We start from the raw sequence: 55,276 nt of genomic DNA on the forward strand, positions 1-55,276 counted from the left end.
AGCGCAGCGCGCGGCCGGCGGTGACGCTGGCGGCCATCGCCGGTCTTCGGAGAAGGTTCGGGTTGCGAAACCTGGAACCGAACCGGAGACGACGATGACCGACGATAGAATGACCCTGATGGAGCTGGTGGAGAAGTCCGCCGACGAGGATCTCGTCCGCGACATGCTCGCCTATGCCGCCGAGCGGCTGATGGAGATGGAGGTCGAGGCTGCGACGGGCGCGCCAAAAGGAACGCGCACACCGGCGCGCACCACGCAGCGCAATGGATACCGCGAGAGAGGCTGGGAGACCCGCGCCGGCCGGATCGACCTGGCGATCCCGAAGCTGCGCAAGGGCAGCTACTTCCCGAGCTTTCTCGAACCGCGCAGGACGGCGGAGAAGGCCCTCGTGGCCGTCATCCAGGAAGCCTATGTGCACGGCGTCTCGACGCGCGCCGTGGACGATCTGGTGCGTGCCATGGGCGGGAGTGGCGTGTCTAAGAGCCAGGTGAGTCGGCTCTGCGCCGAGATCGACGAGCGCGTGCTGGCATTCCTCACCCGGCCTCTCGAGGGCGCCTGGCCCTATCTCTGGCTCGATGCAACCTACATCCGGGTGCGCGAGAACGGCCGGATCATCAGCCGTGCCGTAATAATCGCGGTGGCGGTCAACGGGGACGGCCGACGCGAGGTGCTCGGCGTCGCCACCGGCCCCTCCGAGGCGGAGACGTTCTGGACTGGCTTCCTGCGCTCTCTCGCCGATCGCGGCCTGCGCGGCGTGAAGCTCGTCGTGGCCGACGATCACAAGGGGCTCAGGGCCGCAGCCCGCCGAGTGTTCGATGCGACCCACCAACGGTGTCGCGTGCACTGGCTCAGAAACGCGCTCGCCCATGCCCCGGCCAAGAGCCGCACCGCCGTGGCCGCAATGCTCAAGACGATCTTCGCCCAGGAGACCAAGGCCGAGGCGGAGACCCAGTGGGACGCCATCGCCGACGCCCTCCGTGAGAAGAATGACCGGCTCGGCGCCATGATGGACGCCTCCCGCGACGACGTGCTCGCCTACATGGACTTCCCCAGGGAGCACTGGGCGCAGATCAGCTCGACCAACCCGCTTGAGCGCGTCAACAAGGAGATCAAGCGCCGTTCCAATGTCGTCGGGATCTTTCCGAACGACGCGGCCATCATCCGTCTGGTCGGCGCGCTGATGATCGAAACCAACGACGAGTGGGCCGTCGCGCGCCGTTACATGGGGCTGGAGTCGCTGGCCCGCATCACCGATACTCACAACGTCAGACTGCCCGCCGTGGCGACCTGACCAACTCGAGCCTCTCCGAAGGCCGGCCCTCTTACACCACGCCGCGGGGCACTACCCGAACTCTGGCGCCGGTTACGGGCTGATGGATTTCAAGGTAGTCTCCGGGTCGTCGGCGAGTGGGCGACACGCCAGCGCCGCGCCGAACAAGCGGTGCCGTCCGGAATAAGAAAGTCGCCACCTGCCCGAAGGATTGCGCGGCTCCTGACCATGGGACGGGATCATCTGAACCGTGCCGATGCAATCCAGGTCGCGCGGATCGAAGCGGCGCTACCAGCGCTGGCAACAGCCCGGGAACTGACCGACCGTTTCACTGACATGGTGCGAAACGCCCGTGAGAATGCCTTGGCCGCCTGGCTGGACGAAGCCGAGGAGAGCATGCTCTCATCATTCGCCCGTGGCCTTCGTAGCGACCAGGCCGCAGTTGCCGCCGCGTTGCGGGAACCTTGGTCGAACGGGCAGACCGAGGGTCAGATCAATCGCCTGAAGACCCTGAAACGCCAGATGTATGGTCGCGCGAATATCGACCTGCTCAAGGCTCGGCTTGTCGCGGCATCATAGTTGAAAAGGTACATCAACTTTGAGTCAGAGCCAATTTTGGATGCTGATTGACATGATGACAGCGCTTTCGATGTTGAGGGCTGGTTGATGGGCAAGATTGCGGCCCGATTTGCCCGGCAGGAGAATGCTGGCTTTTTCAAGGGCAGCGGCAGCGGCGAACCTTTCGGGATGCTGACTTACGGAACCACGCCGGATGAGAGTTTTGCGTGGGGTTCCGACCCTTCGGCGTATGAAATCGGCGCGATCTACACGGGCGCAGATGGCGCGATGGGCTCGACCGCTGTTGAAACGATCGGCGACGTGGTGGACAGCCTGAAGGCGGAATATTTGCCGGGTGCAGCATGGATGATGCCGCGCGCGGAGCGCAATCTTGTCCGCGACCTGAAGGACAGTCAAAGCCGGTTCTACTTTCAACCGTCGCTTTCTGAGGGCGTGCCCGATCGGCTGTTGGGCTATCCGGTTTTCTTGGCCGAGGACATGGATACGCCTGCGGCTGATACGGTCGCGATGCTTTTCGGCAACTTTGCCGAGGCTTACACGGTCGTTGATCGCACCGGGATGCAGGTCATTCGTGACCCGTTCACGTCGCCGGGCAATGTGAAATTTTACGTTTCCAAGCGCGTGGGCGGGGCGCTGACGAACCCGGAGGCAGTCAAGGCGCTCGTTCTGGGTTCCAATCCTTCCTAAGAACCCTTGCCGCAGGGGGTTTGCCACGATGGCAGCGATTTGCGGCTGCGGATAAGCCAGGAGTGCCGCCTGCAAAAAAAAACCGGCAGCGTTGCAGCCCCGCTCCTGGGGGCGGGTGGCGCAGGGGCGGGCCTTCGGGCCTGCCCTTTTTCATGGCAAAAGGGTGCGCGATGATAAACCCGGATCTTCACCTTTGGCGGTTTGTGCTCGTGTCGGGTTTGCGTGACGCAGCAAGAGGGCGCGAGACCGATTGGCCGGGCACGCCAGACTTCGAGATGGTTTGCCAGTTGGCGCAGGTGGACCCGGCAGCGGTGTTGCAAGCTTATCGAAGTGGCAGAATGACCGCACGGAGACCAAAAGGGGGCGATTCCGGCACTGGTGACAAGCACGCTGCTGCGGCGTGACAAATCGGGTGACACGCCCAAAAACCACCCTAGATCACGCCTTCTGGCGCGGGTGTATCTAGTTGATAACTTGGGGTTTTGTGGCTCCGGCGGTAGGGATCGAACCTACGACCAATTGATTAACAGTCAACTGCTCTACCGCTGAGCTACGCCGGAACACAGGGGCGCTATAGCAACGCGGTTCAGGAGCGTCCAGAGGCATTTGTCGTTTTTTTGTCGTCTTTGCGGACCAAGGCGAAGACGGCGTCATCTTGAAGTTCCGGTGCGGCACATATGGCCCCGCGTTTGTGCAGATCCACAAGATGCGCTAAGGTGTTGCGTTGCGCGGCGGGGATCAGGACAGAGGCGAGATCGCCATAGACCCTTTCGGTCAGGCGCGCGAGGTCACCAGGTCCCTCGGCCAGCGCTGCCAGCAGCGCAGCCTCGCGGGCACGCCTGTGAGCGACCAGTTCCGCGATCCGTTCCGCTGGGCGGCGGACCGGCGCACCATGCCCCGGATAGAGGACGCGCGGGGCGCGCGCATGGAGGCGCACGCAGGACGCCATGAAATCTGTCATGTCGCCGTCAGGTGGCGAGACGAGCGAACTGGACCATCCCATCACAAGATCGCCGGAGAAGACGGCGTCCTGCCAGGCGAAGACCATGTGGTTGCCCATGTGGCCCGGCGTCCAATGTGCGGTCAGGGTCCATCCATCGCCGACCGTTTCGGCCCCATCGGACAGGGCGCGGTCCGGCCGGAATCCGGTATCGACGCCTTCGCCCCCGCTAAGCAGGCCGCGCGCCACCAGTGCCAGCATCACGTCGCTGCGCCCGGCGCCCGCATCGCCATAGGCCAGAACAGGCGCACCGGTGTGCGCCGAGAGCGTGCGGGCGAGCGGCGCATGGTCGATATGTGCATGGGTGACGAAGATGTGGCTGACATGCCTGTGCGGACCCAAAGCGCCGAGGATCGCGTCCAGATGCGCGGGGTCGTCAGGCCCCGGGTCGATCACCGCCACCCCGCGGGTGCCCAGCAGGTAGGTGTTCGTGCCACGCCATGTCATCGGACCGGGATTGGGCGCAAGAACGCGTTGCAGCTCAGGCGCGATCTGGTCGGGCTTGCCCGGCACAGGGTTGAAATCCTCTGCATGCATTTCCCGCTTTCCCCCCGTCAGGCGACGTGATCTGCTATACCCATGCTGGGGTTGCTACTCAAACGCTGGATGCCGCACAGCCTGTATGGGCGAGCCGCGCTGATCCTAATTCTTCCGGTGCTGACGCTGCAACTCGTGGTGTCGGTGGTTTTCATCCAGCGCCATTTCGAGGGGGTTACCGCGCAGATGACCCGCAATGTCCTGATCGAGACCCAGTTCCTTGTCGGTCAGTTGAATGCAGCCGAAACGGCGCAACAAGCGCAAGACGTGGGCCGGGGGCTTGGCGGGGCGCTTCAGATCGGGGTCACCGACCCGATTGAGGGTGCGGAAGGCGACCGGCGACGGTTCTACGACCTGTCTGGCCGTGTGGTGGTCGATGTGCTGCGCGGACGGCTGCCGGGGCTGATGCGCGTGGACCTTGTGACCAATCACCGCCAGGTGCGGCTGACGGTGGACACGGTGCACGGGCCGGTCGAATTGCGCCTGCAACGCAGCCGGGTGTCGGCGTCGAACCCGCACCAACTTCTGGTGCTGATGATCTTTACCGGTATTCTGATGACGATGATCTCCTTCGTGTTCCTGCGCAACCAGCTTCGGCCGATCCGCCGACTGGCGCGGGCTGCGGATGCGTTCGGAAAGGGTCGGCAGGTGCCCTATCACGTGGCCGGGGCGATGGAGGTGCGGCAGGCGGGGGCCGCGTTCCTCGACATGCGCGCACGCATCGAGAGACAGATCGAACAGCGCACGCTGATGCTGTCCGGTATCAGCCACGACCTGCGCACCCCGCTGACGCGGCTCAAGCTCGCGCTGTCGATGATGGACGAGACTGAGGACACGGAGGCGATGCTGCGCGATGTGCGCGACATGCAGCGGCTGGTGGACGAGTTCCTAAATTTCGCGCGGGGAGATGCGCTGGACGATGCTGTGCCGACGGACCTGACAGCGCTGGTGCGGCGCACGATCGAGGATACCGCCAGATCGGGCCACCGGATCGAGCTGGAAACTGCAGTGGAGACCGGGATGATCGATCTGCGGCCGCTGGCTGTCACCCGCGCTCTGGAAAATCTTCTGGGAAACGCCGTGCGCTACGGCACCTGCGCCTGCGTGCGGCTTGAGCAACTGCCCGGCGCGGTGCGGATCAGGGTCGAGGATGACGGGCCCGGGATCCCGGAGGCGCGGCGCGAAGATGCGTTGAAGCCATTTATGCGGCTTGATCCGGCGCGCAACCAGAACAGCACAACCGGGGTCGGGCTAGGGCTGGCCATCGCCGCCGATATCGCCCGCAAGCATGGCGGACGGCTTCAACTTGGGCAGAGCACCCGCCTTGGCGGACTCTGCGCCGATCTGGTTCTTGCGATCTGAATCGATGCCGTAGACTCAGCCGGTCCAGCTGCGGGTCGGACCGCAATCCATGTGCACGAAGTTGGAACGGTAGTACTTGCCGACACCCCCGGCGGAGCAAGCCTGCGCGGCGGCCGCCATCTGTTTCACGCTGCGGCTCTTGAGGCGCAGGTCGGCCGCCTGGCCTTTCATGTGCAGCGAATTGCGCGCTGCCCCGCCGGAACGGCTGCGCAGCATCGCATTCGTGTGTGGCGTGCGGTAGCCCGACAGAAGAAGGTAGGGTTCGTCCACGTCCATAAGAGCGTGCGAGGCCGCCATGATATCGATGGTGCGGGTGTCGATCGGGCGGGTGGCGTTATCCCGCCAGTCGCGCATGAAGTGCGAGATTTCTTCAAGTGCGGGTTTCACGTATTTCCCGTCCACCCAGTAGATCATATCAATGGATTCGCCGGTCCGCCCGGAATACATCCGGATGCGCCGAACATCGCCGCCGCCTCTTAGGAAACCGAATAGTCCTGCTTGGGCCGGAGCCGCCGTGACCGCTGTTGCTGCGAATGCCGCAAGAACGCCGCGCCTTGTCAGGCGGGAGGAACCCGCCGGGCTGGAAAAAGTCATGCCTGTACTGCCTCGTCTTTTCGCCGCATTTCGCAGCCGTTTTAAGAAGCATCCCACAAACGGGCTTGTGACACAAGATTTACCAAGCTCCAACCGGGTTGCAGCGGTGACGCCTTTCTACCCTGCCGTGATCGGCGGCTTCTTGCCGATTTGGCGGGCGGGTGATTGTTTCTTCAGCGTTGCGGGAAGGTGACAGGGCCGCTTGGCCGCAGGTAAGGGAAGTGTTTGTGATTGGTGGGGCAGGGTGGACCTTGCATACTGCATGCATGTTTGAGGGAAGGATTTGGCAATGATGCAGGCACTCGCAGGGCGGTTTCGGGCCGCGCTCCTTGTCGGCGCGGCGCTTGGGGCGGTCATGTCCGTCACAGGCGCGGCGGCGCAATCGGCCGATGCGCTCAGGCAATCCATCGCGGCTGAGGTCTCTGGGGATGCGATCTTACGCGAGTTCTACGCCGCCCGCAACTATGCGCCGATCTGGGTCGGCGGCACGTCGGGCGAACGGCGCCGCACCGATGCGTTCCTTGCGGCGCTGCGCGATGCAGGGGATCACGCTTTGCCGGTGGCCAGCTATCGCGGCGACGAACTTGCCCGGGCCGTGCGGTCGGCCTCCGGTGTGGCGCAGCGCGCCAAGCTGGAAGCAGCGCTCTCGCGGGCATTCGCCGACTATGCCCGTGACGTGCAATCCGGCATACTTGAACCCTCGCGCGTGACGTCCGAAATCGACCGCGCCGCGCCGCGCCGCGGGCAGGTCGGCACGCTCGATGCTTTCGTGAAATCGTCGCCGGCGGCCTTCCTGCGCTCGTTGCCGCCGCGATCGGACCAATACGCGCAACTGATGACCGAAAAGACCCGACTGGAGAAAGTGATCGGCGCGGGTGGCTGGGGACAGAAGGTCACCGGCGGTACGTTGAAACTCGGCCAGTCGTCGGCTCAGGTGCCTGTATTGCGCGCGCGGCTCGCACGTCTTGGTTACGGACGGGGCGGCAGTTCCACGGCGTTCGACGCAGACCTGCAGCAGGAGGTCGCCCGCTACCAGCGCGATCACGGGCTGGCACCCGATGGGGTCGTCGGCCCCGGCACAATGGCCGAGTTGAACAAGACCGCGGCGGAGCGCCTGTCGCAGGTTGTCGTTGCAATGGAACGCGAACGCTGGATGAACTACCCCTTGGGCAAGCGGCATGTCTGGGTCAACATCCCCGACTTCCATGCCCGCCTGATCGAAAACGGTCGCGTGACCTTCGAAACACGGTCGGTGGTCGGCCAGAACCGGCGCACCCACCGCACGCCCGAGTTTTCGGACGTGATGGAGTTCATGGTCATCAACCCGACCTGGAACGTGCCGCATTCGATCACTACGCGGGAATACCTGCCGATGCTGCAGCAAAACCCGAACGCCGTGTCGCACCTGCAACTGCTGGACCGTAATGGGAACCGCGTGTCGCGCGGCTCGGTGGATTTCGCCAGCTACAGCGCGTCGAACTTCCCTTACCGGCTGAAGGAACCGCCCAATGACGGCAACGCGCTGGGTCTGGTGAAGTTCATGTTCCCGAACACCCACAACATCTACCTGCACGACACGCCTCACAAGTCGCTGTTCGCGCGCGGGCAAAGGGCCTACAGCCACGGGTGCATTCGGCTGGCGGACCCGTTCGACTTCGCCTACGCGCTGCTGCGCGGGCAGACCTCGAACCCCGAAGCTCTGTTCAAACAGCGTCTGGCCACCGGTCGCGAGAACGTCCTGCGACTCGAGAATCCGCCACGCGTGCATCTCGTCTATCGCACGGCCATCGCGCAGCCGCGCGGCCCGGCGCAGTACCGGCCCGACATCTACGGGCGGGACGCTCTGGTCTTCTCGGCGCTTACCAAGGCCGGGGTTTCGCTTCGCGCCGTCGGGGGCTAAACCGGCCCCAGGATCATCATCCACGGAGCAGGCATGCGTATCCCCCTTTCCAATGTGGCCGAGGCTCTTTCGGCACGGCTGGACGGCAACCCCGAGATCGAGATCACGGGCGCGGCCGAACCGGCCCGTTGCGGAGCGGACCAGCTTGCGCTGGCGATGAGCCCGAAATACGCCGAGGGACTGCCCCAAGGGCTGGCTCGCGCGGCGATCCTGTACGAAGGGGCGGACCGGGCGACCTACGGGCTTGAGACCGCTCTGTTCGTGACCCGGCCGCGGCTGGCGATGGCGCATCTGTCGCGGCTCTTCGATCCCGGTCCCGAGATTGCGCCAGGTATCCACCCCACCGCCGTGATCGATCCTTCGGCCGAGATCGGGCCGGACGCCAGCATCGGGCCTCTGGTCGTGATCGGCTCAGGGGTCCGCATCGGGGCGCGCGCGCGCATCGCGTCCCATGTCAGCATTGCCGAAGGCACGCGGATCGGCGCCGACGTTCTGATCCATTCGGGTGCGCGGATCTCGGGCGGCGCGCAGATCGGCGACCGGGTGATCCTGCATCCCAACTGCACCATCGGTGCCGACGGCTTCGCCTTCGTGACCGAACGCCCGTCCTCTGTGGAACGGGTCCGCGACGGGCTTCTGGACCAGATCGAGCCAGACCCGCAGGAATGGACGCGCCTCCATTCGCTCGGAAGCGTGGAGATCGGCGACGACGTGGAGGTCGGTGCGTGCAGCAGCATCGACCGCGGAACGATCCGGGCCACTGTCATCGGCCGCGGCACGAAAATCGACAACCATGTCCAGATTGGCCACAATGTCACGGTCGGCGAGGATTGCATGATCTGTTCGATGGCAGGGATCGCCGGATCGAGCCGCCTGGGTGACCGCGTCGTGCTTGCCGGCAAGGTCGGCGTGAACGACAACATATTCATCGGCGATGACGTGCTGGCGGGGGGCGCAGCCAAGATCTTCACCAACGTGCCGGCAGGCCGCGTGGTGCTTGGAAATCCGGCCGTGAAGATGAGCACGAACCTTGAGACCTACAAGGCCCTGCGCCGTCTGCCGCGGCTGCTGCGGGATGTCGCCGCGCTCAAGAAAGCGGTTCCCAAGCCGGGCCAGAATGACTAAATCGCCGAAGCGATCGGCGGGAGAAGCAAGATGAACGTGAAGGACAGGGTAACCCGGATCATCGCGGAACAGGCGGTGATGGACGTAGCCGAGGTCACGCCGGACAAGACGCTGGACGACCTCGGGATCGACAGCCTCGGCCTGGTGGAGAGCATCTTCGCCATCGAGGAGGAGTTCGATATCCAGGTTCCCTTCAACGCGAACAATCCCGAAGACAGCGATTTCGACATTTCGAGTGTCGCGGCCATCATCGCCGCGGTCGAAGGGCTGGTGGCGCAGCAATCCGCATGAAGCGTGTCGTCATCACCGGGCAGGGCACGGTCAACGCCCTTGGCGGCACTGTTCCCGAAACGCTGGAGGCGATGCGCGAAGGACGCTGCGGGATCGGGCCGCTCGATATCCGCGATGTGGACCGGCTGGCGATCCGCATCGGCGGGCAGGTGCTGGGCTATGATCCGGAAGCGCATTTCAACCGCCAACAGATCGCGCTCTACGACCGGTTCACGCAGTTCACGCTGATCGCAGCCGCCGAGGCGATCGGTCAGTCCGGGCTCAGCTTCGCGGGCGATCTTGCGGCGCAAAGCGGGGTCGTGCTGGGCACTGCCGGCGGCGGGATGCAAACCTCGGACGAGAACTACCGCTCGGTCTATGAGGACGGCAAGAACCGGGTCCATCCCTTCGTCGTGCCCAAGCTGATGAACAACGCCGCCTGCAGCCATGTCTGCATGAACTACAATCTCAAGGGACCCAGTTTCACGGTCGCCACCGCCTGCGCGTCCTCCAACCACGCGATGGGGCAGGCGTTTCACATGATCCGGGGCGGCGCGGCCACGGTCATGGTGACCGGTGGGTCCGAATCCATGCTGTGCTTTGGCGGGGTGAAGGCATGGGAGGGGCTGCGCGTGATGTCGCGCGATGCGTGTCGCCCGTTTTCGGCCAACCGCAACGGCATGGTGCAGGGCGAGGGCGCTGCGATCTTCGTCTTCGAGGAATATGAACACGCCCGCGCTCGAGGCGCGGAGATCCTGGCGGAGGTGATCGGTTTCGCAATGACGTCCGATGCGGCCGATATCGTGATGCCGTCCAAGCAAGGGGCGGCGCGCGCGATCAAGGGGGCGGTGCAGGATGCGCGCGTTTCGCTGTCCGATGTGGGCTATATCAATGCGCACGGCACCGGAACCGCCGCCAACGACAAGACCGAATGCGCCGCCGTGGCGGATGTGTTCGGACCCCATGCCGACAGCCTGATGATCTCGTCCACCAAGTCGATGCATGGCCACGTGATCGGCGGCACCGGCGCGATCGAACTGCTGGCCTGCATCATGGCGCTGCGGGATGGGGTGATCGCACCGACCATCGGCTACGAGGAGCCGGACCCGGAATGTGCGCTCGACGTGGTGCCGAACACCGCCCGCGAGGCGGATGTCAGCGTCGTGCTGTCCAATGCCTTCGCCTTCGGCGGACTCAACGCCGTCCTGGCGCTGCGACGGATCTGATCCCGCCGCAGCGCGCAGCGGTCAGGGCAGGCTCAGCATCGTGTAGGCAGCGGTGAACCCGGCCAGCGAAACGGTCAATTCCACCGGTGTGTCGGGGGCAGCGGCGGGAAAGATCGTCAGCACCGCCGTCGAGCCTGCCTTAAGGGCCTCGACCTCGCCCGGGCGAAGGCCGATCTGCGCCACACAACCCTGCCGCGTACACAGCTGGAACGGGTAGCTGCGCGCCTCGCCACCATCGACCGACATGCGCAGCCCGCGCGGGAGCAGCGTTTCAAGCGGTGTGATCACTGTTGCTCCGGCCTCAACTTCGGTCTGGCCGACAGTGAAGAGGTTGATTTCTGCAGTCGGGTTGCCGTCCGCGCTGGTCAGAAGCTGGTTCATCTCGCAAGGGTCCTGGCGCTCATCCTCGGCCCGAACGCAGCGCACACTCCAGTCCTCGAAGGTGCCAAGATTGTAGGGCTGACCAAGTTGCGCGTCGGCCCGGCTGGGGGCGACCTGCGGCTGTCCGCCCTGCTGCGCGACGGAAAGCCCGGGCGCAAGCGCGGCGGCGATGCCGAAGAAAACAGCAGTAATCAACTTTGGGTGGTTTTTTGTCACAGACATGCTGCCTTTCTGCCTATTTTCGCGGCGGGATACGGACGGGCGGCCTGCGCGGCCCGCTCCTGGCCGACATTAAAAAAGGGCCCTTAAGGACCCTTTTTCGTTATATTTTTTTCTCCCTGTCGGACTGGCCGACGTCTTGTGATCGTCACGCTACGGCGACTCGTCGCACCCGTCAACAGGGTTTTCCGGCGGTTTCCAAGAGGGATCGAAAAAAGGCCGCACCCGAGGGCACGGCCAGTCCAACAGGGAGGGAACACCACAAGGCCAAAACGGCCATGCGACAGACCGACCGTAGGGCCAAGGGGTTAACAATCCGTGGCAGCGGCGCTCGCCGCCGGTGCGTCAGCCGCGCGACGCCGCGCCGACAGGCGAAATCTTCAGCCGCGTTATCCTGTTGTTTTCGCGGGCCATGACCTCGAACCGGAAGCCATGGAAGATGAACACCTGGCCGACCCGCGGGATCATCTGTGCCTCGTGGATCACGAAGCCCGCAATCGTGTTCGCAGCCTCGTCCGGCAACGTCCAGTCGCGTGCGCGGTTCAGATCGCGGATCGTCATGGCACCGTCGACAAGGTACTTCCCATCACCTGTCTTAACGATCATGTGATCGGCGCCGGTGTCGAATTCGTCCGTGATCTCGCCGACGATCTCTTCGAGAATGTCCTCCAGGGTGATCAAGCCTTGCAGATCGCCGTATTCGTCCACCACCAGCGCGAAATGCGTGTGCCGCTTCAGAAACTGGCGCATCTGGTCGTCCAGCGTCGTGGTTTCCGGCACGAAATAGGGTTTGCGCGCCACCGACATGATGTCGAATTCCAACAGGCCCGCATCGCCGCCCTCGATCCGGTCATGCACGGCGCGCAGAAGGTCCTTGGCATGGATCACGCCGATGATGTTTTCGGGATCGTCCTTATAGACAGGAAGGCGGGTGTGCGGTGATTGCAGCGCTTGCGCCACCACGTCCGGCGCCGGTGTATCCGCGTCGATCATCTCGATGCTGGACCGGTGGCGCATGATCTCCTCCACCGTGCGGTCGCCGAGGTCGAGCGCACCGAGAAGGCGATCCCGGTCCTCTTTCTCGAATACGCCCTCGGAATGGCCGAGCGTCAGCGTTCCCACGATCTCTTCGCGGATCGACAGAACGTTGCGGGTCGGGTCCACGGGCACCCCGACAAGGCCCAGCACCCCGCGCACGATAATCCGCACCACAGCGACAGGCGGCGCCATTGTACGCACAACGAGGCTGATCAGCGGCGCGGCCAGCGTCGCGGCCTTCTCGGAATTGGAAATGGCGTAGGTTTTCGGAAGAACCTCGGCGAAGACCAGCACCAGCACGGTCATCACGAGCGTCGCTGCCGCAACGCCGCTTTCGCCCAGCGTGCGTGTGAAAAGCGCGGTGGCAAGTGACGTGGCGAGGATGTTGGCGATGTTGTTGCCCAGCAGGATCGACCCAATCAGCCGCTCGCTGTCCTCGGTCAGCTTCAGCGCGAGCCCGGCCCCGCGCGAGCCGTCGTCGGACATGCTGCGCAGCTTGCCGCGCGAGGCCGCGGTCAGCGCCGTCTCGGAGCCTGAGAACAAGGCCGAGCAGATCAGCAGCAGGAAAATCGCTGAAGCGGTCACCCAGAAGGCCGCGTCGAAGGCAGTGCCGGTGTCCATCACTCATATCCCTGTTTCAACCAAATCTGCCGCTGTTATGGGGGTGCCGTCCCGCGCCCGCAAGGGAGCCGCGGGCCTGCCTGCGCGGGCGGCACTTGCCCGCGGTGTGGTCAGATCATTCACTGGCCCGGATGCCGTTTTCTGGCCGCGCAAGAAATGCACGGTTTCCGCACGGTTATGGGTCATTTTCTTGCATTTTGCGTTTGCTCTCGCTTTGCAAATCGGTAGGGTCGCGGCACTCTGTCCGTCCGGCTGCCGTTGCATCGGATGCACCATAGAACTGGGAGGTTACTTATGGATCGTCGCTCATTCCTGAAGAATTCCGCGCTTGGCGGTGGGGCCGCCGCGGCCACGACGCTGGCGGCGCCCGCGATTGCGCAGGGCACGCGCACTCTGTCGATGGTCACGACCTGGCCGCGCGGCTTGGCGGGCGTCTGGGACTCGGTGGAACGCTTCGCGCAGAACGTGAACGACATCTCGGGCGGCACGCTCGTGGTGGAGCCGAAGGGCGCGGGTGAGCTTGTCGGCGCACTGGAATCCTTTGATGCCGTGACCGCCGGGCAGGCTGACATCTATCACGGTGCGGACTACTACTGGACCGGCCAGCACCCGGCCTGGGCGTTCTTCACAGCGGTGCCCTTCGGCATGACCGCGCCGGAACTCATGACATGGTACTACGGTCAGGGCGGCATGGCCAAGCACCACGAACTGGGCGAGATCTTCGGTGTGCGGCCGTTCATCGCCGGGCAGACCGCGGCGCAGGGTGGTGGCTGGTTCCGCCGCGAAATGAAGACGCCCGAGGATTTTCAGGGCCTCAAGTTCCGCATGCCGGGTCTTGGCGGCCAGGTGCTGACAGAAATGGGATCATCGGTTCAGGTTCTTCCGGGCGGCGAGATCTACCAAGCCCTGTCTACCGGCGCGCTGGACGGCACCGAGTGGATCGGTCCGTGGTCCGACGAACGGCTTGGTCTGCAGGAGGTCTGCGACTTCTACTACCCGGCCGGGTTCCACGAGCCGGGCGCGGCGCTGTCTGTCGGGGTCAACCTCGACGTGTTCAACAGCCTCACCCCGACCCAGCAGCGCGCGATCGAGGTGTCGGCCGGAGAGGCGCACCAGCACAACTACGCGCTGTTCATCGCCAACAACGGCCCGGCGCTGCAGCGGCTGATGGACGGAGGCGTCAAGACCTATCAGTTCTCGAACGAGATCTGGGACGCGTTTGGCGCTGCATCGCAGACGGTTCTGGGCAGCTTCATGGATGACGAGATCTTTGCCGACGTACACGACCACGTGATGGCGGCGATGGCATCTTCGTCGAACTGGATGTCCCAGTCCGACAGCGCCTACACCGCACAGCGCAACCGCGTTCTGGCCAGCCTCTGACGCGATCCGGCCCGCTCCGTTCCGCGCAAGGCGCGGTGCGGGCCACCCTGACCATCGGAGGACGCGATGCTTGACGGTTTCCTCTGGCTTGTCATCAACACGGTGATGGGCCTTTACAACACCGCCTATGCACTGACTCATCCCGCTTCTTGGCTCAATTGGTCGGACTCTCAAGCGATCATGCGCTTTGCCTATTATGGCGGGTCGGTCGAACTGTTCTTCGCGGTCTTCGCGCTGGTGCTGGTGCTGACCGGCGCCGGGCTGGCCTACCGGCCCTTGCTATGGGGCTTCGTGCGCGGAGCGGAAGCCTTCGGTAACTCCGTCGGGCGGTTGTTCGCCTGGGCGGGTCTTCTGATGGTGCTTCAGCAAACGCTGATCGTATTCCTTCAGCGCATCTTCCTTGTCTCGGAAATCTCGGTCGGCCCGTTCGGCAGCGTATTCACCAAGTCGCTCAGCTGGTACTCAGAGGAACTCAAGCTTTACAACGCGATGATCGTCGCACTGTGTTGCGCCTACACCTTCATCCAAGGCGGGCACGTGCGGGTCGATCTGGTCTACGGGTCGGTTTCGCGCCGCACCAAGAAGATCATCGACATGGCCGGGTGCCTGTTGTTCATGGTGCCGGTGCTGGTCGTGACATGGATGTATGCCTGGTTCTTCCTGTGGCGGCACCTTATCACGCCGAAGATTTCGGCCTCCGATACGATCGATGCGCTGCTGCGCAAGGCGCGCGTGCTGAAATGGAACGTGGAAACCTACAGCTTCTCGCCCAACGGCTTCAACGGCTACTTCCTGTTCAAGATGCTGATCGTCGCCTTCGTGGCGATGATGCTGATCCAGGCGCTGGCCTTCTTCTATCGAAATCTGCTGGAACTGCTCGAAGGTGAGGAAGCCGACGGGCGGTACCACGATGCCGACGTACTTGGCGACGAGATCGCCGAGCGCACGGCTGACATCCACTAGGGCGGGGAACGCGGTATGTTATTCGGTCTGGACGGGGTCGAGGTCGGCCTGATCATCGTGTTTCTGTGCCTGTTCGGCGGGATCATGACGGGCTTCCCGGTCGCTTTCGCAATCGGCGGCGCGGGTATCCTCAGCTTCGGGATCATCGCGGCGCTGGACAGCGCAGGCCTTCTGATCCATCAGGCGGTGGACACCGGGTCGGACGCGTATCGCGCGCTTGTCGCGGACGGGGTGAACCCGTCGGTCATCTCGCAATTCCGTTTCCCGGACCTGCCAAGGGTCGAAACCCCGGTCTTTCCGGGGGGCTGGGAAATGGCGATGGACCGCAACCTGTCCTTTATCGTGAACCGGATGAACGAACGGGTTTTCGCGGGCCAGAGCATCGAGACGCTGCTTGCCGTTCTGATGTTCGTGATGATGGGCATCACGCTCGAACGCTCGCGCATCGCGAACGACCTGCTGACCACCATGGCGCGTGTGTTCGGCCCGCTGCCGGGAGGGCTTGCAGTATCTGTCGTCGCAGTCGGCGCGTTCCTTGCCGCCTCGACAGGCATCGTCGGAGCGACGGTCGTCACGATGGGGCTGCTGTCGCTGCCCACGATGCTGCGCGCCGGGTATTCGCCGCAACTGGCCACCGGGGTCATCGCGGCATCCGGCACGCTCGGCCAGATCATCCCGCCCTCCATCGTTATCGTTCTGCTGGGCACGTTGGCCGGTGATCTTTATTCCGCGGCGCAGGAACAGCGGGCGCAGTCGCTGGGCTGTTCGGACGCGCTGACCTATCTGGGCGAGCCCGCGGTTGTGTCGGTCGGCACGCTGTTTCAGGCCGCGATCCTGCCGGGCGTGCTGCTGGCCGTTCTTTATGCCGTCTATGCGCTTGCCTTCGCGCTGTACGATCCGCGCCACGCGCCGTCCGTCGTGTCCGAGGACGATGCCGCAAGCGGCACGCCGCGCACCCGCGAGGAAACGCTGACATGGTTCGCCGCGGTGCCCGCCGCGCTGATCGGTGGCGCGATCCTGCTGGGGCAGGCGGGGATCATCGGCTCGCAAAGCCTGATCGTGGATAGTTTCACGGATGCATCCGAGGGCGCGTCGCTAAGGACCAACGTATCCGAACAGTGTCAGGCTGCTATGATCGACCTGCACGGGCAGGACGCATGGGATACCGCTGTGGCCGAACAGCAGGCCATCGCCGACGCGGGCGGGCAAACCGAAAGCGTGGCGCGCACGCCCGAGGAAATAGCTGACCTGCGTGCCGAACTGATCGCGACCGCGCCGCCGCTAAGTCCGCAGCTTGTCACGCTCTACCTGATCCTCGCGCTGGCGATGACCACTGCGCGCGGGATCGACCCGACCGCCGAGGCCCGTCCGCTGCTGATAGGGCTGGGCGGAGTGGCGCTCGCCTTCGCGGTGGACTGGCTTCTGATCGGACCGCAGATGACCGAGGGTGCGGCCTTCATGCTGCTGCTTATCCCCACGCTTGTCGTGCTTTACGGCGCGCGCACCGCGGTGCAGCGGCTGGCCGCGAACGAATTGCTGCGCGTGGTCTTTCCGCCGCTGATCCTGATCGTGGCAGTGCTCGGCTCGATCCTAGGTGGTATCACCAACCCCACGCCGGCGGCGGCGCTTGGGGCGGCGGGTGCGATCATGCTTGCCGCCTACCGCAAGCTGAGCGACGAGCAGAAATCCGGCAAGCTGATCATCCAGGCGTCCTTCGCGCTGGTGGTGATGATCCTTGTCGGCGTGAACTTCGATCTGCGGATGAGCCGGGCGGAGGTGGCGTTCGAGGAGTATCTGGCCTTCGCCGTGGCGCAGGTGACCTATCACTTCGCGATCTTCGGCATCCTCTACAGTTGCTGGGTGCTGCTGCGCGGCGGTGTTCTGGGCCCGGTCGTGCGCGAGACAGCCAAGGTCACGTCGATGGTCTTTACAATCCTGATCGGCAGCCAGGTGCTTAACCTCGTCGTGATCTCTTTCGGGGGCGAGCATTACATCCAGCAGTTCCTGCGCAGCTTCGACAACGAGATGGTGGTCTTCCTGATCGTCATGCTGGTGCTGTTCATCTTGGGCTTCGTGCTTGATTTCCTTGAGATCATCTACATCGTCGTGCCCATCGTGGGGCCGGTGATCTATGGCGGCACGATGGACCCGAAATGGGTGACCATCATGATCGCGGTGAACCTTCAGACCAGTTTCCTGACGCCGCCCTTCGGCTTTGCGCTGTTCTATCTTCGAGGGGTCGCCCCGCCGGAGGTCACGACGAAGCACATCTACCAGGGGGTGCTGCCCTTCGTGCTCATCCAGGTGGCCGGGCTGCTGCTGCTGTGGACCTTCCCGGGCGTGGTAACCATTGTGCCAGACCTTTTGGGCGGCTGAAACAAAGCGCCGGAGGCGTGTCGGAAAAATGCAGGCGTCCGGTAGGAGTTGCGCGGTCCCACGGCCGCGCCCTATCGGGGCTTCGGTTCGCGCAAGCTGCACAGGGCAAAAGTCTCGGGCGGATGCGCCGCGAGGATTGATGTGAAGTTACCGGATGTCGTGCGGTTGGGCTGGCCCCGCCCGGAGGGTCGGGACGGTGCGGATCAGCTTCGGCCGGTCATCGTGTCGGGCAGGTTGATCCGGGCGACCTGTTCGGCGATCGGGTCCACCGAAAGCGGATGCGTTTCGGTGTCGTGATCCTCGGGATTGCCAATATCCTGCCACGCTCCGCCCTTGTAGATCTCAAGCGCGGAAAAGCCGGCCTTGTAGCCCATCTTTGGACTGCCGGGCACCCAGTAGCCGAGATAGACATAGGGCAGTCCCGCCTCGCGCGCGAGCGTCACATGGTCGAGGATCACATGCGTGCCGAGGCTGCGCCGCGCCGCGCCGGGATCATAGAAGGAATATACAAGGCTCAGCCCGTCATCGAGCATGTCGGTCAGGCACACCGCCGCAAGATCGCCCCGCGCCATGCCGGGCGCGCGCGCGTGATCGTATTCGATGACCCGTGACTTTACCGGTGTTTCTTCCACCATTGCGGCGAATTCGAAGATGTCCATGTCGGCCATCCCGCCCTCGGCATGGCGGCTGTCAAGATACCGGCGGAACAGCGCGAACTGTTCCTCGGTCGCCCAGGGTGAATTGACCTTTCGGGTCAGGTCGGCGTTGCGGTTCAGGGTGCGGCGCTGTCCCCGGCTGGGCACGAAGTCCGCAACCCGGATACGCGCTGACATGCAAGCCGTGCAATCGGCGCAGGATGGCCGGTAAAGCACGTTCTGCGAGCGCCGGAAGCCCTGCTTTGAAAGCGAATCGTTGAGCGTTTCGGCGAAATCGCCTTGCAGGGCGGTGAACAACTTCCGTTCCATCCTGCCCGCGAGATACGGGCAAGGCTGCGGCGCAGTCACGTAGAACTGCGGTGCAATCGGAAGTGTATGACGCATTTCTGCCCTCTGACTCGCCCCGAAACTAGCAACGGCGCCGGGGCGCGCCAAGCCCCGCATGCGTCATCTTTTCGTCACAAGCTTAAAAGATCATCTCCGAACGGCGGCTTGGTTCAGGGCCGCTGTCCCGAGAAGGTGATCGTGCAGGCCCTGGCCACGGCTGCCGGTCATCATCAGGATGATCGAGATCGCCTGAAGCACGAATATCGTCATCATGACCATGTAGGCGCCGGTGTGCAGCAGAGCCATGCCGAGGTCGAACCGCGCGCCGTTCAACTGGCGCAGTTCCACCGCCATGAGGCGCATTCCGGGCGTGGCCGACCAGCGCGTCAGCGACACGGTGCGATAGACCAGCCCCACCAGGAGGTAGAGTCCGGCAAGGAAAAACAGCCCGATGAAGGCCGTGAGCGGGATTGCCAGAAGCGTAATGAGGGTGATCAGGACCGTGTCCACCAGCCATGCGACGAACCGCTTGATCGTGGTGTCGGCATAGAATTCGGGATGGAAGTCGGGGTCGGGCAGGGCGTCTGCGGCATCCGTGTGGGTCATGGGACTCTCGTGTCAGAAGTAGCCGCGGCCTGCAATCAGGCCGCGGCGGCAGAGTTGGGTCAGGCGTCCTGCGGGGCGGAGGAACCGGCGCCGCGGGAACGGTCTTCCATGAACTGGTCGAATTCGGCCTTGTCCTTTGCGTCGCGCAGGCGCTTCAGGAATTCCTGGAAGCTGTCCTGTTCCTCTTCGAGGCGGCGCAGCGTGTCGGCCTTGTAAGCATCGAACGCGCTGTTGCCGGAGGACTTGAAGGTGTGCGTGGCGTGACGGGCGCGGTGGCCGCAGCTTTTGAACATGCGTTTACTCCAGATCATGTAGGCCAGCAGGGCAAGGCCGACGGGCCAGAAGAAGATGAAACCAAGGACCATGGCCGCGATCCAGGCGCCTTTTCCGCGCTGATCGAGCCAGGTTTCGGCGGCCGAGGGCCAGGTAGCGACAGTGCTCATCGGTGTCTCCGTGTTCAGAGGGTTGCTATGTGAATGCCTTTCACATCACCGAGATCGGGATGAAGGCCCGACGGTTCAAGGGGTGATGTGAAATGATTTTACATTTTTTGTATGACGGCGGCCGAAGACGCGTTCGGCATCGCAGGCGGGCGTTGACCGCCCCGCGCGCGGTGCCCATTGTGCGCCCATGTCATTTTCAAGCCGCATCACCCGCTGTCCCATACCGCATGACCCTGACCGGGCCGCCGACGCGCTTGCGCCACTGGGCTGGGCGCACGGGGAGGCGCGCGCGCTGCTGGAGGGCACGGCTGGGTGCAGCCCCTACCTTGCCGGGCTGATGGCGCGGCAGGCGGACTGGCTGGAGGGTGCTCTCGAGGACGACCCCGGTGCCGCGATCGATGCCGTGATCGACGCGCTGGAGCCCGGTGCGGAGGCCGATGTCGGCCCGGCGCTGCGGCTGGCCAAGCAGCGGATCGCGTTGCTGGCCGGGCTGGCCGATCTGGGCGGTGTCTGGGGCCTCGACGACGTGACCGGCGCGCTGACGCGGCTGGCCGACCGCGCCACCGATGTCGCCATAAAGACAGCGCTGATCCGCGACCTGGAGCGAGGCAAGTTGCCGGGTCAATCCGATGCGGACCTGCCGGATGCTGCCGGGCTCGTGGTTCTGGCGATGGGCAAGATGGGCGCGGGGGAGTTGAACTATTCCTCGGATATCGACCTGATCTGTCTGTTCGACGACACCCGGTTCGACGCCGCTGATCTGCCGGTCGCGCGGATGATCTTCGTCAAGGCGGTGCGCCGCGCGATGGCGCTGCTTTCGGACATGACCGGCGCGGGTTACGTGTTTCGCACCGACCTGCGGCTGCGGCCGGACCCTTCGGCGACGCCGGTCGCCGTGTCCTTCGCAGCCGCCGAGCGGTATTACGAGGGGCTGGGCCGCACCTGGGAACGGCAGGCCTTTATCAAGGCGCGTCCTGCGGCGGGCGACATCGTGGCGGGCAAGCGCTTCCTGCAGGAGATCCGGCCGTTCATCTGGCGCCGCCATCTGGATTTCACCACCGTCCAGGACGCGCACGACATTCGCCAGAAGATCCGCGCGCATAAGGGCCAGCCCGGTGCGGGGCTGGATGGGCGCAACCTGAAGCTGTGCCCCGGCGGTATCCGCGAGATCGAGTTCTTCGCGCAGATCCGCCAGTTGATTGCGGGCGGTCGGGAGCCGAAACTTCGGGTGCGCGGCACGCGCAAGGCGTTGTCGAGACTGGTGGAACTTGGCTGGGTCGCACCGGGCGAAGCGGCGGCGCTGGATGCCGATTACGTCCGCCTGCGCGAGTTGGAGCACCGGGTGCAGATGGTGCAGGACGCGCAGACCCACCACCTGCCGCGCAGCGCGGACGACTGGCAGCGGCTGGCCGATTTCACCGGCAGCGGCGATGTGCGCGCCCTGCGGGCCGAGATCACCACGCTGCTGGCGCGGGTTCACGACAGCACAGAGGATTTCTTCGCGCCCGCCGCGCCGGACGCGCCGCCGCCGATGAGCGAGACGGCCGAGCGGCTTGTCGAGGAATGGCAGAAATACCCCGCGCTGCGGTCCAAGCGCGCGCGCGGGCTGTTCGAACGCATCCTTCCACGGCTGCTCAAGGGGTTCGACAGGGCCGCGCGCCCGGACGAGGCGATCCTGCAGTTCGACGGATTTCTCAAGGGCTTGCCTGCCGGAGTTCAGGTGTTTTCCCTGTTTGAGGCCAACCCGCAGCTGATTGACCTGATGGTTGACATATCGTCCACTGCGCCGGCGCTGGCACGCTACCTGTCCGAGCATCCGGGGGTGCTGGACGCAGTGATCGGCGGCGCCTTCTTCGAAGGCTGGCCGGGCCTTGATGCGCTGAGCGGTGACCTGGTCGAACGGCTTGCCAACCCGGAGCTGGATTTCGAACGGCAGCTCGACACCGCGCGCTACTGGATGAAGGACTGGCATTTTCGCGTCGGCGTGCACCATCTGCGCGGCCTGATCGGCCCGCAGGAGGCAGCGTCGGAGTATTCCGATCTGGCACAGGCCAGCGTTTCGGGCATCTGGGAGGCGACCTGCGCGGAATTCGCCACCAAGCACGGCGCGCTGCCGGGGCGTGGTGCGGTGGTGCTGGGTATGGGCAGCCTCGGCGCGCGGTCGCTGAGCGCCGGGTCCGACCTTGATCTGATTGTGATCTACGACGCCGATCCGGATGCCGAATCGACCGGGCGCAAGCCGCTGCCCGCCCGGACCTACTATGCGCGGCTGACCAAGGCGCTGATCACCGCGCTGTCAGCCAAGACGGCGGCGGGCTCGCTTTACGAGGTGGACATGCGGCTGCGCCCGTCGGGGCGGCAGGGTCCGGCCGCGGCGGGCTGGTCGGCGTTTCGCAACTACCAGCGCGGTGAGGCCTGGACCTGGGAACACCTGGCGCTGACCCGTGCGCGCGTGGTCGCAGGCGCGTCCTCGCTGGCCGAGGACGTGGAGGCCTTCCGGCTGGAGATCCTGGCCGAGGCGCGTGCGCCGTCAGTGCTGTGCCGCGATCTGGCCGACATGCGCGCGCGGTTGGCCGGTGCCAAGCCCCGCGCCGACGCGTGGGACGTGTCGAACGGCCCCGGCGGGCTTCAGGATATCGAACTTTTCGCCCAGCTTCTGGCGCTGGCGGTCGGCGCCCCGGTGCGGCAGGTGCCGGACCAGTTGGCGCTGGACAGCGCGCTGGTGGATGCGGGAGCGCGAAAGGCGCTGGCCGCAGCGCATGACCTGCTGACGCGGGTCAAGTCGGTGGCGCGGCTGCTGACGGATCAGCCGCTTGATCCGGCGAAGCTGGGGCATGGCGGGCGGGCGATGCTGCTGCGCGATACCGGCCAGCCGGATCTTGAAACTTTGGAAGAGTCGATCAAGCGGGCCTGCACGCGCGCGGCCGATGTCATCGATGTAGCGCTGGCGGCGGCCCGCGATCCGAAGGAAGGGCGCAGCGGGCAGGACGATGCAGGGTCCGGCCCCACGACAGAAGGGGCTGGGCATGGCGGCACGTGATCCGATCGACCCGAAGGGTGTGATCGCGGAAAGCTACCGGATCGAGGGGATCGATCCGTCGCAATGCCGGTCGATCTTTCTTGACTGGGCCCTCAGCACGGATAGCGGGCCGGACGGGCCGGCGCCGTTGATCGCGGCGCTCCTTGCGCGCCACGCACCCGCGCATCCCGACCATCCGATGACGGCGGTGCTGCGCGAGGGGCAGGCCCGCCCGGCGCGCACAGGGCGCCGGGGCGGCCGGTCTGGCCGCACGGGCTGAGCGCTGTCAGGCGACCATCAGCGACGCCGCTTCGGCCGACAGCCTCGTGATGCCGTCCCAGTCGCCCGCGCCGACCATGTGCTTCGGCGCGACCCAGGACCCGCCCACGCAAACGGTGTTCGGCAGGCTCAGATAGGTGGCGGCATTGGCGAGAGAGACGCCACCGGTGGGGCAGAAGGTGATCTGCGGCAGCGGCGCGGCAAGCGATTTCAGCGCGGGCGCGCCTCCGATCGACTCAGCCGGGAAGAACTTCTGGAAGCTGTAGCCGCGTTCCAGCAGGGCCATCGCCTCGGTTGCCGTGGCGGCGCCGGGCAGCATCGGAAGGTCGATCGCCTCGCACGCGTCAAGAAGCCGGTCGGAACTGCCGGGCGAAACACCGAAGGTCGCGCCCGCGTCCTGCGCGCGGCGCGCGTCGTCCGGCGTGAGCAAAGTGCCTGCGCCGACGATCGCGCCGGGCACGTCCGACATGGCGCGGATCGCATCAAGCGCCTGCGGTGTGCGCAGGGTGATTTCCAGCGCATAAAGCCCGCCGGCCACCAGGGCCTGCGCGAGATCGCGGGCGCTGCCCGCGTCCTCGACCACCAGAACGGGGATGACGGGGGCCTTGCGGGCCACGCCGATAAGGCGTTCGCTTGCGGTTTCGGGGGTCATGACTGTCTGGTCCTCGTAGGGCGGTAGTTACGCGATTTCAGGGTCTTCGCAGGGAACCACGACACTGGCCCCGGCGCTGGCCGGGCCGACGACATCGCGGAAGGCTGAAAACAACTCGCGGCCCAGCCCGAAGGCGTTGCCGGTCAGGTCGGGTTGCGCGGCGGGCCGGTCGTCCACGCCGTCGGCCAGAACTTCAAGCACGCCGGCGACGGCATCAACGCGGATCAGGTCGCCATCGCGGATCTTGGCCAGCGTGCCGCCCTCGGTCGCCTCTGGCGCGACATGGATGCAGGCCGGCACCTTGCCGGACGCGCCCGACATCCGCCCGTCGGTCACCAGCGCCACCTTCAGCCCGCGATCCTGCAGCACGGCGAGGGTCGGGGTCAGGCTGTGAAGTTCCGGCATCCCGTTGGCGCGCGGTCCCTGGAAACGCACGACGACCACAGTATCCGTGGTGAATTCCCCGGCCTTGAACGCGGTCTTGACCGCCTCCTGGTCGTGGAATACCCGGGCCGGGGCCTCGATCACATGACGTTCGGGGGCGACCGCGGACACCTTCATCACGCCGCGTCCGAGATTGCCCGACAGCTGCTTGAGCCCGCCCGACTGCTGGAACGGGTCAGCGGCGGGGCGCAGGATCTTGTCGTTCAGCGTCGTCTTGGGGCCGGGCACCCAGTCCAGCCCGGTATCGGTGAGCTTGGGATCGCGGGTGTAAAGATCGAGCCCGTCGCCCGCGACCGTCTTGGCATCGGGATGCAGCAGTCCTCTGTCCAGAAGCTGCGCGATCATGAACCCGAGCCCGCCCGCGGCGTGGAAATGGTTCACGTCGGCCAGCCCGTTGGGATAGACCTTGGCCAGAAGCGGGGTCGCTTCGGAGATATCCTCGAAATCCTTGAGGTCCAGCAGGACACCGGCGGCGCGCGCCATGGCGGGCAGGTGGATCACGAGGTTCGTGGAGCCGCCGGTCGCCATCAGGCCAACGAGACCGTTCACGAAGGCGCGTTCATCGAGGATCTCGCAAACCGGGCGGTAGTCGTTGCCGAGCGCGGTGATCGACAACGCGCGCTGCGTGGCCGCGACGGTCAGCGCGTCGCGCAGCGGCGTGTTGGGGTTCACGAAGGAGGCACCGGGCAGGTGCAGGCCCATGAACTCCATCAGCATCTGGTTGGTGTTCGCGGTGCCGTAGAAGGTACAGGTGCCCGGCCCGTGATAGGACTCCATTTCCGCCTTCATAAGCTCGTCGCGGCCGACCTCCCCGGTGGCAAACTTCTGACGGACCTTGGCTTTTTCGTCGTTCGGCAGGCCGCTGGTCATCGGACCCGCGGGCATGAAAATCCCGGGGATATGCCCGAAGGTGGCGGCGGCGATGACGAGGCCGGGCACGATCTTGTCGCACACGCCAAGATAGGCGGCGGCATCGAAAGTGTTGTGGCTGAGCGATACGCCCGCGGCGAGCGCGATCACGTCGCGCGAGAACAGCGAAAGCTCCATGCCGGGCTGGCCCTGGGTAACCCCATCGCACATCGCCGGCACGCCGCCCGCGACCTGCGCGGTGCCGCCTGCGGCCTGCGCGGCGGCGCGGATCGCCTTCGGGAAATCCTCGAACGGCTGGTGTGCCGAAAGCATGTCGTTATAGGCGGTCACGATCCCCAGATTGGGTGAACGTCCCTCTGCAAGCGATTGTTTCTGGTCGCCCATTGCGGCGTAGGCATGGGCCTGGTTGCCACAGCTCAGATGCGCGCGGGCGGGGCCGTTCTCGCCCGCCTGGCGCATCCGGGCAAGGTAGTCTGCGCGGGTCTTTTGGCTGCGTTCGCGGATACGGTCGGTGACTCTGTCGATCGTGGCGTCGAGTGTCATGTCGTCCCTTTCTGCGGTCAGACGTTGGATGCGCGCACCATAGGATGTTAGCGGTATCACTTCTACCGCAAAACGACGCCTGCGGCAAAGTCGGGCCGGGTTCCGCCGATCGGGCGGCGCAATCGGCCTGTCGGAATCGCGCAGGAGTCCTGTAGAAGTCCCCTAGGAGTCCTGCCGAGCCCCGCGCCACACTGCGCGGCACCGGCGGCAGTTCGGGAAAGGGAGGGCGCCGTGCGCGTTCTGATCGATGCCTGCGTGCTGTTTCCGACCGTGCCGCGCGCGCTGTTGTTGGGCAGCGCCGGGGCCGGTCTGATCGTGCCTTTGTGGTCGACCCGCATTCTGGAGGAGTGGCGCCGCGCGGTGCTGCGCGCTCATCCCGAACAGGGCGGGCAGGCCAGCGCCGAGATCGCCAGCGCCCGTGCCGCCTTTCCGGACGCCGAGATCGCGGTACCGGACGGGATGGAGGACGCGCTGTCGTTGCCGGATGCAAATGACCGTCATGTGTTGGCCGCCGCGCTGGCGGGACGGGCGGAGCTTCTGGTCACGCGCAACCTGCGCGACTTTCCGCCTCGCACGCTCGCGCGGCACGGCGTGCAGCCCCGCGCGCCGGACAGCCTGCTGCTGGAACTGCTGGGCGCGCATCCCGGTGTGGTCGCGCATCTGGCTGCGCCTGTGCTGGAGGGCATGGGCCGCGCAAGCGGGCTGGGACCGCGCGAGATCCTGAAGCGATCCGGCCTGCCCCGTTTCGGCAAGGCGCTGGAGGCCGCCCGCGGGGGCTGAGCCGCCGCGCGCCGCTTTGCATCCAGTGCAATGCGGCACTGCAGCATCGTGCATTGTTAGCGGCACCATTACGGCCCATCTTCCTGTCATCGGACAGTGAAAGACCAAAGGAGGCCAATATGACGGCAATCATCACGCAGATCCGCACGGCCGCACGCAAGCGCGCCGAATACAATCGTACCCTGGCAGAGCTGCAATCCATGCCGCTCGGCACGATGATCGACTTCGACCTTGGGCCGAACGATCTGCCCAAACTGGCTCATACCGCCGTCTACGGGCAATGACCCCGGACAGCACAGGCCCTGCGCCGCAGAATGTCTGAAGGGCGCCCGCCAAGCGGAGCGCCCTTTTTCGTGCCGGCAGTTCAGGCGGTTTCAAGGCGAAATTTCAGGAACGGCACCCCCTCGTAATCGACCGATGCGATCTGCCGCGCACCGATCCGGGTGAGCGCGGCCAGTTTCCGTCGCGAGGGCGGCAACAGGAATGTCACGAACGGGATCCGGTCGTCGGCACGGGCGAAGGCGAGAGCCTTGCGCGTGATGCGCGCGCCTAGGCCGAAGTCGCCAGGCCGCAGCACAAGCCCGAAATCCCATTCGCCCCTTTCCTTCTGGAAACCGCCCCAGCCGACATAGCGGCCATCGGCGAGGAACGCCCAGTGGCCAAGCCCGTCGCGCGCCCAGCACGCTTCCTTGGTGGCGACGAACGCGGCCGCGTCCTGTGGGCCCCATGCGCGCGGCACAAGCAGCGGCATGTGCAGCGCAAGCCGGGGATCGGACATGTGGGCCGCGATCTCGGCCGGGGCGATCCTGGGCAGGCGGGCGAACGAGATGTCGTCGGTCAAGACGCGGTCCTTCGCTGGCGCGCGCGGGGGGCGACAGGCACCGGCCTTGCGCGCGGCCGGGCAGGGCGGGGGATCAGGGGGCGAACTTGCGGCGCAGGGCGTCCTCGACCTCGGGAGTGACGAAGCGGGACACGTCGCCGCCAAGCCGGGCGATTTCTTTCACCAGCCGCGAGGCGATGGCCTGGTGCTGCGCCTCGGCCATCAGGAACACGGTTTCGATATCGGCCCTGAGCGCACGGTTCATGCCCACCATCTGGAACTCGTACTCGAAATCCGACACCGCGCGCAGGCCCCGGATGATGAGCGACGCGCCGACGTCATGGGCGCAGTCGATCAGAAGGTTCTCGAAAGGGTGCACGATGACCTCGCAGCCCGCGTCGCGCCCCATGCCTTCGAAGGTGGAGCGAATGATCTCCACCCGTTCTTCCAGCGTGAAGAGCGGGCCTTTGTCGCGGTTGATGGCCACGCCGATGACCAACCGGTCCACCAGCGCGAAGCTGCGGCGGATGATGTCGCCATGCCCAAGGGTCAGGGGATCGAATGTCCCCGGATACAATCCGATACGCATGGGGTGTGCCTTTGATTTCCGCTCCCGGTTCAGCGCACGCAACATTATCATGCGCGCCGTTGCAAGGCCGGGGCGGTGTGCTGCGCCAATCTGCCCGAGCAGCCCCCGCCGCTTGCCCGGAAGGCCCGGTGCGGCGGTATGCAGGCCCGATGCGCGGCCTGATCAGAAGCCCATGATCATGCCTTGCAGCGCGTCCTTTTCCATTTCCAGCTTGGACAGCTGCGCCTTGACCACGTCGCCGATGGACAGGAAGCCGACCATATCGCCGTTGTCGTCCACCACGGGCAGGTGACGGAACCGGCCATCGGTCATTTTTCGGAACAGGTCGTCGCTGAGATCGTCGATGCCGCAGGACACCGGGTTCGCAGTCATGATGCTGTCCACGGTCTGTGACATGCAGGCGGCGCCCTTGCGGCCAAGCTCGCGCACGATGTCGCGTTCGGACACGATGCCATCCGCGCGCTTGCCGTCGCCGGACACGATCACGGCACCGATCCGCTTGGCCGAGAGAAGCTTCGCGGCCTCTTCCACGGACGACCCCGGTGCCACGGTGATGACGCTGTCGCTGTCCTTGGATTTCAGAATCTGTTGCACGCGCATTTTCGGCTTTCCTCCCCGCCTTCTTGTCTTCTAACAGGTCAGACCGCGTGCCACGATCTGTCAAGGACATTTGCGGGGCTTGGCGGGGAAATGCCTTTGCGCGGGCGGCTTTACCGCAGGCCCTGCGGCGTCATAGACAGGCGGAAGCGATAACGGGAGGACGGTCATGGACAGCATAGGTCACTATATCAACGGCGCGCGGGTCGCGGGCACGAGCGGGCGCACGGCGGACGTGTTCAACCCCGCCACGGGCGAGGTACAGGCGCAGGTCGCGCTGGCGGGCAAGGCGGAACTGGACCGCGCGGTGGCGGACGCCGCTGCGGCGCAGCCTGCCTGGGGCGCCACCAACCCCCAAAAGCGTGCGCGGGTCATGATGGAGTTCGTGCGCCTGCTGAACCGCGACATGGACAAGCTGGCCGAGGCGCTGTCGCGCGAGCACGGCAAGACGCTTCCCGATGCCAAGGGCGACGTGCAGCGCGGGCTGGAGGTGGTGGAGTTCTGCATTGGCGCGCCGCATCTGCTGAAGGGCGAGTTCACCGACAGCGCGGGTCCGGGGATCGACATGTATTCGATGCGTCAGCCATTGGGGGTGGTGGCGGGCATCACGCCGTTCAACTTTCCGGCGATGATCCCGATGTGGAAAATGGCCCCGGCGCTGGCCTGCGGGAACGCTTTCATTCTCAAGCCGTCCGAGCGCGATCCTTCGGTGCCGCTGATGCTGGCGGAGCTTCTGTCCGAGGCGGGGCTGCCGGACGGCGTGCTGCAGGTCGTGAACGGCGACAAGGAGGCCGTGGACGCGATCCTGGACAACGAGACGATCCAGGCTGTGGGCTTTGTCGGCTCCACCCCGATCGCGGCGTATATCTATGCGCGCGGCTGCGCCAACGGAAAGCGGGTGCAGTGCTTCGGCGGGGCGAAGAACCACATGATCGTCATGCCCGACGCGGACATGGACCAGGCGGCCGATGCGCTGATCGGCGCGGGTTATGGCGCGGCGGGCGAACGCTGCATGGCGATCTCGGTTGCGGTGCCCGTGGGCGATGAGACGGCGGACCGGTTGATCGAGAAGCTGGTGCCGCGGATCGAAAAGCTGAAGGTCGGGCCCTATACCGCCGGAGCGGACGTGGATTACGGCCCCGTGGTGACGGCGGCGGCGAAGGAGAAGATCCTGGGGCTGGTGCAGTCGGGGATCGACCAGGGCGCGGAGTTGGTGGTGGACGGACGCGATTTCAGCCTTCAGGGGTATGAAGACGGGTTCTTCGTGGGCCCGCATTTGTTCGACCGGGTCACGCCCGAGATGGACATCTACCGGCAGGAGATCTTCGGGCCGGTGCTGTCGTGCGTTCGCGCGCCGAGCTATGACGCGGCGCTGGCGCTGGCGATGGACCATGAGTACGGCAACGGCACGGCGATCTTCACCCGCGATGGGGACGCGGCGCGCGATTTCGCCAGCCGGATCAATATCGGGATGGTGGGGATCAACGTGCCGATCCCGGTGCCGCTGGCCTATCACACCTTCGGCGGCTGGAAGAAATCGGGGTTCGGCGATCTGAACCAGCACGGGCCGGACGCTTTCCGTTTCTACACGCGCACCAAGACCGTGACGGCGCGCTGGCCGTCGGGTTTGAAGGATGGCGGCGAGTTCCACTTCAAGGCGATGGACTGAATCGGAACGGGGCGGCCTTCCGGCCGCTCCGTTGCTGTCTTCCGGTACCCTTGTGGTAGGGCCGCTGTCAGGTGCGGCGGCGGGCGACCCCAAGCGCGCCAAGTGCACCGCCTAGCAGGAACACGCCTGCCGGAAGCGGGACCTGCGGTGTCGGCGGGTTGCCCGGGCCGGACGAGGGCGTGCCGGGCGTGCCGACGTACGTAACGTGGCTCAGACCACCGGCCGGGTTGCCGGAATAGGTGATCGTCTGGGTCGCACCGGCGCTGTTGTAGATGTACGCGGTCTGGCGGCCGACCTTCAGCGCGACATAGGCCGATGTGAAGTCGAAGGTGTTCGCCGGGCTTTCGTCACGGGTTGCGCCGCTGGCCTCGAATGTGCCGGTGGGAGTAAAGAACGCGTTCAGCGCGTTGACTTCGCTTTCGGGGCTGGCATTGCCAAGCACCTGACCATCGGCGATCAGGTCGGACAGCGTGCCGTCGTTCAGCACGCCCCGGCATGCAATCGAACAGGTCACTTCGCCGAACACGTAGTTATAGTGTGATGTTCGGACCGTTCACGCGGGTGCCAACGATATCGAGGGTCGTCGAGGCGGTGGCTGAGCTACCGATCAACAGAGCCGCGATTGCGGAGAAAAAAGACTTGTTCATGTGATGTTTTGCCTTTCGGGCGTAAGAATTACTTACGTTTAGGTAGAATATACCCGAAAGTCTGTACCTCGAATAACCAATCGATAAGAAGAGGTTAATAGCAACCAAGGCGCGAGGGGATTCAACCCTAGCAGGAAATTCACAGGAAATTTCGAGTTAGACACGTGCGGCAATCGCTTTGGAAGCTGTAGCGCCGATCAGGTCACTCGCCTCTGGGGTGCATAGTCTGCCTCGGCGGTGCGACTCAGCCCGGGAAGCCGAGCACCTTGCGCACGTAGTTCTGGGTCTCGCGGTAGGGCGGCACGCCGCCATGTTCGCGCACCGCGCCCGGCCCGGCATTGTAGGCAGCTAGCGCAAGCTGCCACGATCCGAAGGTGTCGTACTGTTCGCGCAGGTATCGTGCGCCGCCTTCAAGATTCTGGCGCGGATCGTACGGGTCAACGCGCAGATATTTCGCGGTGCCTGGCATCAGCTGCGCCAGCCCGATCGCCCCTTTGTGCGAGATCGCCAAAGGGTTCCAGTTGCTTTCCTGCTGCACCAGCCGCACGAACAGCGCCTGCGGGATGCGGTGCTTGCGGGCCAGTTCCTGGGCGATAGGCAGGTAGATGCCGCGATACTGCGCGCTGCCCGCGCGGGGCAGGGCCAGCCCGGCCGGAAAGTCCGTCTGCGGTACCAGCCGCGAGGAATATTCGTATTGCGACGCCGCGCGCCGGTCGAGCACGTCGACCTGTTTGCTGAAGATGGCCGACCGCGCCTTGCTGGACACGGTCGCGGTATCGGCCAGCGCCGTGCCCCATGCCAGCACGGCAAGTGCCCCGATTCCGATCAGTTTGCGCATGCGTGCCTGCCCCGGTTCGATCCTGGTTGGCGGTCTTTTAGCGTTTTTCGGCCCGCAGCGCCAGTCTGCCGGGGCGGTGCATGTTCCTTCGCGCGGCGGGCTATGATTAAACAGGTCCACGCAGCAAGAATCGTCGAAAGGACAGCGTATGGCAGGGTCGGTCAACAAGGTCATTCTGGTGGGCAATCTGGGGCGTGACCCGGAAGTGCGGACATTCCAGAACGGCGGCAAGGTGGTCAACCTGCGCATCGCCACGTCCGAACGCTGGCGCGACCGCAACACCGGCGAAAATCGCGAGAAGACGGAATGGCACAGCGTCGCCATCTTCAGCGAACCGTTGGCCAAGGTGGCCGAGCAATACCTGCGCAAAGGCAGCAAGGTTTACCTGGAAGGCCAGCTTGAAACCCGCAAGTGGCAGGACCAGAGCGGGCAGGACCGGTACAGCACCGAGGTCGTGCTGCGCCCCTACAAGGGCGAGTTGACCATGCTGGACGGGCGCGGTGAAGGCGGCGGCGGTGGCGGCGGCTATGTGTCGGACCAGTCCGCTGGCGGATATGACGACCGCGGCGGGTATGACGACCGTGGCGGCATGGGCGGCGGCGCTGGCGGCGGCGGCGGCGGTGGAGGGCGTCGCGCCCCGGCGCCGTCGAGTTCCATCGACGACGACGAAATCCCGTTCTGATCGCACCGCGGACTGTGGTGACGGGCAGGGGCGGCGCATCCGGGGCCGGAGCCGGGACGCGCCGCCCCTGTGCGTTTCTAAGCCCCGGTGCGGGGCAAAGCACCGGCGGGGCCGCGCGGCGGGGTGCGAAGCGGCATGATTTTTAGGGTAATATGATACCTATTTTTCAAGTCACTGTTTGTGAATGATTTATCCGGGCGGCCGGGCCTTGACTGCGCCGCGTAAACCCGTAGAACGCGGCAATCCGAGTTTCCGGGCGGGCCGCCATGCCTTCCCGACCAACACCGAAGGTCGTGACCATGAAAACCTTTACAGCCACTCCGGCTGATATCGACAAGAAATGGATCCTGATCGATGCCGAGGGCGTCGTTCTGGGCCGTCTTGCGTCGATCATCGCCATGCGCCTGCGCGGCAAGCACAAGGCCAGCTTCACACCGCACATGGACATGGGTGACAACGTGATCGTCATCAATGCCGACAAGGTGCAGCTGACCGGCCGCAAGCGCACGCAAAAGACGTATTACCGCCACACCGGCCATCCCGGCGGGATCAAGTCGGTCACTGCCGACAAGGTTCTGGACGGCGCGCATCCCGAGCGGGTGCTGGAGAAGGCCGTGCAGCGGATGCTGCCGGGCAACCGCCTGAGCCGCAAGCAGATGACCAATCTGCGCATCTATGCCGGCACCGAGCATCCCCATGAGGCGCAGGCGCCCGAAGTGCTCGACGTGAAGACCCTGAATTCCAAGAACACCCGGAGCGCATGATGGCTGATGAAATCAAATCGCTCGACGACCTGAAAGGCGCCGTCGACATGGCCGAGACCGGCATGACCGACCTCTCGGCGCTGGAAGATGCAGCCCCGCGCGAGCCAGTCCGCGACAGCCTTGGCCGTTCCTACGCCACCGGCAAGCGCAAGGACGCGGTCGCCCGCGTCTGGATCAAGCCGGGTTCGGGCAAGGTCGTGGTGAACGGCAAGGACATGAGCGTGTATTTCGCACGTCCCGTGCTGCAGATGATCCTGCGCCAGCCCTTCACCGTGGCCGGTGTCGAGGACCAGTTCGACGTGATGGCGACCGTCAAGGGCGGCGGCCTGTCCGGCCAAGCCGGCGCGGTCAAGCACGGCGTGTCCAAGGCGCTGCAACTTTATGACCCGTCGCTGCGCAGCCCGCTGAAGGCGGCAGGCTTCCTGACCCGCGACAGCCGCGTCGTGGAACGCAAGAAATTCGGCCGCCGCAAGGCCCGCCGGAGTTTCCAGTTCTCCAAGCGCTGATCGCGTTTGCATACCATCCGGAAAAAGGGGTCCTATGCGGCCCCTTTTTTCATGTCCGGTTGCAGGGTCTGTTTACACCGGCCGTGCAAGTCGGAATAACTTGTCCAAACAGGGCCGGGGCAGGGTGATGGCAGGAGCAACGCAGAGGTCTGAGGCCGCGACCGGACTGGCGCTGGTGGCGCCGCCGCTGGTCTACGCCGTGGCACTGTTGGCGGTGCCGATGGCCGTGATCGTGCTGTTCAGCTTCTGGACGCAGGATTACCTCGATCTCGATACCACGCTGACGCTGGACAATTACCGCGAGGCCTGGACCGACCCGATCTATCGCGAGCTTATGGCGCGCTCGGTCTATATCTCGGGGGTGGTGACGCTGATCACCGTCGTGCTTGCGTTCCCGGTCGCCTATTACATTTCGTTCCACGTCGCGCCGGAACGCAAGGCGCTGTGGATCTTCCTCGTCACAATTCCGTTCTGGACCTCTTACCTTGTGCGGATCTTCCTGTGGAAGGTCATCCTGGGGTTCAACGGGGTGCTGAACACCTCGCTCATCGGGATCGGGCTGATCGACGCGCCGCTGACCGTGATCCTCTACAACCTGAACGCGGTGGTGATCGCGCTGGCCCATGCCTTCGCACCCTTCGCCATCCTGCCGATCTTCGTCGCGTTAGAACGCATCGACCGGTCGCTTCTGGAAGCCGCGCGCGACCTTGGTGAAACGGCGCGTTCGGCCTTCGTGCGGGTGACGCTCCCGCTTGCCATGCCCGGCGTCGTCGCGGCGAGCCTGATTGTATTCATCCCAACCATCGGCGATTACATCACACCGCGCCTCGTCGGCGGGCCGGGCGGGTTGATGATCGCCAACATGATACAGACCCAGTTCCTGAGGCTGAACAACGCGCCGATGGGCGCGACGCTCGCGGTGTTGGCCATGCTGATCGTCAGCGGCATCGCGCTGCTGTTCGTATTGGCCAACCGCCGCTTTCTGAAGAGGCGCGGCTGATGCGGGGGCTGCGGATCTACACGCTGCTCTATCTTGCGTTCCTCTACCTGCCCATCGTGCTGTTGCCGATCTTCGCGTTCAACGACTCGACTGTGATCGCCTTCCCGCTGGCCGGTTTCACCACGCAGTGGTTCACCGAACTGGCGGACATCCCGGCGCTGCATGCCGCGGTGCTGACCTCGCTCAAGATCGCGCTGGTGACGGCGGCGGTGTCCACGCTGCTGGGCATCTGCGCCGCGCGCGCGGCGGCGCGCTACCGCTTTCCGGCCAAGGGCGGGATTATGGGGCTGGTGATGCTGCCACTGGTGCTGCCCGAGATCATCGTGGCCGTGTCGCTGCTGGTGGTGTTCCTGCAACTCGGCCTGCAACTGTCGGCTCTGACGGTGATCCTGGGCCATGTGCTGATCTGCACGCCGTTCTGCATCGCCATCCTGAACGGCGCGTTCCAGTCGCTCGACAATGCGCTTGAAGAGGCGGCGGTGGACCTTGGCGAAACCGGCTGGGGCGCCTTCCGACTGGTGATCCTGCCGCTGGTCATGCCCGGTATTGTCGCCTCCATGCTGATCGCCTTCACAATATCAATGGACGAATTCATCATCGCGTTCTTCCTGTCCGGCACCGAGGCGACGCTCCCGGTCTACCTGTGGGGGCAATTGCGCTTTCCGCAGCGCCTTCCCGCGGTCATGGCGCTTGGCACGATCCTGGTGGCAGCGTCGGTGATCCTTTTGACAATCGCGGAACTGGCCCGGCGGCGCGGCGTGCGCAAGCGGGGCGACACCGATACTGGAGGCTTCCTGTGACCCCCCTGATTTCCCTCGCAGGCGTGGAAAAGTACTATGGTGACTACCACGCGCTGCGTGACCTGACGCTGGAGATTGGCGCGGGGGAGTTCTTTTCGCTGCTCGGTCCGTCGGGATGTGGCAAGACGACCCTTCTGCGCACCATCGCGGGCTTCGAGACGCCCAGCAGCGGCAGCCTGCGGATCGACGGGCGCGACATGACCGGCGTTCCAGCAAACCGCCGTCCGACGAACATGGTGTTCCAGTCCTATGCCATCTTCCCCCATCTGAGTGTGGCGGAGAATGTCGGATTCGGGCTTCGGCGCGCAGCAGGCAGCCGAGCCGAAAAGATGAAGAAGGTCGAAGAAGCCCTTGAAATGGTTGGGCTGAGCGGGTTCGGCAAGCGCGCGGCCCACGCCCTGTCGGGCGGGCAACGGCAGCGCGTCGCGCTGGCCCGGGCACTGATCCTGAAGCCGAAGGTCTTGCTGCTGGACGAACCTATGTCGGCGCTGGACAAGAAGCTGCGCGAACAGATGCAAGGCGAACTGCGCCGTCTGCAACGGCAGGTGGGTATCACCTTCATCCTTGTCACCCATGATCAGGAAGAAGCGCTGATCATGTCCGACCGGATCGCGGTGATGTTCGACGGGCGTATCGCGCAGCTGGACACGCCGCAGCGGCTGTATCGCGCGCCGGTCAACCGGCAGGTGGCTGAGTTCATCGGGATGATGAATTTCCTGCCCGGCGAATTGCGGCGCGAGGACGGCCGTTTCGTGGCGTCGATCCGCGGGCTGGGCACGATCCCTTTGCCGGAGGAGCAGGTCCCGACGGGCGCGGGGCCGGGTCCGGCGCAATTCGGCCTGCGCCCCGAAAGCCTGAGCGTCGTGTTCGGGAGCGAGGCGCTGCCGACCGGCTGTTTCAGCGACGGTACGGTGGCGGAGCGCGCCTATTACGGCGACATGACCTACTACGATATCGCCTTGTCGGACGGGGCTGCGCCGATCACCTGTTCGATGCGAAACCTTGTCTCGCGCCCCGTACTGGAACGGGGCACGAAGGTGCGGCTGGCGTGGGAGCCGGGCGCCTTGTGCATCTTTCCGGGCTGACGCCTCTGCCCGCCCGGCGAGAGGCGGCGGGATCGGGGCAGAGCGACCGGGATCAGCCCTTGGCGCCAAGAAACTCCATTACCGCCGGGCGCACCGATTGCGACCCGTCCCGCTTGGCCGCTTCGATGACGGCGCGCAGATCGGTCAGGTTGGTCTGCCGGATCAGGTGCTTGACCGGGCCGATGGATGCCGGGCGCATGGACAGGGCGCGCAGGCCCATCGCTGCGAAGCAGATCGCCTCGATAGGGCGGCCCGCATCTTCGCCGCAAAACGATAGCGGCGTCCCGGTTTCGGCGCAGCGGTCGACGATCTGTTCGAGGAAGCTGAGGAAACTGACATTGAGCGTGTCGTAGCGGCGGCGCACGCGTTCATTCTCGCGGTCGGCGGCGAAGAAGAACTGTTTCAGATCGTTCCCGCCGATGGAGATGAAATCAGCCATCTCGAAGAACTGGCGTGGTGCGAACGCAAGGCTTGGCGTTTCCAGCATCGCGCCGACATCGACCCGTTCGGGCAGCACGTGGCCCAGCTTGCGCTCGCGCTCCATCTCGCTCAGCAGCATGGCGCGGGCCTGCCGGAATTCGTCGAACTGCGCCACGAAGGGGAACATGATTGTCAGCGGCCGTCCGGCGGCGCCCCGTATCAGCGCCTGAAGCTGCATCCGCATCACGCCCTTCTTGTCGAGCCCGACCCGAATGGCGCGCCAGCCCAGCGCGGGGTTCGGTTCCTCGGTGGGCTTCATGTAGGCCAGCACCTTGTCGGACCCGATGTCGAGCGTGCGGAACGCCACGCGCCGCCCGCCGGCCGCATCCATTACCCGGCCATAGAGGCTGGCCAATTCGCCCCGGCGGGGCACCTTGGATCGGATCAGGAATTGCAGTTCGGTGCGAAAGAGGCCGACGCCCTCGGCGCCTGATCCTTTCAGACTGGGCAGATCAGCCATCAGCCCCGCATTCATGTAGAGCACGATGCGCTGGCCACATTCTGACGTAGCAGGCAGGTCGCGGATGCTGGCATAGCGTTCCTGCGCCTTGGCCTGCATCGCCAGCTTGTCGCGGAACGCCGAGGTGACGGTGTCGTCGGGGCGCAGGTGCACCACGCCCTGATCGCCGTCCACCAGCACCGCGTCGCCATTCAGTGCCTCGGTGGTGATGCCGGTCGCGTTGACGATCAGCGGAATGGCCCATGCGCGGGCGATCACGGCCGCATGGCTTCCGACCGACCCTTCCTCAAGCACCACGGCCTTGAGCGTGCGGCCGTATTCCAGCAATTCACCTGGGCCTATGTTGCGCGCGACCAGCACCGCATCCGCAGGCCGTTCGGCGCCGGTATCGCGCCCCTGTCCGGTCAGGATGCGCAGCAGGCGGTTGGAAAGATCGTCGAGATCGTGCAGACGGTCGCGCAGATAGGCGTCGGGCACCGTGCGCATCCGCGCCTGGGCGTCGGACTGTTCCTTTTCCACCGCGGCCTCGGCCGACAGGCCTCGGGCGATGTCTTCTTCCATGCGGCGCAGCCAGCCCTTTGAATTGGCGAACATGCGGTAGGTTTCCAGCACCTGCACATGGTCGCCCTCGATCTTGCCGGCATCGGCCAGCAGGCTGTCGAGATTGCCGCGCAGGGTCTTGATCGCGGCGCGCAGGCGTTTCAGCTCAGCCTCCGGGTCGTCGCCGATCGGGTTGGTGATGACGACGCGCGGGTCATGCAGGAAGACATGGCCCTCGGCGGTGCCTTCCTGCCCGACGCCGCCGCGGAATATCTGCGCGCGCTGGTGCAGCGGCGTCATGCTGTCGGCCTCACCCATGATGGCGCCCAGCTCGGCCATTTCGGCCAGAACCATCGCGACAACTTCGAGTGCATAGACCTCGTCGTCCGAGAAGCTGCGCGCTTCCTTGGACTGCACGACAAGCACGCCCATGCGCTGGCCAAGCCGCTGGACCGGCACGCCAAGGAACGAGGAATACACCTCTTCACCGGTTTCGGGCATGAAGCGGAACCCGGGTTCCTGCGGGGCGTTGGCGCTGTTGATGGCGCGGCTGGTGGCAGCGACGCGCCCCACCAGACCTTCGCCCAGCCGCATCCGAGTCTGGTGCACCGATTCCGGGCGCAGCCCTTCGGTTGCGCACAACTCAAGTGTGTCATTGTCGCGGAACAGGTAGATCGAGCACACCTCGGTGCACATGCTGTCTGCGATCAGCTTGGTGATCCGGTCAAGCCGTTCCTGACCGGCACCGCCATCTGCCAGAGCCTCCCGCAGACGGCCGAGCAGTTTCCGGCTTTCAGTTTCCGTCGCTTGGGGCATGCGGGTCCGTCAGGAGCTTTTCTCCAGTTCGAATTCATCATGGAGCGCCTGAACCGCAAGTTCCATATATTTCCGGTCGATCAGGACGGAAATCTTGATCTCGGATGTGCTGATCACCTTTATGTTGATGTTCTCGGCCTTGAGCGCGGCGAACATCCGCGCGGCGACGCCGGCATGGCTGCGCATGCCGATCCCCACAACGGAGATCTTGCAGACCTCCTTGTCGACGACGAGGTCGCTGAATTCGATCTGGCCGCGCGACTTGGCATCGAGGATCGCCTTCTCGGCGCGCGCAACCTGATCGTAGGGGCACGAGAAGGTCATGTCGGTGACCGCACCCGGGTGGTCGTCGTAATCCTTTTCGCTGATGTTCTGCACGATCATGTCCACGTTGACACCGGCCTCGGCCAGCGGACCGAAGATCGCGGCGGCGATGCCGGGACGGTCCTCGACGGTTACGAGGGTGATCTTGGCTTCATCGCGGGAATAGGCGACGCCAGAAACGACTTTGCTTTCCATGATTTCCTCCTCGTCGCACACCAGCGTGCCGGAATTCGGGGTGCTGTCCTCGAACGAGGACAGGACGCGCAGCCGCACCTTGAAGCGCATCGCAAGTTCTACCGACCGGGTCTGCAACACTTTCGCGCCGAGGCTGGCCAGTTCCAGCATCTCCTCGAAGGCGATCCGGTCCAGTTTGCGCGCCTTGGAGGTGATCCGCGGGTCGGTGGTATAGACGCCGTTCACGTCGGTGTAGATGTCGCAGCGCTCCGCGTCGAAGGCGGCGGCGAAGGCGACGGCGGTGGTGTCCGACCCGCCGCGACCCAGAGTGGTGATCCGCCCCTCGGGGCTGAGCCCCTGGAAGCCCGCGACGACCGCGACCTTCATGCCTTCGGCGAATTTCTGGTCGATGTTGTGGCGCGGGATGTCTTCGATCCGGGCCGCCGAATGGGCCGAGGTGGTCAGCAGCGGCACCTGCCAGCCCTGCCAGCTGCGCGCGGGCACGTCCATTTCCTGCAGCGTCAGGGCCATCAGCCCCGCTGTCACGTTCTCGCCCGAGGACACGACGGCATCGTATTCGCGCGCGTCGAAGAGCGGCGAGGTCTCGTTCACCCAGCCCACCAGTTCGTTGGTCTTGCCAGACATTGCCGATACAATGACAATCACGTCATAGCCGCGGTCCACCTCGGTACGGACCTTTTCGGCCGCGTTGCGGATGCGGTCGAGATCGGCCACGGACGTGCCGCCGAATTTCATCACAAGGATCGGCATGATCGCTTTGGTGCCCCCCGGTTCCGGGCCGGCCCGGCCCACGTGACTGGCCTTGGCGACCAAGACCCTCTGGTGTCCGGCGCGTCGCCGGTCGGGGCTGTTTATGCAAGCGAGGGGTCGCCCGCAAGAGTGCGCTTTCCCGTGCGGCGTTCAGAAGGCCAGCGGCGTGCCGTCCCATCCCTCGAACACCCCGGTGCTGGCCGGGCCGAGCGCGTCGAAGCGGGTGGTCAGGCCCGCGACCGCTTCGGCGATGCCGATATCGGCGCCTGGCCCGCCCATGTTTGTGCGCACCCAGCCGGGATGGTAGACACCGACCGCGACGCCTTGCGACGCAAGGTCAGCGGCAAGGTTGCGCCCGAGGTTCGTGACCGCCGCCTTGCTGGCACGATAGGCGTAAGAGCCGCCGGGAGCGCGCGCGCTCGATCCCATCAACGACGAGACGATGGCGATGCGCGGCGCTGGGGCAAGGCGCAGTGCCGGCAGCAGCGCTTCCACCGTCAACCAAACGCCTGTGACGTTGACAGCGAAGGCCGCAGCGAAATCGGAAGCGGGGATGCCGGTGGCAAGACTGCGGTCGGGGCCGGGAAATACCCCGGCATTGCAAACCAGCAGATCGAGCGGCGCACCGTCCAGCCGGGCGGCAAGCGGCGGGAAATCCTCGGGCCGGGTCACGTCGAGAGGAAGCAGGCGCCGGTCGGTGTCGGCGGCCGCGCCGCGCACGGTGCCGAAGGCTTCGGTGCCGGGGGAAGCAGTGTAATGGTCGAGAAGCGCGCGGCCGATGCCGCGGCTGGCGCCCGTGATCAGAACGCGCACGGGTCAGTTCACCTTCTTCGGGTTGGCGAAGGGCAGCGGAAGCACAGGGATGCCGTCTTCCAGAAGCGCGCGTGCCTCGTGCGGGGTGGCCTCGCCGCGGATCGCGCGTTCCGGTGCCTCGCCGCCGTGGATCGCCCGCGCCTCGTCGGCGAAACGGGCGCCGACATTTTCGGTCTCGCGTTCGATCTTGTCACGCAGCGCGGCGATCGCGCGCGCCAGTTCGCCCTTTGGCGGTGCAGAGAGGGCGTTGGCGGGAACAGCTGCATCTTGCTGCGCGTCGGGCGCGCCCTCGGACGCTGTGGCTCGGTCGCGCCCGACTGTCACGCGGGGCGCCATCGGGGCTTTTTCCACCCGGTCCGAGCCACAGACCGGGCAGGCGAGGTGCCCTGCGTCACGCAGCGCGTCGTAAGCCGCCCCGGAGGGAAACCAGCTGTCGAACGCGTGGCCCGAGGCGCATTTCAAAGCGTAGCGGATCATTCCCGAATTCCCTGACCTGTGGCCGTGACCCTAGCGGGGCGAAGCGTCATGGCAACTCCCCGGTAATGGTGGCATCGCCCGCCGCGCGTCATCGCCCGATGGCGGCGGGATCGAAGTTGCGCAGGATTTCGGCCAGTTCGGGTTCGTTCACCATTTCGGCGGCGCGCTTGCGCGATACCCACTTGCGCGTGCGCTGGCCGCTTTCCGGGTAGCGGCGGCGCAGTTTCTTGACCTTCACCGGATACAGCGCGACGACGCAGGGCAACGCTTCGCCGCCGGGCACGCCCTTGTCGTAGGTATAAAGCCCGGCGCAGACCGGCAGCGTCTTGCCCTGCACGCCGGCTTCCTCGAACGCCTCGACGGTCGCGCTGCCTGCAGGTGTCTGACCCTTGACTGGCCAGCCCTTGGGCACGACCCAACGCCCGGTGTCCCGGCTGGTGATCAGAAGGATCTCGACCTTGCCTGCCTTCGTGCGGTAGCACAGGGCGCCGTATTGCGAACGGGCATTGAGGTCGCGCAGCAGGTCTGCACCGATGGGCGAGGAATGGCGGCACTGTTTGGACATCCGGGCGTCTTGTCTGCCTCTGGTCTTGGTTGAACTGGTCAATGAATCAGCGTTCGGCAGTGCGTCGTGTTCCGCCTTGACTGAAATGTTCCGGGGGGTTGCCCTGCGGGCAGGTGGCTTCGCTTAGCCCAGGACGGTGGCCTTTGTCCATTGGGTCGGATCATCAAAATGACGTTTCTTGATCGCCCCGTGCCAAGCGTTATGTCCACCTTTGAATGGAGGATCCGATGCACCGCTTTCTTAACCGTCTGTCACGCCTTGCCGCGTGGATCTGCGCGATTGCGGCACTACCCGCCGCGGCATTCGAATTCGACTCGATCGATGGCGGCACGCTCGATCTTTCGGCTTGGGAAGGGCAGCCGGTGCTGGTGGTCAATACCGCCTCGCGCTGCGGCTTCACCGGGCAGTACGAAGGATTGCAGGCGTTGCAAGACACCTATGGCGCCCAAGGGCTTGTGGTGCTGGCGGTGCCGTCGGACGACTTCCGCCAGGAGCTGTCGAGCGAGGCCGAGGTCAAGGATTTCTGCGAGACGACTTTCGGGCTGACGTTGCCGATGACCACGATCACTTCGGTGCGGGGCGGGGCGGCGCACCCGTTCTACCGCTGGCTGGCCGACGTGCATGGTTTCACGCCGCGCTGGAATTTCAACAAGGTGCTGCTCGATCCGTCCGGTGATGTGGCCGCGACCTTCGGATCCACCACGCGGCCCAACTCGGCGGAACTGACTTCTCGGATCGAGGCATTGCTGCCCGAATGACCGGAACCGGGGCGGCGGCGCGGGACGACGCGACGGAGCTGCCGATCTTCATCGGGTCCGAAGTCTATCGCGGGTCGTCCTACGGGCGCTGGCACCCGCTTGCGGTGCCGCGTGTGCCGCAGGTCATGGACCTGTGCCGGGTGCTGGGCTGGCTGCCCGCCGCGCAGTACCGCAACAGCCCCCGCGCCAAGCCGGAGGGCCTGACGCTGTGGCACACGCCGGAATACGTGGCCGCGCTGCGGCAGGCGGAACGCGCGCAGACGGTCAGCGACGCGGTCCGTGCGCGCCACAACATCGGCACCACCGCGAACCCGATCTTCGGCGAGATGTTCTCGCGCCCGGCGACCGGTGTGGGCGGCGTGATGCTCGCCGCCGCGCTGCTGCACAGGGGCGGGGTCGTACATACGCCCGGCGGCGGCACCCATCACGGCTTTCCCGACCGTGCGAATGGCTTTTGCTATTTCAACGATCCGGTGATGGCCGTGCTGGCACTGCGCGCGCAGGGGTGTCGGCGCGTGGCATACGTGGACATCGACGCGCATCACTGCGACGGGGTGGAGCACGCGTTTGCGGCCGACCCGGACACGCTGGTGGTATCGGTGCATGAGGAAAACCGCTGGCCGCGCACCGGGGCGCTGGAGGATCGCGGCGTCGGCAATGTCGTGAACCTGCCGGTGCCGCGCGGGCTGAACGACGACGAGATGGCGTTGATCCGGGACAAGCTGATCCTGGCCCGCGTCGCCGCGTTCCGGCCAGATGCGATCGTGCTGCAATGCGGTGCCGACGCGCTGGAAGAAGACCCGATGTCCCGGCTGTGCCTGTCGAACAATGCCCATGTGGCTATCGTGACCGCGCTGCGCGCGGCCAGTCCGCGGCTGATGGTGCTGGGCGGGGGCGGCTATAATCCGTGGTCGGTTGGTCGGCTTTGGACGCGGGTCTGGGGCACGCTGGCGGGACAAGAGATCCCCGCGCGCCTGCCGCCGGCGGCCGAGGCGGTGCTGGCGGCGCTGCACTGGACCGGGCTCCGCGCGCGGCGGGCGGTCGCGCCGCACTGGTTGACGACGCTGGCCGACCCGCCGCGCGGCGGCGCGATCCGGCTTGAGATCCGCACGCGCGTCGCAGCGCATGGCGGCGTGATGGTGTAGGGCGCGACGGTCCGGGTTGCGCGCCGCTTGCGCCATCGGGCGGCGGGCGCTACCTGCAACGCGGGCGCATCAAGCAAGAGGCAAGGGGCCATGTTCACAGGCATCATCACCGATATCGGCCGCGTCGTCGCGGTGGAGCAGAAGGGCGATCTGACCGCCCGCATCGCCACCGGCTATGACATGGCCGGGGTCGCGCTTGGCGCCTCGATCGCTTGCGACGGCGTGTGCCTGACGGTGACCGCCAAGGGTACGCTGCCGGACGGGCAGGGCTGGTTCGACGTGGATATCTCGGCAGAAACGGTATCCAAGACCAACATCGCCGCGCAGGGCTGGACGCCGGGACGGCGGCTGAACCTCGAACGCGCTCTGCGGGTCGGGGACGAGCTTGGCGGGCATATCGTCTCGGGCCATGTGGACGGCGTGGCCGATGTGACGGCCGTGGCAAACGAAGGCGACAGCACACGCGTGACGCTGCGCGCGCCGGATGGTCTGGCCCGGTTCATCGCTCCGAAAGGGTCCGTCGCGCTGAATGGCACATCGCTCACCGTGAACGAGGTGGATGGCGCCAGCTTCGGGATCAACTTCATCCCGCACACCAAGCAGATGACCACCTGGGGCGACGTGGCGGTTGGCGACGCCGTGAACCTCGAGATCGACACGCTTGCCCGCTATGTCGCGCGCCTTGCCGAGATGCCCGGCCACGGCTGATGCCGCACGCGTCAACCGCTGAAAAAAGGACTTCCCGCCGCCCGGGGTCAAGGGTTAACCTATGGTAAGCTCAGGGAGGCGTGCGATGTTCAGACGGTTCAAACTTGGCGGCGGCCCGCGCCGCGCATTCGGCGGGTTCGGCAGGGGGCTGGCGCTGGTCTGCGCACTGGCCGCGGCCGGTGCGGCACAGTCCGCCACCACAGTCTTCAGCGACGATTTCAACGATGGCGACGTCAGCGACTGGACGCTGACCTTTGCCTCTGCGCCCATCGCTGGGACGGCAGGGCTGGCGGCAAGGGCCTTCCAAGGCGGCACGGTGTTCGAGCCGTTCTTCCTTGCACCGCCGGGCGGGTCCGCCCTGCGGGTGCAGGGGTCGCGGTCCTTCATCGCCCCTGTGACCGGCAGCTACACGCTCGCCCTTCTGGCCAACAGCTATGAATGCAGCGGCTGCACCATGAGCTTCGAGGTGCTGGTGAACGGCGCCACGATTGCCAGCGTCGCCGCACCCAGCAACACGGCGCTGTCGGCGTACAGCTATTCCCTGAACCTCGCGGCCGGTAGCAACACGCTGACGCTGGGCATGTTCACGACCGGTGCCAGCAGCGGCCGGTTCGGCGCGCGCTTCGACGATGTTGTGATCTCGACCGACGCGGCGCTTGTGCCGCTGCCCGCAAGCGGGCTGGCGGCCATGGCGGGGATCGGCGCGCTTGCGGCGTTGCGCCGCCGCCGGTTTCAGCCGGACATCCCCGCCACATAAGGCGCCAGCAGGGCGGCGATCGCGGCGTTGGCGGGGGTCTGCACCCCGGCCTCGGCCCCAAGGCGCACGACTGCGCCGTTGAGCCACGGGGTTTCCAGCGGCGCGCCCTTTTCCAGATCGACCGAGGTCGAGGCGCGCGCATCGGCCGGGGCGCCTTCCATGAAGGCCATGTGCCGCGCCACCACGTCGGAGGGCAGGGCGACACCGCGCGCGCGGCCCACCGCCTCGGTTTCTTCCATCACGCGTTCGAAGAGCGCCAGCAGGTCGGGATGGGCGCGGATGTCGCCGATCCGGCAACGCGCCCCGGCTGTAACGCCCGACATGGCGCTGAACAGCACGAATTTCGTCCAGACCTCGGCCTCGATGTCGTCGACATCGGGTGCGTCTGGCCCGGCGTCGCGGATCGCCGTGCGCAGCGCCGCGATGCGGTCCGTGGGCCGGTTGTCGCGTTCGCCGAAGACGAAGCGCCCGTGCATCCCGGCGCGGCCGGTCTGGCCGATCACGCCGGGTTCCGTGATCGTCGTGAACACGTAAGCCACGCCGTTGGCGACGTTCTGCGGGGGCAGGATCGCGGCCAGGCGATCCGCGGCCTCCACCCCGTTCAGGAACGGCACGACCACGGTGTCCGGACCGATGAGCGGACGGCAGGCAGCGGCCGCGGCTTCCAGCCCGCCGCCCTTCACGCCGAAGATCACCGCGTCCACCGGCCCGATCTCGGCCGGGGTGTCTGTGGCGATGGCAGGGGTGAACAGCTCTGTTCCGGTGGGCGTGTCCAGCCGTAGCCCCGCCGCCCGGATCGCCGCCAGGTGCGGACCGCGCGCGATGCAGGCGATGTCGTGCCCGCGCTGGCCCAGCCGAACCGCGAGGTATCCACCGATGCCACCCGTGGCCATGGTCGCAATGCGCATGTGATCGTCCCTTTCCGTGATCCGCCGCCACGATGCGCGGACGCTGCGGTCTGGTCAATGGGACGGGCCTGCCTTATGTCTGGCCTGCACGACAGCGGAGCCCCCATGGCCGATACAGACGATACCGACTACTCCGGCGCGATTTCCAGCGTCGAGGAAATCATCGACGACGCGCGTAACGGGCGCATGTTCATCCTTGTCGATCACGAGGATCGCGAGAACGAGGGCGACCTGGTTATTCCCGCGCAGATGGCCACACCGGAGGCGATCAACTTCATGGCGACGCACGGGCGAGGGCTCATCTGCCTGACGTTGACCGGCGAACGGATCGACGCGCTGGGTCTGCCGCTGATGGCATCTGACAACTCGTCGCGGCATGAAACCGCCTTCACCGTCTCGATCGAGGCGCGCGAGGGCGTGACGACGGGCATTTCGGCCCATGACCGCGCGCGCAGCGTCGCCGTGGCGATCGATCCATCGAAGACCGCTGCGGACATCGCGACGCCGGGCCACATCTTCCCGCTGCGCGCGCGCGACGGCGGCGTGATGGTCCGCGCGGGCCATACCGAAGCCGCTGTGGACGTGGCGCGGCTTGCCGGGCTGAACCCGTCGGGAGTGATCTGTGAGGTGATGAACGACGACGGCACGATGGCACGGCTTCCAGACCTCGTGGCCTTCGCGCAGCGCCACAACCTGAAGATCGGCACGATCAGCGATCTGATCGCCTACCGCCGCCGCCACGACAACCTTGTCGCGGTGAAGGAGGAGCGCACCGTCACCAGCGAATTCGGCGGCGACTGGACGATGCGGATCTATTCCGACACCGCCCATGGCGACGAGCATATCGCGCTGATCAAGGGCGACCTGACGGGCGACGCGCCGGTGCTGACGCGGATGCATGCGCTCGATCCGATGCTCGACGTGGTTGGCCTTGGCGGTCCGGGCCGCGCGTCCGAGTTCGGCCAGGCGATGCGCGTCATCGCGGCAGAAGGGCGCGGCGTGCTGGTGCTGCTGCGCGACACCACGATGAAGCTGCAGGCCGAGGATGCGGCGTCGCCGCAGACATTGCGGCAGTACGGGCTTGGTGCGCAGATCCTGTCCTCGCTTGGGCTGTCCAAGCTCGTGCTGCTGACGAATTCCGCGAAACCGAAGGTGGTCGGGCTTGACGCCTACGGGCTTTCCATAGAAGACACGCGTCCCATCCCCACGGAGTAAAACGCCTTGGCCGGTCAATCGCACCATATCCTGCCGCGTCCCGCGTTCGACGCGCCGCCGCGCCTGCTGATCGTCGTCGCGCCTTTTTACAAGGACATCACCGACGGTCTTGTCGCTGGCGCCGAGGCCGAGATCGCGGCGGCGGATGGCGCCAGCGAGATGTGCGAGGTGCCGGGCGCGCTGGAGCTGCCGACGGCGATCCGCCTTGCGGACCAGAGCCGCGCGTTCGATGGGTTCGTCGCGCTTGGCTGCGTGATCCGGGGCGAGACGACCCATTACGACACCGTTTGCAACGACAGCAGCCGCGCGCTGACACTGCTGGGCCTTCAGGGCCTGAGCATCGGCAACGGCATCCTGACGGTCGAAACCTACGAACAGGCGGCGGTGCGCGCCGATCCCTCCGGTCAGAACAAGGGCGGCTCTGCGGCGGCGGCGGCACTGCACCTGATCGCGCTGACCCGGCGCTTCGTGAACACACCCAAGGGCGTCGGCTTCGGCCGTGGCGGGTCGGACGCATGACCGCCGGAACGACCTCAAACCTGTCTGGAAACCAGCGCCGCAAGATGCGGTCCGCAGCGCGATTCTTCGCGGTGCAGGCGCTGTTCCAGATGGAAACCACTGGCCAAACGATCGAGAACGTCACGGCGGAATTCGCGAACTATCGCTTCGGCGAGCGGTTCGAGGACTATGACATGGTCGAGGCGGATACTGACATGTTCCGCCGTCTTGTGACCGACGCAGTGAACTGGCAGGCGAAGATCGACCAGATGACCGACAGGGCGCTGGTTGCGAAATGGCCCATCGCGCGGATCGACCCGACGCTGCGAGCGCTGTTCCGGGCCGCGGGCTCGGAACTGCTGGACGAGAGCACGCCGACACCGCCGAAAGTGGTGATCACCGAATTCGTCGGCGTGGCCGAGGCGTTTTTCCCTGATGCCAAAGAGCCGAGGTTCGTCAACGCGGTGCTTGATCATATGGCTCGCGAGGCCCGGCCCGAGGCATTCTGACTGCGGCACGGCGCATTGGGGTGGCAAGTACCGGTGCGAGGCCCTATGTATGTTGCATGACACAGGAGGCCCCGATGCCGCATCTCGTGAAGCTCTACATCCGCCAGGTTTTGATCGGTTACGCCATTTCCGCCGCGTTCGTGGCGATGCTGATGGTGTTCAATGTGGCGAACCTCTGGCACCTCGTGTCCGGCTCTTCCATCGGGTGGCTGGCTGTCTTGATGCTTTGGGTGTTCAACGGCATCGTGTTCGCGGGGGTTCAGTTCGCCTTGTCACTGCCGAAGGGGCATGGGGATGACACTGGGCGGGGACGCCGTGATCCCGTGCATGTGCCGCTGGCTGAACCGGTTCCGGTCAGGGTGCGAGCGCGCGGCTGAGATACCGGTATCTGTCAGTAGAAAAGACGCGCAGGCGGCTTGATCGAGCCGCCTTTTTCATGCGCTCTGACATCAGTATCGCCGCATAATATATTGAAATTCATGCTTTCTTTCTGGGTTGAATTAAGAAAGCGGCGGGCCCGCGCGCAACCGTGGAGGCTAGCTATTCCCGAGAGCCTGTATATACAGGTGGGCGCCAGGTAACATGACCAGGGCCATGACAGAGCCAGCTCCCTCGGTTTTGCTTAAGGCCACTGGAATTGAGCCACAGACACGGGAAGGGCAGCACCCGCCTGATTGTCACATAAGCCGGACGGGGGCGCGCGGCAAGGGCTGCGGCTTCCGGTGCAGGCTTGATTTTTGTTCACCTATTGTTCATGTTCATACAATGAACTTGGCAAGACCTCATGATGCGGCGGCGGCGGCCGCCGACCCGCTGGCGCCCGGTGCCTTGCTCGCGCGCGGGGTCGCTCGGCACCTGCGCGGGCACGACTTCATGTCGGTGCCTGAATTCACCCTGCCTACGGGTCTGCGAGTGGACCTGATGGCGCTGGGCCCGAAGGGAGAATTGTGGGTCGTGGAATGCAAGTCGTCGCGGGCCGACTACATGGCCGATGCCAAGTGGCAGGGGTACCTCGACTGGGGCGACCGGTTTTTCTGGGCGGTGGACGCGGCCTTTCCCGCCGATCTGCTGCCCGAAGGCACGGGGCTGATCCTTGCCGATGGTTATGACGCCGAAATCCTGCGTATGCCTGATGCGACACCGGTCGCGGCCGCGCGGCGCAAGGCGCTGACGCTCAGGCTGGCCCGGATGGCGGCTGCGCGGCACCATGCGCTGCGCGACCCCGGTGTCATTTCGGGCGTTTGACGGCCTTGGCCTGCTGCGCGGCAGCCATGATCTCCTCGGCGATCTCGATCGCTTCCTGCGGCTCGAAATCCATCGGGATCTCGGTCCCGTCCGCTTCCACGAAGATGCGGACCATGCCCCTGTCGGTCGGTCCGATCTGCAAGTTGGCGACCACGTCGCTTTCGCTGTTGATGCCCATGGCATGCTCCTTTTCGAGATCGCCTAGCGCGTTGGCGCGGCGCGGGCAAGGGTGGTGACGGTTCGGGTGCAGCGAGGCGACGCCGCCTGCGCGGCCTGGGCGGCGCGGGTCCAGAGTGACCACTACCGGAAGGTGGAATGCTTCGATGCCAGTTTCGACGCGGCGCTGGAACGTGCCCTGGCGGGGGTGACGGGGCATGGCGCGCCCTTTCCGTCGCTCTGGGTCGCAATGAGGGGCGACACTCGGCTGGGCTGCATGGTGTGCACCGATGACGGGGACAGCGCGGCGCGGTTGAAACTGGTCTACGTTGTGCCCGAAGCGCGCGGGCAGGGCGTGGCGGAGCTTCTTCTCAATCGGGTTTCGGATCATGCGGAAGCCAATGGTTGCAGGCTGTTGCGCGTCTCCAGCTTTGCCGAGCACGGGGCGGCGCGGGCGTTCTACGCGGCGCGGGGCTTTGTTTGTGCGCCCGCCGGGTCGGTCCGTGCCTTCGGCCGCACGCTGTCGCTGGAACACTGGGAAAAACCGCTGTTCTGACTGTCGACCGGTCTTGCAATCGGCAAATCGCGAGGCTAAACCCTCGCAACGTGCCGCCTTAGCTCAGTTGGTTAGAGCGCTGGATTGTGGATCCAGAGGTCCCCTGTTCAAGCCAGGGAGGCGGTACCATCACCCCGAAATACCCTGTGTCCCGCTGAATTCCCGTGTCGTCGGCTCGGCTTTCCAGTCATCCGCGCGCACAAAAAAACGCGGCCCGCAAGCCGCGTTTCGAGGTGTATGGCCCATGCCGGGCGCGCGCATGGCGGGTGTCATGCCCACGCCGAACACGGGTCATCTGGCCGCCGGATCCGGCGCATCACTGGTCCGGGGGCGGCGTTATGGTTAGGGTGGAGGCCGCGTACCAGTCGGCATAGGCGCGGATCTCGGCATCGGTCAGGTCGGCCGCGATGGCAGACATGATTTCGTGCTCGCGCTTGCCGGACCGGAAGGCTTTCAGCTGGGTATCGATGTAGATGTTGGTTTCCGCCGCGAGGTTCGGCGCTGTTTCCAGTTCCGAAATTCCGTCCGCGCCGTGGCAGCTCACGCACATCTCGGGCGCTGCGGCGGGATCTGCCCCTGCAGGCAGGCTGGCCGAGGCGCTGTGCGCCGAATACCAGGCCGCCACGTCAACGATCTGCTGCGGCGACAGCCCGCTGGCCACCACGGTCATCATCTCGTGTTCCCGGCGTCCGGTCTTGAACGCGGTGAGTTGCTCCACGAGGTAAGATTGCGGCTCGCCCCCGATATGGGGTGCGATCGGCACCTTGGCGTATCCGTCAAGCCCATGGCAGGTCCGGCACATGCCGGCCACCTTGCGCCCTTCTGCAAGATCCTGCGCCGGTGCGGCACCGGCGAGCATGAGCCCGCCGAGTGCCAGTGTCAAAGCCCTGCGCATCAGCCTTCGTACCAGATGCGGTAGATCGCGCCGGCAAGGTCATCCGACACCAGGATGGACCCGTCACGCAGCTGGACCACGTCCACCGGACGGCCAAGGTATTCGCCGTTCTCGTCGATCCAGCCTTCGGCGAAGGGCTCCGTCCGGGCGTTGCCTTCGTCGTCGATGAAGGTGACCATGACGCGCGCGCCGACCGGCGTGGTGCGGTTCCACGACCCGTGCTGGGCCGAGAAGATCGCATTCTTGTACATGTCGGGGAACATGTTGCCGGTGTAGAAATGCATCCCCAGGTCCGCCGCATGGGCCACGGTCTCGACCGCGGGCATCACCACGTCCACCGGGACTTCCTGACCGGCGTATTCGTTGGTGCGCACGCTGCCGCCGCCATACCAGGGATGCCCGAAATGCTGGCCCGCGGCGGTCTGACGGTTGATCTCGCCAGGCGGGATGTCGTCGCCCATCCCGTCGACCTGGTTGTCGGTCCACCACAGCTCGCCCGTTTCGGGGTGGAAGTCATGGCCCACGGAATTGCGCACGCCGTAGGTGTAGACCTCGCGCCCGCTGCCATCGAGGTTCATGCGGATGATCCCGCCGATTCCCCATTCTTTGTAAAGGTCGAGCTTTTCTTCAGGCGCCACGTTGAACGGCTGGCCAAGCGAGATGTAGATCTTGCCGTCCGGCCCGATGTCGCAGACCCGTGCGGAGTGGTTGAAGCTTTCCTCGGACGGCGGGATCAGATCACCCTGCGCCACGAGGTTGAAGGCCGCCACGTCCGGGCTTTCATAAAAGAACTCGGCCGCCGGGAACAGCAGGACGCGGTTCTGTTCGGCGATGTAAAGGAAGCCGTCGTCGCTGAAGCACGGCCCGTTCGGGATCGCGAAAGTCAGCGACGGGGCGAAATCCTTCACCTCATCAGCGACGCGGTCCTTGTTGCGGTCGGTCACGGCCCAGACCTTGTCCTTCCGGGTACCCACGAAGGTAACCACGCCCTGCGGGCCGACCGCCATGTGGCGCGCGTCGGGCACGATGGCGTAAAGGCCGATCTTGAAGCCATCGGGCAGGGTGATACGCTCCAGCGTACGCTTGATGCCCTCGGCAAAGTCGCCGCCCTGTTCGATATAGGTGAACTCGGTCACCCCGGTGGACTGGAAGTTGGACAGTTTCTCCAGGTTGTCCGGCACATCCACACCCTGTGCGAACACCTGTCCTGCGGTCAGCGCCAGAACGGCCGCCGACGTCATAAAACGAGTCATAGAATTTCCTCCCTAACATGCGGAACCCGTGCCCCGCACTTGGCTGTAAGCGGGTCCGGTTCATTGCCGACCGGACTTGCGCCGACTTCATCGTTAGCACAGGAATTCTGGATTTGGTAATATTTTTTGACCCATCCGATAGTCGTAAGTCTTTGGTAAATCGGGATTACATTTTTTCCGTGCGCCCGCGGGGCGCAAGCCGGTACAAGCATCGCGGCGCGGCGGGCAGCGCGTTGAAAGAGCGCCGTTTTCCGCCGTCGCGCCCAAAAACAAGGCGGCCCGCCGCAAAGGACGGGCCGCGTTGCAGGCCTTAAAATCCGGCAATTCCGTGCGGGTGGCCATGGCCCGCCGCAGCCGGATCAGTCTTCCATCGCTTCCAGTTCGTCGATCAGCCGCGAAATCATCGAAAGCCCCTTGTCCCAGAACGCGGGATCGGTTGCATCCAGTCCGAACGGGGCCAGCAGTTCTGTGTGGTGCTTGGACCCGCCTGCCTTGAGCATGTCGAAATACTTGTCCTGAAATCCCGCACCGCTTTCCTCGTAGACGGCATAAAGCGCATTCACGAGACCGTCACCGAACGCGTAGGCGTAGACGTAAAAGGGCGAGTGCACGAAGTGCGGCACATAAGCCCAGAAGGTTTCATACCCGTCCATGAAGCTGAACGCATCGCCGAGGCTCTCAGCCTGCACGCTCATCCACAGCGCGTTGATGTCGTCGGGGGTCAACTCGCCTTCGCGGCGGGCGGCGTGCAACTTGCATTCGAAGTCGTAGAACGCGATCTGCCGCACCACGGTATTGATCATGTCCTCGACCTTGCCCGCCAACAGCACCTTGCGCTGCGCGTCGTCCTTCGCGTTGGCCAGCAGTTTGCGGAAGGTCAGCATCTCGCCGAACACGCTGGCGGTCTCGGCCAACGTCAGCGGAGTGGAGGACAGAAGTTCGCCCTGGTCCGCCGCCAGCACCTGGTGCACGCCGTGGCCCAGTTCATGCGCAAGCGTCATCACGTCCCGCGGTTTGCCGAGGTAATTCAGCATCACGTAGGGGTGGACGTTGGTGACGGTCGGATGCGCGAAGGCGCCTGGCGCCTTGCCCGGCTTCACGCCCGCATCGATCCAGCCCCGCTCGAAGAAAGGCTGCGCGATCTCGGCCATGCGCGGGTCGAAATCGGCATAGGCGTCCATCACCATCGCGCGGGCGCGGTCCCATGTGACGGTGGTTTCGTCTTCCATCGGCAGGGGGGCGTTGCGGTCCCAGACCTCGAGCGTGTCAAGCCCCAGCCACTTCCGCTTGAGCCGATAATATCGGTGCGAGAGTTTGGGATAAGCGGCCACGACCGCGTCGCGCAGCGCCTGCACGACCTCGGGTTCGACATGGTTGGCAAGGTGCCGCCCGGTCTGCGGCGTAGGCATGTTGCGCCAGCGGTCCTCAATCTCTTTTTCCTTGGCGAGCGTGTTGTGTACCCGCGCGAACAGGCGCACGTTTTCCCCGAAGACGCGCGCCAGTTCGTGCCCGGCGGCCTCGCGCTTGGCGCGGTCCCGGTCGGTCAGCAGGTTCAACGTGCCCTCGAGGTTCAACGGTTCGTCATCCACGACGAACTCCAAGTCCGCTATGGTTTCGTCGAACAGACGGTTCCACGCGGCGGCGCCGACCGCTGACTGGTCGTGCAAGAACTTTTCCAATTCGTCCGACAACTGGTGCGGCTTCATTGCCCGCAGCCGGTCGAACACGGGCCGGTAACGGCAAAGCTCCGCGTTCTCGTCCAGCATCGCGGCAAGCCGCGCGTCGTCGATCCGGTTCAGTTCCAGCGACCAGAACACAAGCTGACTGGTCATCACCGTGATCCGGTCCTGCATGTCGGCCATGAACTTGGCGCGCTCCGCATCGACCGTGTTCTGGTAATAACGCAGGCCCGCGAAGGACATGATGCGTCCCGCGACCTGGCTCAGCGCCTCGTCGCGCCGCACCGCTTCCAGCAGGCCCGCGGCATCGAGCGTGTCCAGCTTTCCCTCGTATTCGGCGGCGAATGACGTGCAGGCCTCTTCAAGCCACGCGAGGTCGCGTTCCAGTTCGGCGCTGTCCGGCGCGGGGTAAAGATCGCTGAGGTCCCATTCCGGCAGGTCGCCGAAGCGCTTGTCTGCCCCGGCGGCATTGGCATCGTGAACAGGTGTCGGATAATCGCGCATGGAACCCTCGTTGATTGTGCTGCCCAAGACATAGGGCGCGGCGGCACCTGACCGCAAGGCGTGGGCGGGAAATCAGCCCGTCGGCAGCAGTCCACGCAGGTCCGCGAGCGTGTTGGCGTCAGCAGCCGACTTGTCGTGGCGCCACCGGGCCATACGCGGAAAGCGCAGCGCGATGCCGGACTTGTGGCGGCGGCTTTCCTGGATTCCCTCGAAAGCGATCTCGAACACCAGTTCGGGCGTTACGCGCCGCACTGGCCCGAAACGTTCCAGGGTGTTGCGCCGCACCCAGGCCGTGATCTTGCCGAACTCCGCATCGGTCAGCCCCGAATAGGCCTTGGTGAAGGGCACCAACGCGCCATGCTCATCCCAGACCGCGAAGGTGTAATCGGTGTAGAGGTTCGCGCGCCGTCCGTGGCCCGCCTGCGCATAGATCATCACCGCGTCCACAGTCATCGGGTCGAGTTTCCATTTCCACCAGTCGCCCTTGCGCCGTCCGTCGAGGTAAGGCGCGTCCCGCCGCTTCAGCATCAGTCCCTCTGCCTGCACACTGCGCGCCCCCGCACGCGTTGCGGCCAGCGCATCCCAGTCGTCGAAGCCGATCCGCCGCGACAGGCGTAACGGCACGTCGTCGGGCAGGGGGGCGACCAACCCTTCGAGCGCCGCGCGACGTTCCTCCAGCGGGCGCGCGCGGATGTCCTGCCCGCCATGTTCCAGCAGATCGTAAGCAAGCAGGATCACTGGCGCGTCGCGCAGCAGCGACTTCGGCACCGTCTTGCGGCCAAGCCGTTTCTGCAGCGCTGCGAATGGCAGCGGCGCGCCGTTCTTCCAGGCCAGCAATTCGCCGTCCAGCACCGTGCCGTCCGGCACATGATCGAGGCTCGCGGCAAGCTCGGGAAAGCGGTCGGTCACCAGGTCCTCGCCGC

The 55,276-nt window shown here is 65.4% G+C and carries 56 protein-coding genes, 2 tRNA genes and 2 pseudogenes (1 of these 60 cut by a window edge); 34 read left to right on the top strand and 26 right to left on the bottom strand.

The window, feature by feature from the left end; all coding sequences use genetic code 11:
• Positions 1-94 precede the first annotated feature (94 nt).
• The 3 genes and pseudogenes from DKT77_RS00040 to DKT77_RS00050 form a co-directional block, all read left to right on the top strand.
• Positions 95-1,291, top strand: a complete 1,197-nt coding sequence (locus tag DKT77_RS00040) for an IS256 family transposase (protein WP_109809696.1) — start codon at positions 95-97, stop codon at positions 1,289-1,291.
• Positions 1,292-1,348: 57 nt separating this feature from the next.
• Positions 1,349-1,849, top strand: a pseudogene (locus tag DKT77_RS00045) (ISL3 family transposase); the annotation flags it as partial.
• 66 nt (positions 1,850-1,915) lie between these two features.
• Positions 1,916-2,536, top strand: a pseudogene (locus DKT77_RS00050) (phage major capsid protein); the annotation flags it as partial.
• Positions 2,537-3,021: 485 nt separating this feature from the next.
• On the opposite strand, the gene DKT77_RS00055 reads toward DKT77_RS00050, so the two are convergent.
• Together DKT77_RS00055 and DKT77_RS00060 are read right to left on the bottom strand one after the other, a co-directional pair.
• A tRNA-Asn gene (locus DKT77_RS00055) sits at positions 3,022-3,096 on the bottom strand.
• 26 nt (positions 3,097-3,122) lie between these two features.
• Positions 3,123-4,073, bottom strand: coding sequence for an MBL fold metallo-hydrolase (locus DKT77_RS00060; protein ID WP_109809698.1), 951 nt, complete (start codon positions 4,071-4,073; stop codon positions 3,123-3,125).
• Positions 4,074-4,115: 42 nt separating this feature from the next.
• Here DKT77_RS00060 and DKT77_RS00065 point away from each other — a divergent pair, with 42 nt between their 5' ends.
• Positions 4,116-5,435: an ATP-binding protein gene (locus DKT77_RS00065; RefSeq protein WP_109809699.1), complete on the top strand. Its 1,320-nt coding sequence runs from the start codon at positions 4,116-4,118 to the stop codon at positions 5,433-5,435.
• Positions 5,436-5,450: 15 nt separating this feature from the next.
• On the opposite strand, the gene mepK is transcribed toward DKT77_RS00065, so the two are convergent.
• Complete coding sequence (mepK, locus tag DKT77_RS00070) at positions 5,451-6,029, bottom strand: peptidoglycan L,D-endopeptidase MepK (RefSeq protein WP_109809700.1); 579 nt, start codon at positions 6,027-6,029, stop codon at positions 5,451-5,453.
• Between mepK and DKT77_RS20775 the strand changes: the two genes are divergently transcribed.
• The 5 genes from DKT77_RS20775 to DKT77_RS00090 all read left to right on the top strand — a co-directional run bounded on the left by DKT77_RS20775 (position 5,950) and on the right by DKT77_RS00090 (position 10,550).
• On the top strand, positions 5,950-6,222 hold the full coding sequence (locus tag DKT77_RS20775; RefSeq protein WP_238547583.1) for a hypothetical protein: 273 nt from the start codon (positions 5,950-5,952) through the stop codon (positions 6,220-6,222). The two genes, mepK and DKT77_RS20775, sit on opposite strands and share 80 nt — an antisense overlap.
• A gap of 96 nt (positions 6,223-6,318) precedes the next feature.
• Positions 6,319-7,929 (top strand): L,D-transpeptidase family protein, encoded by a 1,611-nt coding sequence (locus DKT77_RS00075; protein WP_238547577.1) that lies wholly within the window; start codon positions 6,319-6,321, stop codon positions 7,927-7,929.
• A gap of 33 nt (positions 7,930-7,962) precedes the next feature.
• On the top strand, positions 7,963-9,054 hold the full coding sequence (locus tag DKT77_RS00080; RefSeq protein ID WP_109809701.1) for a UDP-3-O-(3-hydroxymyristoyl)glucosamine N-acyltransferase: 1,092 nt from the start codon (positions 7,963-7,965) through the stop codon (positions 9,052-9,054).
• 30 nt (positions 9,055-9,084) lie between these two features.
• Entirely contained in the window at positions 9,085-9,345 is a 261-nt protein-coding gene (locus DKT77_RS00085) for an acyl carrier protein (RefSeq protein WP_109809702.1), read from the top strand.
• Entirely contained in the window at positions 9,342-10,550 is a 1,209-nt protein-coding gene (locus DKT77_RS00090; protein WP_109809703.1) for a beta-ketoacyl-[acyl-carrier-protein] synthase family protein, read from the top strand. Before DKT77_RS00085 ends, DKT77_RS00090 begins: the two co-directional genes overlap by 4 nt.
• A 21-nt stretch (positions 10,551-10,571) precedes the next feature.
• On the opposite strand, the gene DKT77_RS00095 is transcribed toward DKT77_RS00090, so the two are convergent.
• On the bottom strand, positions 10,572-11,153 hold the full coding sequence (locus DKT77_RS00095) for an invasion associated locus B family protein (RefSeq protein ID WP_109809704.1): 582 nt from the start codon (positions 11,151-11,153) through the stop codon (positions 10,572-10,574).
• Between the two features lie 342 nt (positions 11,154-11,495).
• Positions 11,496-12,809: an HlyC/CorC family transporter gene (locus tag DKT77_RS00100; protein WP_109809705.1), complete on the bottom strand. Its 1,314-nt coding sequence runs from the start codon at positions 12,807-12,809 to the stop codon at positions 11,496-11,498.
• Positions 12,810-13,103: 294 nt separating this feature from the next.
• Here DKT77_RS00100 and DKT77_RS00105 point away from each other — a divergent pair, with 294 nt between their 5' ends.
• The 3 genes from DKT77_RS00105 (at position 13,104) to DKT77_RS00115 (ending at position 17,531) form a co-directional block, all read left to right on the top strand.
• Complete coding sequence (locus tag DKT77_RS00105; RefSeq protein ID WP_109809706.1) at positions 13,104-14,192, top strand: TRAP transporter substrate-binding protein; 1,089 nt, start codon at positions 13,104-13,106, stop codon at positions 14,190-14,192.
• 66 nt (positions 14,193-14,258) lie between these two features.
• Complete coding sequence (locus tag DKT77_RS00110; protein ID WP_109809707.1) at positions 14,259-15,155, top strand: TRAP transporter small permease subunit; 897 nt, start codon at positions 14,259-14,261, stop codon at positions 15,153-15,155.
• A gap of 15 nt (positions 15,156-15,170) precedes the next feature.
• Positions 15,171-17,531 carry a TRAP transporter large permease gene (locus tag DKT77_RS00115; protein WP_109809708.1) on the top strand — a complete coding sequence of 787 codons (2,361 nt, stop codon included), beginning with the start codon at positions 15,171-15,173 and terminating at the stop codon, positions 17,529-17,531.
• 203 nt (positions 17,532-17,734) lie between these two features.
• On the opposite strand, the gene DKT77_RS00120 is transcribed toward DKT77_RS00115, so the two are convergent.
• From DKT77_RS00120 to DKT77_RS00130, 3 genes are all read right to left on the bottom strand, one after another.
• Complete coding sequence (locus DKT77_RS00120) at positions 17,735-18,571, bottom strand: arginyltransferase (protein WP_109809709.1); 837 nt, start codon at positions 18,569-18,571, stop codon at positions 17,735-17,737.
• Positions 18,572-18,661: 90 nt separating this feature from the next.
• A complete protein-coding gene (locus DKT77_RS00125; protein ID WP_109809710.1) occupies positions 18,662-19,120 on the bottom strand; it encodes an RDD family protein in 459 nt (152 codons plus the stop codon).
• Positions 19,121-19,179: 59 nt separating this feature from the next.
• Positions 19,180-19,563: a DUF2852 domain-containing protein gene (locus DKT77_RS00130; protein WP_109809711.1), complete on the bottom strand. Its 384-nt coding sequence runs from the start codon at positions 19,561-19,563 to the stop codon at positions 19,180-19,182.
• 187 nt (positions 19,564-19,750) lie between these two features.
• Between DKT77_RS00130 and DKT77_RS00135 the strand changes: the two genes are divergently transcribed.
• Together DKT77_RS00135 and DKT77_RS00140 are read left to right on the top strand one after the other, a co-directional pair.
• On the top strand, positions 19,751-22,603 hold the full coding sequence (locus tag DKT77_RS00135) for a [protein-PII] uridylyltransferase family protein (RefSeq protein ID WP_109809712.1): 2,853 nt from the start codon (positions 19,751-19,753) through the stop codon (positions 22,601-22,603).
• Positions 22,590-22,862, top strand: a complete 273-nt coding sequence (locus DKT77_RS00140) for a hypothetical protein (protein WP_109809713.1) — start codon at positions 22,590-22,592, stop codon at positions 22,860-22,862. Before DKT77_RS00135 ends, DKT77_RS00140 begins: the two co-directional genes overlap by 14 nt.
• A 6-nt stretch (positions 22,863-22,868) precedes the next feature.
• On the opposite strand, the gene eda is transcribed toward DKT77_RS00140, so the two are convergent.
• Both eda and edd read right to left on the bottom strand, forming a co-directional pair.
• Positions 22,869-23,513 (bottom strand): bifunctional 4-hydroxy-2-oxoglutarate aldolase/2-dehydro-3-deoxy-phosphogluconate aldolase, encoded by a 645-nt coding sequence (gene eda, locus DKT77_RS00145; RefSeq protein ID WP_109809714.1) that lies wholly within the window; start codon positions 23,511-23,513, stop codon positions 22,869-22,871.
• A gap of 27 nt (positions 23,514-23,540) precedes the next feature.
• A complete protein-coding gene (gene edd / locus DKT77_RS00150) occupies positions 23,541-25,370 on the bottom strand; it encodes a phosphogluconate dehydratase (protein WP_109809715.1) in 1,830 nt (609 codons plus the stop codon).
• Positions 25,371-25,601: 231 nt separating this feature from the next.
• Here edd and DKT77_RS00155 point away from each other — a divergent pair, with 231 nt between their 5' ends.
• Together DKT77_RS00155 and DKT77_RS20780 are read left to right on the top strand one after the other, a co-directional pair.
• Positions 25,602-26,150, top strand: a complete 549-nt coding sequence (locus DKT77_RS00155) for an RSP_2648 family PIN domain-containing protein (RefSeq protein WP_109809716.1) — start codon at positions 25,602-25,604, stop codon at positions 26,148-26,150.
• Positions 26,151-26,269: 119 nt separating this feature from the next.
• Positions 26,270-26,434: a hypothetical protein gene (locus tag DKT77_RS20780; RefSeq protein ID WP_238547578.1), complete on the top strand. Its 165-nt coding sequence runs from the start codon at positions 26,270-26,272 to the stop codon at positions 26,432-26,434.
• Positions 26,435-26,514: 80 nt separating this feature from the next.
• Here the strand turns inward: DKT77_RS20780 and DKT77_RS00160 are convergent, their stop codons facing one another.
• From DKT77_RS00160 to DKT77_RS00170, 3 genes are all read right to left on the bottom strand, one after another.
• Positions 26,515-26,928: a hypothetical protein gene (locus tag DKT77_RS00160; RefSeq protein WP_420798281.1), complete on the bottom strand. Its 414-nt coding sequence runs from the start codon at positions 26,926-26,928 to the stop codon at positions 26,515-26,517.
• Between the two features lie 136 nt (positions 26,929-27,064).
• Complete coding sequence (gene coaD, locus DKT77_RS00165; RefSeq protein WP_109809717.1) at positions 27,065-27,559, bottom strand: pantetheine-phosphate adenylyltransferase; 495 nt, start codon at positions 27,557-27,559, stop codon at positions 27,065-27,067.
• A gap of 162 nt (positions 27,560-27,721) precedes the next feature.
• Positions 27,722-28,159, bottom strand: a complete 438-nt coding sequence (locus DKT77_RS00170; protein ID WP_109809718.1) for a CBS domain-containing protein — start codon at positions 28,157-28,159, stop codon at positions 27,722-27,724.
• A 166-nt stretch (positions 28,160-28,325) separates the two neighbouring features.
• On the opposite strand from DKT77_RS00170, the gene DKT77_RS00175 reads away from it, so the two are divergent.
• Entirely contained in the window at positions 28,326-29,825 is a 1,500-nt protein-coding gene (locus DKT77_RS00175) for a CoA-acylating methylmalonate-semialdehyde dehydrogenase (RefSeq protein WP_109809719.1), read from the top strand.
• Positions 29,826-29,892: 67 nt separating this feature from the next.
• Here the strand turns inward: DKT77_RS00175 and DKT77_RS00180 are convergent, their stop codons facing one another.
• Positions 29,893-30,339, bottom strand: coding sequence for a VPLPA-CTERM sorting domain-containing protein (locus DKT77_RS00180; protein ID WP_238547580.1), 447 nt, complete (start codon positions 30,337-30,339; stop codon positions 29,893-29,895).
• 377 nt (positions 30,340-30,716) lie between these two features.
• Entirely contained in the window at positions 30,717-31,310 is a 594-nt protein-coding gene (locus DKT77_RS00185; RefSeq protein WP_109809721.1) for a lytic transglycosylase domain-containing protein, read from the bottom strand.
• Between the two features lie 148 nt (positions 31,311-31,458).
• On the opposite strand from DKT77_RS00185, the gene ssb reads away from it, so the two are divergent.
• The 6 genes from ssb (at position 31,459) to DKT77_RS00215 (ending at position 36,147) form a co-directional block, all read left to right on the top strand.
• Positions 31,459-31,992, top strand: a complete 534-nt coding sequence (gene ssb, locus DKT77_RS00190) for a single-stranded DNA-binding protein (RefSeq protein ID WP_109809722.1) — start codon at positions 31,459-31,461, stop codon at positions 31,990-31,992.
• A 299-nt stretch (positions 31,993-32,291) separates the two neighbouring features.
• Positions 32,292-32,756 (top strand): 50S ribosomal protein L13, encoded by a 465-nt coding sequence (gene rplM, locus DKT77_RS00195; RefSeq protein WP_109809723.1) that lies wholly within the window; start codon positions 32,292-32,294, stop codon positions 32,754-32,756.
• Entirely contained in the window at positions 32,756-33,262 is a 507-nt protein-coding gene (gene rpsI / locus DKT77_RS00200) for a 30S ribosomal protein S9 (protein ID WP_109809724.1), read from the top strand. The genes rplM and rpsI overlap by 1 nt, the downstream gene beginning before the upstream one ends.
• Before the next feature lie 127 nt (positions 33,263-33,389).
• On the top strand, positions 33,390-34,262 hold the full coding sequence (locus DKT77_RS00205; protein ID WP_109809725.1) for an ABC transporter permease: 873 nt from the start codon (positions 33,390-33,392) through the stop codon (positions 34,260-34,262).
• Positions 34,262-35,062, top strand: a complete 801-nt coding sequence (locus tag DKT77_RS00210; RefSeq protein WP_109809726.1) for an ABC transporter permease — start codon at positions 34,262-34,264, stop codon at positions 35,060-35,062. Before DKT77_RS00205 ends, DKT77_RS00210 begins: the two co-directional genes overlap by 1 nt.
• Complete coding sequence (locus DKT77_RS00215) at positions 35,059-36,147, top strand: ABC transporter ATP-binding protein (protein WP_109809727.1); 1,089 nt, start codon at positions 35,059-35,061, stop codon at positions 36,145-36,147. Before DKT77_RS00210 ends, DKT77_RS00215 begins: the two co-directional genes overlap by 4 nt.
• Positions 36,148-36,199: 52 nt before the next feature.
• Here the strand turns inward: DKT77_RS00215 and ptsP are convergent, their stop codons facing one another.
• From ptsP to DKT77_RS00240, 5 genes are all read right to left on the bottom strand, one after another.
• Positions 36,200-38,443 (bottom strand): phosphoenolpyruvate--protein phosphotransferase, encoded by a 2,244-nt coding sequence (ptsP, locus tag DKT77_RS00220; RefSeq protein WP_109809728.1) that lies wholly within the window; start codon positions 38,441-38,443, stop codon positions 36,200-36,202.
• Positions 38,444-38,452: 9 nt separating this feature from the next.
• Positions 38,453-39,712: an aspartate kinase gene (locus DKT77_RS00225; RefSeq protein WP_109809751.1), complete on the bottom strand. Its 1,260-nt coding sequence runs from the start codon at positions 39,710-39,712 to the stop codon at positions 38,453-38,455.
• 150 nt (positions 39,713-39,862) lie between these two features.
• Complete coding sequence (locus tag DKT77_RS00230; protein WP_109809729.1) at positions 39,863-40,525, bottom strand: SDR family NAD(P)-dependent oxidoreductase; 663 nt, start codon at positions 40,523-40,525, stop codon at positions 39,863-39,865.
• A 3-nt stretch (positions 40,526-40,528) separates the two neighbouring features.
• Entirely contained in the window at positions 40,529-41,002 is a 474-nt protein-coding gene (locus DKT77_RS00235) for a DUF1178 family protein (protein WP_109809730.1), read from the bottom strand.
• An 88-nt stretch (positions 41,003-41,090) separates the two neighbouring features.
• On the bottom strand, positions 41,091-41,567 hold the full coding sequence (locus DKT77_RS00240; RefSeq protein ID WP_109809731.1) for an NUDIX hydrolase: 477 nt from the start codon (positions 41,565-41,567) through the stop codon (positions 41,091-41,093).
• A gap of 227 nt (positions 41,568-41,794) precedes the next feature.
• Between DKT77_RS00240 and DKT77_RS00245 the strand changes: the two genes are divergently transcribed.
• From DKT77_RS00245 to DKT77_RS00260, 4 genes are all read left to right on the top strand, one after another.
• Positions 41,795-42,325, top strand: a complete 531-nt coding sequence (locus DKT77_RS00245) for a glutathione peroxidase (RefSeq protein WP_109809732.1) — start codon at positions 41,795-41,797, stop codon at positions 42,323-42,325.
• On the top strand, positions 42,322-43,470 hold the full coding sequence (locus DKT77_RS00250; protein WP_109809733.1) for an acetoin utilization protein AcuC: 1,149 nt from the start codon (positions 42,322-42,324) through the stop codon (positions 43,468-43,470). The genes DKT77_RS00245 and DKT77_RS00250 overlap by 4 nt, the downstream gene beginning before the upstream one ends.
• A gap of 90 nt (positions 43,471-43,560) precedes the next feature.
• Positions 43,561-44,178, top strand: coding sequence for a riboflavin synthase (locus tag DKT77_RS00255; protein ID WP_109809734.1), 618 nt, complete (start codon positions 43,561-43,563; stop codon positions 44,176-44,178).
• 85 nt (positions 44,179-44,263) lie between these two features.
• Positions 44,264-44,935: a VPLPA-CTERM sorting domain-containing protein gene (locus DKT77_RS00260; protein ID WP_109809735.1), complete on the top strand. Its 672-nt coding sequence runs from the start codon at positions 44,264-44,266 to the stop codon at positions 44,933-44,935.
• Here DKT77_RS00260 and DKT77_RS00265 read toward each other — a convergent pair.
• Positions 44,911-45,843: a ketopantoate reductase family protein gene (locus tag DKT77_RS00265; protein WP_109809736.1), complete on the bottom strand. Its 933-nt coding sequence runs from the start codon at positions 45,841-45,843 to the stop codon at positions 44,911-44,913. The genes DKT77_RS00260 and DKT77_RS00265 overlap by 25 nt on opposite strands.
• 105 nt (positions 45,844-45,948) lie before the next feature.
• Here DKT77_RS00265 and ribB point away from each other — a divergent pair, with 105 nt between their 5' ends.
• From ribB to DKT77_RS00290, 5 genes are all read left to right on the top strand, one after another.
• Positions 45,949-47,058 carry a 3,4-dihydroxy-2-butanone-4-phosphate synthase gene (gene ribB / locus DKT77_RS00270; protein ID WP_238547581.1) on the top strand — a complete coding sequence of 370 codons (1,110 nt, stop codon included), beginning with the start codon at positions 45,949-45,951 and terminating at the stop codon, positions 47,056-47,058.
• 6 nt (positions 47,059-47,064) lie between these two features.
• Positions 47,065-47,577 carry a 6,7-dimethyl-8-ribityllumazine synthase gene (locus DKT77_RS00275; RefSeq protein ID WP_109809738.1) on the top strand — a complete coding sequence of 171 codons (513 nt, stop codon included), beginning with the start codon at positions 47,065-47,067 and terminating at the stop codon, positions 47,575-47,577.
• Positions 47,574-48,065, top strand: a complete 492-nt coding sequence (gene nusB, locus DKT77_RS00280) for a transcription antitermination factor NusB (RefSeq protein WP_109809739.1) — start codon at positions 47,574-47,576, stop codon at positions 48,063-48,065. Before DKT77_RS00275 ends, nusB begins: the two co-directional genes overlap by 4 nt.
• 74 nt (positions 48,066-48,139) lie before the next feature.
• Positions 48,140-48,442 carry a hypothetical protein gene (locus DKT77_RS00285; RefSeq protein WP_109809740.1) on the top strand — a complete coding sequence of 101 codons (303 nt, stop codon included), beginning with the start codon at positions 48,140-48,142 and terminating at the stop codon, positions 48,440-48,442.
• 388 nt (positions 48,443-48,830) lie between these two features.
• A complete protein-coding gene (locus DKT77_RS00290) occupies positions 48,831-49,310 on the top strand; it encodes an MmcB family DNA repair protein (RefSeq protein WP_109809741.1) in 480 nt (159 codons plus the stop codon).
• Here the strand turns inward: DKT77_RS00290 and DKT77_RS00295 are convergent.
• Entirely contained in the window at positions 49,294-49,488 is a 195-nt protein-coding gene (locus DKT77_RS00295; RefSeq protein WP_109809742.1) for a DUF6324 family protein, read from the bottom strand. The two genes, DKT77_RS00290 and DKT77_RS00295, sit on opposite strands and share 17 nt — an antisense overlap.
• Positions 49,489-49,542: 54 nt before the next feature.
• On the opposite strand from DKT77_RS00295, the gene DKT77_RS00300 reads away from it, so the two are divergent.
• Together DKT77_RS00300 and DKT77_RS00305 are read left to right on the top strand one after the other, a co-directional pair.
• Positions 49,543-50,022, top strand: a complete 480-nt coding sequence (locus DKT77_RS00300; protein WP_146204930.1) for a GNAT family N-acetyltransferase — start codon at positions 49,543-49,545, stop codon at positions 50,020-50,022.
• A 52-nt stretch (positions 50,023-50,074) separates the two neighbouring features.
• Positions 50,075-50,151: transfer RNA gene (locus tag DKT77_RS00305), tRNA-His, on the top strand.
• Positions 50,152-50,338: 187 nt separating this feature from the next.
• On the opposite strand, the gene DKT77_RS00310 is transcribed toward DKT77_RS00305, so the two are convergent.
• The 4 genes from DKT77_RS00310 to DKT77_RS00325 all read right to left on the bottom strand — a co-directional run.
• The gene (locus DKT77_RS00310; protein WP_109809744.1) at positions 50,339-50,917 is read right to left on the bottom strand and encodes a c-type cytochrome; all 579 of its coding nucleotides are present in this window, start codon (positions 50,915-50,917) and stop codon (positions 50,339-50,341) included.
• Entirely contained in the window at positions 50,917-52,170 is a 1,254-nt protein-coding gene (locus DKT77_RS00315) for a PQQ-dependent sugar dehydrogenase (protein ID WP_109809745.1), read from the bottom strand. Before DKT77_RS00315 ends, DKT77_RS00310 begins: the two co-directional genes overlap by 1 nt.
• A gap of 359 nt (positions 52,171-52,529) precedes the next feature.
• Complete coding sequence (locus DKT77_RS00320; RefSeq protein WP_109809746.1) at positions 52,530-54,353, bottom strand: M3 family oligoendopeptidase; 1,824 nt, start codon at positions 54,351-54,353, stop codon at positions 52,530-52,532.
• 72 nt (positions 54,354-54,425) lie between these two features.
• Positions 54,426-55,276, bottom strand: partial view of an ATP-dependent DNA ligase gene (locus DKT77_RS00325; RefSeq protein ID WP_109809747.1) — the 3' portion only. 742 nt of this gene lie beyond the right edge of the window; the window shows 851 of its 1,593 coding nt (coding positions 743-1,593); the start codon falls outside the window, past its right edge — the gene reads right to left on this strand; its stop codon occupies positions 54,426-54,428.

This window comes from Meridianimarinicoccus roseus (assembly GCF_003172915.1).
In the GTDB taxonomy this organism is placed as follows: domain Bacteria; phylum Pseudomonadota; class Alphaproteobacteria; order Rhodobacterales; family Rhodobacteraceae; genus Meridianimarinicoccus; species Meridianimarinicoccus roseus.

Coding starts and splice junctions, on each gene's coding strand:
- DKT77_RS00040 (WP_109809696.1), top strand. CDS start 95: ATGACCGACGATAGAATGACCCTGATGGAGCTGGTGGAGAAGTCCGCC.
- DKT77_RS00060 (WP_109809698.1), bottom strand. CDS start 4,073: ATGCATGCAGAGGATTTCAACCCTGTGCCGGGCAAGCCCGACCAGATC.
- DKT77_RS00065 (WP_109809699.1), top strand. CDS start 4,116: ATGCTGGGGTTGCTACTCAAACGCTGGATGCCGCACAGCCTGTATGGG.
- mepK (WP_109809700.1), bottom strand. CDS start 6,029: ATGACTTTTTCCAGCCCGGCGGGTTCCTCCCGCCTGACAAGGCGCGGC.
- DKT77_RS00075 (WP_238547577.1), top strand. CDS start 6,319: ATGATGCAGGCACTCGCAGGGCGGTTTCGGGCCGCGCTCCTTGTCGGC.
- DKT77_RS00080 (WP_109809701.1), top strand. CDS start 7,963: ATGCGTATCCCCCTTTCCAATGTGGCCGAGGCTCTTTCGGCACGGCTG.
- DKT77_RS00085 (WP_109809702.1), top strand. CDS start 9,085: ATGAACGTGAAGGACAGGGTAACCCGGATCATCGCGGAACAGGCGGTG.
- DKT77_RS00090 (WP_109809703.1), top strand. CDS start 9,342: ATGAAGCGTGTCGTCATCACCGGGCAGGGCACGGTCAACGCCCTTGGC.
- DKT77_RS00095 (WP_109809704.1), bottom strand. CDS start 11,153: ATGTCTGTGACAAAAAACCACCCAAAGTTGATTACTGCTGTTTTCTTC.
- DKT77_RS00100 (WP_109809705.1), bottom strand. CDS start 12,809: ATGGACACCGGCACTGCCTTCGACGCGGCCTTCTGGGTGACCGCTTCA.
- DKT77_RS00105 (WP_109809706.1), top strand. CDS start 13,104: ATGGATCGTCGCTCATTCCTGAAGAATTCCGCGCTTGGCGGTGGGGCC.
- DKT77_RS00110 (WP_109809707.1), top strand. CDS start 14,259: ATGCTTGACGGTTTCCTCTGGCTTGTCATCAACACGGTGATGGGCCTT.
- DKT77_RS00115 (WP_109809708.1), top strand. CDS start 15,171: ATGTTATTCGGTCTGGACGGGGTCGAGGTCGGCCTGATCATCGTGTTT.
- DKT77_RS00120 (WP_109809709.1), bottom strand. CDS start 18,571: ATGCGTCATACACTTCCGATTGCACCGCAGTTCTACGTGACTGCGCCG.
- DKT77_RS00125 (WP_109809710.1), bottom strand. CDS start 19,120: ATGACCCACACGGATGCCGCAGACGCCCTGCCCGACCCCGACTTCCAT.
- DKT77_RS00130 (WP_109809711.1), bottom strand. CDS start 19,563: ATGAGCACTGTCGCTACCTGGCCCTCGGCCGCCGAAACCTGGCTCGAT.
- DKT77_RS00135 (WP_109809712.1), top strand. CDS start 19,751: ATGTCATTTTCAAGCCGCATCACCCGCTGTCCCATACCGCATGACCCT.
- DKT77_RS00140 (WP_109809713.1), top strand. CDS start 22,590: ATGGCGGCACGTGATCCGATCGACCCGAAGGGTGTGATCGCGGAAAGC.
- eda (WP_109809714.1), bottom strand. CDS start 23,513: ATGACCCCCGAAACCGCAAGCGAACGCCTTATCGGCGTGGCCCGCAAG.
- edd (WP_109809715.1), bottom strand. CDS start 25,370: ATGACACTCGACGCCACGATCGACAGAGTCACCGACCGTATCCGCGAA.
- DKT77_RS20780 (WP_238547578.1), top strand. CDS start 26,270: ATGACGGCAATCATCACGCAGATCCGCACGGCCGCACGCAAGCGCGCC.
- DKT77_RS00160 (WP_420798281.1), bottom strand. CDS start 26,928: ATGTCCGATCCCCGGCTTGCGCTGCACATGCCGCTGCTTGTGCCGCGC.
- coaD (WP_109809717.1), bottom strand. CDS start 27,559: ATGCGTATCGGATTGTATCCGGGGACATTCGATCCCCTGACCCTTGGG.
- DKT77_RS00170 (WP_109809718.1), bottom strand. CDS start 28,159: ATGCGCGTGCAACAGATTCTGAAATCCAAGGACAGCGACAGCGTCATC.
- DKT77_RS00175 (WP_109809719.1), top strand. CDS start 28,326: ATGGACAGCATAGGTCACTATATCAACGGCGCGCGGGTCGCGGGCACG.
- DKT77_RS00185 (WP_109809721.1), bottom strand. CDS start 31,310: ATGCGCAAACTGATCGGAATCGGGGCACTTGCCGTGCTGGCATGGGGC.
- ssb (WP_109809722.1), top strand. CDS start 31,459: ATGGCAGGGTCGGTCAACAAGGTCATTCTGGTGGGCAATCTGGGGCGT.
- rplM (WP_109809723.1), top strand. CDS start 32,292: ATGAAAACCTTTACAGCCACTCCGGCTGATATCGACAAGAAATGGATC.
- rpsI (WP_109809724.1), top strand. CDS start 32,756: ATGGCTGATGAAATCAAATCGCTCGACGACCTGAAAGGCGCCGTCGAC.
- DKT77_RS00205 (WP_109809725.1), top strand. CDS start 33,390: ATGGCAGGAGCAACGCAGAGGTCTGAGGCCGCGACCGGACTGGCGCTG.
- DKT77_RS00210 (WP_109809726.1), top strand. CDS start 34,262: ATGCGGGGGCTGCGGATCTACACGCTGCTCTATCTTGCGTTCCTCTAC.
- ptsP (WP_109809728.1), bottom strand. CDS start 38,443: ATGCCCCAAGCGACGGAAACTGAAAGCCGGAAACTGCTCGGCCGTCTG.
- DKT77_RS00225 (WP_109809751.1), bottom strand. CDS start 39,712: ATGCCGATCCTTGTGATGAAATTCGGCGGCACGTCCGTGGCCGATCTC.
- DKT77_RS00235 (WP_109809730.1), bottom strand. CDS start 41,002: ATGATCCGCTACGCTTTGAAATGCGCCTCGGGCCACGCGTTCGACAGC.
- DKT77_RS00240 (WP_109809731.1), bottom strand. CDS start 41,567: ATGTCCAAACAGTGCCGCCATTCCTCGCCCATCGGTGCAGACCTGCTG.
- DKT77_RS00245 (WP_109809732.1), top strand. CDS start 41,795: ATGCACCGCTTTCTTAACCGTCTGTCACGCCTTGCCGCGTGGATCTGC.
- DKT77_RS00250 (WP_109809733.1), top strand. CDS start 42,322: ATGACCGGAACCGGGGCGGCGGCGCGGGACGACGCGACGGAGCTGCCG.
- DKT77_RS00255 (WP_109809734.1), top strand. CDS start 43,561: ATGTTCACAGGCATCATCACCGATATCGGCCGCGTCGTCGCGGTGGAG.
- DKT77_RS00260 (WP_109809735.1), top strand. CDS start 44,264: ATGTTCAGACGGTTCAAACTTGGCGGCGGCCCGCGCCGCGCATTCGGC.
- DKT77_RS00265 (WP_109809736.1), bottom strand. CDS start 45,843: ATGCGCATTGCGACCATGGCCACGGGTGGCATCGGTGGATACCTCGCG.
- ribB (WP_238547581.1), top strand. CDS start 45,949: ATGGCCGATACAGACGATACCGACTACTCCGGCGCGATTTCCAGCGTC.
- nusB (WP_109809739.1), top strand. CDS start 47,574: ATGACCGCCGGAACGACCTCAAACCTGTCTGGAAACCAGCGCCGCAAG.
- DKT77_RS00285 (WP_109809740.1), top strand. CDS start 48,140: ATGCCGCATCTCGTGAAGCTCTACATCCGCCAGGTTTTGATCGGTTAC.
- DKT77_RS00290 (WP_109809741.1), top strand. CDS start 48,831: ATGAACTTGGCAAGACCTCATGATGCGGCGGCGGCGGCCGCCGACCCG.
- DKT77_RS00295 (WP_109809742.1), bottom strand. CDS start 49,488: ATGGGCATCAACAGCGAAAGCGACGTGGTCGCCAACTTGCAGATCGGA.
- DKT77_RS00310 (WP_109809744.1), bottom strand. CDS start 50,917: ATGCGCAGGGCTTTGACACTGGCACTCGGCGGGCTCATGCTCGCCGGT.
- DKT77_RS00315 (WP_109809745.1), bottom strand. CDS start 52,170: ATGACTCGTTTTATGACGTCGGCGGCCGTTCTGGCGCTGACCGCAGGA.
- DKT77_RS00320 (WP_109809746.1), bottom strand. CDS start 54,353: ATGCGCGATTATCCGACACCTGTTCACGATGCCAATGCCGCCGGGGCA.